Annotated in this window: 54 protein-coding genes and 24 tRNA genes (2 of these 78 only partly in view); 63 read left to right on the forward strand and 15 right to left on the reverse strand. The window is 38.5% G+C overall.

The features are described 5' to 3' along the window. The 31 genes from IGK86_RS01020 to IGK86_RS01170 form a co-directional block, all read left to right on the forward strand. Positions 1-72, forward strand: a tRNA-Lys gene (locus tag IGK86_RS01020) (it extends 1 nt beyond the left edge of the window). Between the two features lie 16 nt (positions 73-88). Beyond that, a tRNA-Leu gene (locus IGK86_RS01025) sits at positions 89-170 on the forward strand. A gap of 6 nt (positions 171-176) precedes the next feature. Further along, a tRNA-Thr gene (locus tag IGK86_RS01030) sits at positions 177-252 on the forward strand. A gap of 4 nt (positions 253-256) precedes the next feature. Continuing rightward, positions 257-328 (forward strand) — tRNA-Gly (locus IGK86_RS01035). A 15-nt stretch (positions 329-343) separates the two neighbouring features. Beyond that, positions 344-429, forward strand: a tRNA-Leu gene (locus tag IGK86_RS01040). Positions 430-443: 14 nt separating this feature from the next. Further along, positions 444-517 (forward strand) — tRNA-Arg (locus IGK86_RS01045). A gap of 11 nt (positions 518-528) precedes the next feature. After that, a tRNA-Pro gene (locus tag IGK86_RS01050) sits at positions 529-602 on the forward strand. A 13-nt stretch (positions 603-615) separates the two neighbouring features. Further along, positions 616-688: transfer RNA gene (locus IGK86_RS01055), tRNA-Ala, on the forward strand. A 23-nt stretch (positions 689-711) separates the two neighbouring features. Continuing rightward, positions 712-785: transfer RNA gene (locus tag IGK86_RS01060), tRNA-Met, on the forward strand. Positions 786-805: 20 nt separating this feature from the next. Further along, positions 806-879, forward strand: a tRNA-Ile gene (locus IGK86_RS01065). A gap of 33 nt (positions 880-912) precedes the next feature. Beyond that, a tRNA-Ser gene (locus IGK86_RS01070) sits at positions 913-1,002 on the forward strand. Between the two features lie 33 nt (positions 1,003-1,035). Next, positions 1,036-1,109, forward strand: a tRNA-Met gene (locus tag IGK86_RS01075). A gap of 38 nt (positions 1,110-1,147) precedes the next feature. After that, a tRNA-Asp gene (locus tag IGK86_RS01080) sits at positions 1,148-1,224 on the forward strand. Position 1,225: 1 nt separating this feature from the next. Beyond that, positions 1,226-1,296 (forward strand) — tRNA-Gly (locus IGK86_RS01085). A gap of 9 nt (positions 1,297-1,305) precedes the next feature. Next, positions 1,306-1,379, forward strand: a tRNA-Ile gene (locus tag IGK86_RS01090). A gap of 14 nt (positions 1,380-1,393) precedes the next feature. Continuing rightward, a tRNA-Glu gene (locus IGK86_RS01095) sits at positions 1,394-1,465 on the forward strand. Between the two features lie 12 nt (positions 1,466-1,477). Further along, positions 1,478-1,567: transfer RNA gene (locus IGK86_RS01100), tRNA-Ser, on the forward strand. A gap of 33 nt (positions 1,568-1,600) precedes the next feature. Next, a tRNA-Met gene (locus tag IGK86_RS01105) sits at positions 1,601-1,674 on the forward strand. 48 nt (positions 1,675-1,722) lie between these two features. Further along, positions 1,723-1,796, forward strand: a tRNA-Asp gene (locus IGK86_RS01110). 5 nt (positions 1,797-1,801) lie between these two features. After that, positions 1,802-1,874: transfer RNA gene (locus IGK86_RS01115), tRNA-Phe, on the forward strand. Between the two features lie 14 nt (positions 1,875-1,888). Beyond that, positions 1,889-1,959, forward strand: a tRNA-Gly gene (locus IGK86_RS01120). A 13-nt stretch (positions 1,960-1,972) separates the two neighbouring features. Next, a tRNA-Ile gene (locus tag IGK86_RS01125) sits at positions 1,973-2,046 on the forward strand. Between the two features lie 10 nt (positions 2,047-2,056). Next, positions 2,057-2,144 (forward strand) — tRNA-Ser (locus tag IGK86_RS01130). A 15-nt stretch (positions 2,145-2,159) separates the two neighbouring features. Beyond that, positions 2,160-2,231 (forward strand) — tRNA-Glu (locus IGK86_RS01135). Positions 2,232-2,473: 242 nt separating this feature from the next. Next, positions 2,474-3,316, forward strand: a complete 843-nt coding sequence (gene licT, locus IGK86_RS01140; protein ID WP_002355181.1) for a BglG family transcription antiterminator LicT — start codon at positions 2,474-2,476, stop codon at positions 3,314-3,316. Between the two features lie 73 nt (positions 3,317-3,389). Further along, positions 3,390-5,288, forward strand: a complete 1,899-nt coding sequence (locus IGK86_RS01145) for a beta-glucoside-specific PTS transporter subunit IIABC (RefSeq protein WP_085406470.1) — start codon at positions 3,390-3,392, stop codon at positions 5,286-5,288. A gap of 23 nt (positions 5,289-5,311) precedes the next feature. Further along, positions 5,312-6,742, forward strand: coding sequence for a 6-phospho-beta-glucosidase (locus IGK86_RS01150; RefSeq protein ID WP_002375743.1), 1,431 nt, complete (start codon positions 5,312-5,314; stop codon positions 6,740-6,742). Positions 6,743-6,864: 122 nt separating this feature from the next. Next, a complete protein-coding gene (locus tag IGK86_RS01155) occupies positions 6,865-8,331 on the forward strand; it encodes a glycoside hydrolase family 1 protein (protein ID WP_002373156.1) in 1,467 nt (488 codons plus the stop codon). A gap of 20 nt (positions 8,332-8,351) precedes the next feature. Next, positions 8,352-9,170, forward strand: a complete 819-nt coding sequence (locus tag IGK86_RS01160) for a histidine phosphatase family protein (RefSeq protein ID WP_016617432.1) — start codon at positions 8,352-8,354, stop codon at positions 9,168-9,170. A gap of 618 nt (positions 9,171-9,788) precedes the next feature. After that, positions 9,789-10,403, forward strand: coding sequence for a hypothetical protein (locus IGK86_RS01165; RefSeq protein ID WP_002377892.1), 615 nt, complete (start codon positions 9,789-9,791; stop codon positions 10,401-10,403). Positions 10,404-10,881: 478 nt separating this feature from the next. After that, positions 10,882-11,625 carry an alpha/beta hydrolase gene (locus IGK86_RS01170; protein ID WP_010707896.1) on the forward strand — a complete coding sequence of 248 codons (744 nt, stop codon included), beginning with the start codon at positions 10,882-10,884 and terminating at the stop codon, positions 11,623-11,625. Between the two features lie 17 nt (positions 11,626-11,642). Here IGK86_RS01170 and IGK86_RS01175 read toward each other — a convergent pair whose 3' ends face one another. Then, entirely contained in the window at positions 11,643-12,236 is a 594-nt protein-coding gene (locus IGK86_RS01175; RefSeq protein ID WP_016617431.1) for a bifunctional transcriptional activator/DNA repair enzyme AdaA, read from the reverse strand. A gap of 110 nt (positions 12,237-12,346) precedes the next feature. Between IGK86_RS01175 and IGK86_RS01180 the strand changes: the two genes are divergently transcribed. From IGK86_RS01180 to IGK86_RS01200, 5 genes are all read left to right on the forward strand, one after another. After that, entirely contained in the window at positions 12,347-12,838 is a 492-nt protein-coding gene (locus IGK86_RS01180; RefSeq protein ID WP_002366052.1) for a methylated-DNA--[protein]-cysteine S-methyltransferase, read from the forward strand. A 12-nt stretch (positions 12,839-12,850) separates the two neighbouring features. Beyond that, entirely contained in the window at positions 12,851-13,363 is a 513-nt protein-coding gene (locus IGK86_RS01185; RefSeq protein ID WP_002355189.1) for a DNA-3-methyladenine glycosylase I, read from the forward strand. Positions 13,364-13,375: 12 nt separating this feature from the next. After that, positions 13,376-14,050, forward strand: a complete 675-nt coding sequence (locus IGK86_RS01190) for an HD domain-containing protein (protein ID WP_010713610.1) — start codon at positions 13,376-13,378, stop codon at positions 14,048-14,050. Between the two features lie 142 nt (positions 14,051-14,192). After that, positions 14,193-15,128 carry a cation diffusion facilitator family transporter gene (locus IGK86_RS01195; RefSeq protein WP_002355191.1) on the forward strand — a complete coding sequence of 312 codons (936 nt, stop codon included), beginning with the start codon at positions 14,193-14,195 and terminating at the stop codon, positions 15,126-15,128. A gap of 29 nt (positions 15,129-15,157) precedes the next feature. Beyond that, complete coding sequence (locus tag IGK86_RS01200; protein ID WP_002355192.1) at positions 15,158-15,571, forward strand: DUF4809 family protein; 414 nt, start codon at positions 15,158-15,160, stop codon at positions 15,569-15,571. Positions 15,572-15,669: 98 nt separating this feature from the next. Here IGK86_RS01200 and fabI read toward each other — a convergent pair whose 3' ends face one another. Beyond that, positions 15,670-16,422 carry an enoyl-ACP reductase FabI gene (gene fabI / locus IGK86_RS01205; protein ID WP_002355193.1) on the reverse strand — a complete coding sequence of 251 codons (753 nt, stop codon included), beginning with the start codon at positions 16,420-16,422 and terminating at the stop codon, positions 15,670-15,672. A gap of 297 nt (positions 16,423-16,719) precedes the next feature. Here fabI and fabF point away from each other — a divergent pair, with 297 nt between their 5' ends. The 3 genes from fabF to IGK86_RS01220 all read left to right on the forward strand — a co-directional run bounded on the left by fabF (position 16,720) and on the right by IGK86_RS01220 (position 19,507). Next, positions 16,720-17,958, forward strand: a complete 1,239-nt coding sequence (gene fabF, locus IGK86_RS01210) for a beta-ketoacyl-ACP synthase II (protein ID WP_002355195.1) — start codon at positions 16,720-16,722, stop codon at positions 17,956-17,958. Between the two features lies 1 nt (position 17,959). Beyond that, positions 17,960-18,394, forward strand: coding sequence for a 3-hydroxyacyl-ACP dehydratase FabZ (gene fabZ, locus IGK86_RS01215; RefSeq protein ID WP_002355197.1), 435 nt, complete (start codon positions 17,960-17,962; stop codon positions 18,392-18,394). 144 nt (positions 18,395-18,538) lie between these two features. Then, a complete protein-coding gene (locus tag IGK86_RS01220) occupies positions 18,539-19,507 on the forward strand; it encodes a dihydroorotate oxidase (protein WP_002404623.1) in 969 nt (322 codons plus the stop codon). Positions 19,508-19,544: 37 nt separating this feature from the next. Here IGK86_RS01220 and IGK86_RS01225 read toward each other — a convergent pair whose 3' ends face one another. Next, positions 19,545-20,192, reverse strand: coding sequence for a FusB/FusC family EF-G-binding protein (locus tag IGK86_RS01225; protein ID WP_002361142.1), 648 nt, complete (start codon positions 20,190-20,192; stop codon positions 19,545-19,547). 354 nt (positions 20,193-20,546) lie between these two features. Between IGK86_RS01225 and efp the strand changes: the two genes are divergently transcribed. The 4 genes from efp (at position 20,547) to IGK86_RS01245 (ending at position 23,570) form a co-directional block, all read left to right on the forward strand. Next, positions 20,547-21,107 carry an elongation factor P gene (gene efp, locus IGK86_RS01230; RefSeq protein ID WP_002355202.1) on the forward strand — a complete coding sequence of 187 codons (561 nt, stop codon included), beginning with the start codon at positions 20,547-20,549 and terminating at the stop codon, positions 21,105-21,107. A gap of 168 nt (positions 21,108-21,275) precedes the next feature. Further along, positions 21,276-21,413 (forward strand): hypothetical protein, encoded by a 138-nt coding sequence (locus tag IGK86_RS01235; protein WP_002366057.1) that lies wholly within the window; start codon positions 21,276-21,278, stop codon positions 21,411-21,413. 89 nt (positions 21,414-21,502) lie between these two features. After that, positions 21,503-22,420 (forward strand): PLP-dependent cysteine synthase family protein, encoded by a 918-nt coding sequence (locus IGK86_RS01240; RefSeq protein WP_002361143.1) that lies wholly within the window; start codon positions 21,503-21,505, stop codon positions 22,418-22,420. 13 nt (positions 22,421-22,433) lie between these two features. Further along, positions 22,434-23,570 (forward strand): cystathionine gamma-synthase, encoded by a 1,137-nt coding sequence (locus tag IGK86_RS01245; RefSeq protein WP_010823393.1) that lies wholly within the window; start codon positions 22,434-22,436, stop codon positions 23,568-23,570. Between the two features lie 36 nt (positions 23,571-23,606). On the opposite strand, the gene genA is transcribed toward IGK86_RS01245, so the two are convergent. The 3 genes from genA to genR form a co-directional block, all read right to left on the reverse strand. Beyond that, positions 23,607-25,037: a 6-phospho-beta-glucosidase GenA gene (gene genA / locus IGK86_RS01250; protein WP_002355206.1), complete on the reverse strand. Its 1,431-nt coding sequence runs from the start codon at positions 25,035-25,037 to the stop codon at positions 23,607-23,609. Between the two features lie 26 nt (positions 25,038-25,063). Then, complete coding sequence (gene genB, locus IGK86_RS01255; RefSeq protein ID WP_016617428.1) at positions 25,064-26,398, reverse strand: PTS sugar transporter subunit IIC; 1,335 nt, start codon at positions 26,396-26,398, stop codon at positions 25,064-25,066. Positions 26,399-26,571: 173 nt separating this feature from the next. Then, positions 26,572-27,333, reverse strand: a complete 762-nt coding sequence (gene genR / locus IGK86_RS01260; protein ID WP_002355208.1) for a MurR/RpiR family transcriptional regulator — start codon at positions 27,331-27,333, stop codon at positions 26,572-26,574. Between the two features lie 246 nt (positions 27,334-27,579). Here genR and IGK86_RS01265 point away from each other — a divergent pair, with 246 nt between their 5' ends. The 6 genes from IGK86_RS01265 to IGK86_RS01290 all read left to right on the forward strand — a co-directional run bounded on the left by IGK86_RS01265 (position 27,580) and on the right by IGK86_RS01290 (position 34,104). Then, the gene (locus IGK86_RS01265; protein ID WP_010713603.1) at positions 27,580-28,122 is read left to right on the forward strand and encodes a dihydrofolate reductase family protein; all 543 of its coding nucleotides are present in this window, start codon (positions 27,580-27,582) and stop codon (positions 28,120-28,122) included. Between the two features lie 131 nt (positions 28,123-28,253). Then, entirely contained in the window at positions 28,254-29,621 is a 1,368-nt protein-coding gene (locus IGK86_RS01270) for a TrkH family potassium uptake protein (protein WP_010713602.1), read from the forward strand. Positions 29,622-29,641: 20 nt separating this feature from the next. Then, complete coding sequence (locus IGK86_RS01275; protein ID WP_002355211.1) at positions 29,642-30,805, forward strand: cation:proton antiporter; 1,164 nt, start codon at positions 29,642-29,644, stop codon at positions 30,803-30,805. 128 nt (positions 30,806-30,933) lie between these two features. Next, positions 30,934-31,374 carry a CopY/TcrY family copper transport repressor gene (locus IGK86_RS01280; protein WP_002358353.1) on the forward strand — a complete coding sequence of 147 codons (441 nt, stop codon included), beginning with the start codon at positions 30,934-30,936 and terminating at the stop codon, positions 31,372-31,374. A 15-nt stretch (positions 31,375-31,389) separates the two neighbouring features. Next, complete coding sequence (locus tag IGK86_RS01285; RefSeq protein WP_016617025.1) at positions 31,390-33,876, forward strand: heavy metal translocating P-type ATPase; 2,487 nt, start codon at positions 31,390-31,392, stop codon at positions 33,874-33,876. 21 nt (positions 33,877-33,897) lie between these two features. Then, positions 33,898-34,104 (forward strand): heavy-metal-associated domain-containing protein, encoded by a 207-nt coding sequence (locus IGK86_RS01290; protein WP_010775519.1) that lies wholly within the window; start codon positions 33,898-33,900, stop codon positions 34,102-34,104. 44 nt (positions 34,105-34,148) lie between these two features. Here IGK86_RS01290 and IGK86_RS01295 read toward each other — a convergent pair whose 3' ends face one another. Further along, entirely contained in the window at positions 34,149-35,519 is a 1,371-nt protein-coding gene (locus IGK86_RS01295) for a DUF5808 domain-containing protein (protein WP_016617026.1), read from the reverse strand. Continuing rightward, positions 35,519-35,908, reverse strand: a complete 390-nt coding sequence (locus tag IGK86_RS01300) for a GntR family transcriptional regulator (protein ID WP_002358356.1) — start codon at positions 35,906-35,908, stop codon at positions 35,519-35,521. Before IGK86_RS01300 ends, IGK86_RS01295 begins: the two co-directional genes overlap by 1 nt. A 149-nt stretch (positions 35,909-36,057) precedes the next feature. Between IGK86_RS01300 and IGK86_RS01305 the strand changes: the two genes are divergently transcribed. Beyond that, on the forward strand, positions 36,058-37,386 hold the full coding sequence (locus tag IGK86_RS01305; RefSeq protein ID WP_002358357.1) for an aminopeptidase C: 1,329 nt from the start codon (positions 36,058-36,060) through the stop codon (positions 37,384-37,386). A 42-nt stretch (positions 37,387-37,428) separates the two neighbouring features. Here IGK86_RS01305 and IGK86_RS01310 read toward each other — a convergent pair whose 3' ends face one another. After that, on the reverse strand, positions 37,429-38,049 hold the full coding sequence (locus IGK86_RS01310; protein WP_002395578.1) for a flavin reductase family protein: 621 nt from the start codon (positions 38,047-38,049) through the stop codon (positions 37,429-37,431). A 21-nt stretch (positions 38,050-38,070) separates the two neighbouring features. Continuing rightward, entirely contained in the window at positions 38,071-39,045 is a 975-nt protein-coding gene (locus tag IGK86_RS01315) for a ring-cleaving dioxygenase (protein ID WP_002355221.1), read from the reverse strand. Between the two features lie 265 nt (positions 39,046-39,310). On the opposite strand from IGK86_RS01315, the gene IGK86_RS01320 reads away from it, so the two are divergent. Then, entirely contained in the window at positions 39,311-39,667 is a 357-nt protein-coding gene (locus IGK86_RS01320) for a DMT family transporter (RefSeq protein ID WP_002386054.1), read from the forward strand. Further along, positions 39,664-39,975 carry a DMT family transporter gene (locus IGK86_RS01325; protein ID WP_438741923.1) on the forward strand — a complete coding sequence of 104 codons (312 nt, stop codon included), beginning with the start codon at positions 39,664-39,666 and terminating at the stop codon, positions 39,973-39,975. Before IGK86_RS01320 ends, IGK86_RS01325 begins: the two co-directional genes overlap by 4 nt. Before the next feature lie 95 nt (positions 39,976-40,070). Here IGK86_RS01325 and IGK86_RS01330 read toward each other — a convergent pair whose 3' ends face one another. Both IGK86_RS01330 and IGK86_RS01335 read right to left on the reverse strand, forming a co-directional pair. Next, positions 40,071-41,117: a chitinase gene (locus IGK86_RS01330; protein ID WP_002364979.1), complete on the reverse strand. Its 1,047-nt coding sequence runs from the start codon at positions 41,115-41,117 to the stop codon at positions 40,071-40,073. Positions 41,118-41,159: 42 nt separating this feature from the next. Next, on the reverse strand, positions 41,160-41,744 hold the full coding sequence (locus tag IGK86_RS01335) for a lytic polysaccharide monooxygenase (RefSeq protein WP_002355225.1): 585 nt from the start codon (positions 41,742-41,744) through the stop codon (positions 41,160-41,162). 274 nt (positions 41,745-42,018) lie between these two features. Between IGK86_RS01335 and IGK86_RS01340 the strand changes: the two genes are divergently transcribed. The 3 genes from IGK86_RS01340 to IGK86_RS01350 are packed head-to-tail and all read left to right on the forward strand — an operon-like array spanning position 42,019 to position 44,189. Next, the gene (locus tag IGK86_RS01340; RefSeq protein WP_033624793.1) at positions 42,019-42,753 is read left to right on the forward strand and encodes an acyl-ACP thioesterase domain-containing protein; all 735 of its coding nucleotides are present in this window, start codon (positions 42,019-42,021) and stop codon (positions 42,751-42,753) included. 49 nt (positions 42,754-42,802) lie between these two features. Then, on the forward strand, positions 42,803-43,636 hold the full coding sequence (locus IGK86_RS01345; protein WP_002358361.1) for a DUF72 domain-containing protein: 834 nt from the start codon (positions 42,803-42,805) through the stop codon (positions 43,634-43,636). Positions 43,637-43,652: 16 nt separating this feature from the next. Continuing rightward, positions 43,653-44,189, forward strand: a complete 537-nt coding sequence (locus IGK86_RS01350; protein WP_002358362.1) for a haloacid dehalogenase — start codon at positions 43,653-43,655, stop codon at positions 44,187-44,189. A gap of 22 nt (positions 44,190-44,211) precedes the next feature. Here IGK86_RS01350 and IGK86_RS01355 read toward each other — a convergent pair whose 3' ends face one another. Next, positions 44,212-45,564, reverse strand: a complete 1,353-nt coding sequence (locus IGK86_RS01355) for an aspartate kinase (RefSeq protein ID WP_002385384.1) — start codon at positions 45,562-45,564, stop codon at positions 44,212-44,214. Between the two features lie 186 nt (positions 45,565-45,750). Between IGK86_RS01355 and IGK86_RS01360 the strand changes: the two genes are divergently transcribed. From IGK86_RS01360 to IGK86_RS01370, 3 genes are all read left to right on the forward strand, one after another. Continuing rightward, a complete protein-coding gene (locus IGK86_RS01360; protein WP_016617027.1) occupies positions 45,751-46,437 on the forward strand; it encodes an HAD family hydrolase in 687 nt (228 codons plus the stop codon). Between the two features lie 185 nt (positions 46,438-46,622). After that, positions 46,623-48,359 (forward strand): septation ring formation regulator EzrA, encoded by a 1,737-nt coding sequence (gene ezrA / locus IGK86_RS01365; protein ID WP_002355233.1) that lies wholly within the window; start codon positions 46,623-46,625, stop codon positions 48,357-48,359. 125 nt (positions 48,360-48,484) lie between these two features. Then, positions 48,485-49,630 (forward strand): cysteine desulfurase family protein, encoded by a 1,146-nt coding sequence (locus IGK86_RS01370; RefSeq protein ID WP_016617028.1) that lies wholly within the window; start codon positions 48,485-48,487, stop codon positions 49,628-49,630. A gap of 51 nt (positions 49,631-49,681) precedes the next feature. Here the strand turns inward: IGK86_RS01370 and IGK86_RS01375 are convergent, their stop codons facing one another. Continuing rightward, positions 49,682-50,374 (reverse strand): response regulator transcription factor, encoded by a 693-nt coding sequence (locus tag IGK86_RS01375; RefSeq protein WP_002355236.1) that lies wholly within the window; start codon positions 50,372-50,374, stop codon positions 49,682-49,684. Next, the gene (locus IGK86_RS01380) at positions 50,371-51,714 is read right to left on the reverse strand and encodes a sensor histidine kinase (protein WP_002385380.1); all 1,344 of its coding nucleotides are present in this window, start codon (positions 51,712-51,714) and stop codon (positions 50,371-50,373) included. The genes IGK86_RS01375 and IGK86_RS01380 overlap by 4 nt, the downstream gene beginning before the upstream one ends. 324 nt (positions 51,715-52,038) lie before the next feature. Here IGK86_RS01380 and IGK86_RS01385 point away from each other — a divergent pair, with 324 nt between their 5' ends. The 5 genes from IGK86_RS01385 to IGK86_RS01405 all read left to right on the forward strand — a co-directional run. After that, positions 52,039-53,016, forward strand: coding sequence for a DUF4822 domain-containing protein (locus tag IGK86_RS01385; RefSeq protein WP_002373189.1), 978 nt, complete (start codon positions 52,039-52,041; stop codon positions 53,014-53,016). A gap of 184 nt (positions 53,017-53,200) precedes the next feature. Then, entirely contained in the window at positions 53,201-54,166 is a 966-nt protein-coding gene (locus IGK86_RS01390) for a DUF4822 domain-containing protein (protein WP_010707875.1), read from the forward strand. 219 nt (positions 54,167-54,385) lie between these two features. Further along, positions 54,386-55,432, forward strand: coding sequence for a DUF4822 domain-containing protein (locus tag IGK86_RS01395; protein ID WP_438741927.1), 1,047 nt, complete (start codon positions 54,386-54,388; stop codon positions 55,430-55,432). A gap of 173 nt (positions 55,433-55,605) precedes the next feature. Beyond that, complete coding sequence (locus IGK86_RS01400; RefSeq protein ID WP_002373191.1) at positions 55,606-56,409, forward strand: ankyrin repeat domain-containing protein; 804 nt, start codon at positions 55,606-55,608, stop codon at positions 56,407-56,409. A 51-nt stretch (positions 56,410-56,460) separates the two neighbouring features. Beyond that, positions 56,461-57,300, forward strand: partial view of an amidohydrolase family protein gene (locus IGK86_RS01405; protein WP_002392486.1) — the 5' portion only. The gene runs 372 nt beyond the window's last position; 840 of the gene's 1,212 nt are visible here — the first part of the coding sequence; the start codon lies at positions 56,461-56,463; its stop codon lies off the right edge, out of view.

Genomic DNA, 57,300 nt, shown 5'->3' on the forward strand with positions numbered 1-57,300 from the left:
AGCCGTTAGCTCAGTTGGTAGAGCATCTGACTTTTAATCAGAGGGTCACAGGTTCGAGCCCTGTACGGCTCATATTCATATTTCATTTGCGGGTGTGGCGGAATTGGCAGACGCACTAGATTTAGGATCTAGCGCCGCAAGGCGTGGGGGTTCAAGTCCCTTCACCCGCATATTTAGCCGGCTTAGCTCAGTTGGTAGAGCATCTGATTTGTAATCAGAGGGTCGAGGGTTCAAGTCCTTTAGCCGGCACCATTTTGCGGAAATAGCTCAGTGGTAGAGCACCACCTTGCCAAGGTGGGGGTCGCGGGTTCGAACCCCGTTTTCCGCTTAGCCAATTCATTACGCCGGGGTGGCGGAACTGGCAGACGCACAGGACTTAAAATCCTGCGGTGAGTGATCACCGTACCGGTTCGATTCCGGTCCTCGGCATTGTTTTATATTTAGCACCCATAGCTCAACTGGATAGAGTGTTTGACTACGAATCAAAAGGTTAGGGGTTCGACTCCCTTTGGGTGCATTAGTTATATACGGGAAGTAGCTCAGCTTGGTAGAGCACTTGGTTTGGGACCAAGGGGTCGCAGGTTCGAATCCTGTCTTCCCGATAATAATTTTCATGGGGCCTTAGCTCAGCTGGGAGAGCGCCTGCTTTGCACGCAGGAGGTCAGCGGTTCGATCCCGCTAGGCTCCATTCTTATTTTAATATAAGAGTTTCGCGGTGTAGCTCAGCTGGCTAGAGCGTCCGGTTCATACCCGGGAGGTCGGGGGTTCGATCCCCTCCGCCGCGATTATACATTTGGAAGAGCCTGGACCTTTAGCTCAGTTGGTTAGAGCAGACGGCTCATAACCGTCCGGTCGTAGGTTCGAGTCCTACAAGGTCCATTGTGACGTTGTTTATAGTTTTATTTTTATCATGGAGGATTACCCAAGTCCGGCTGAAGGGAACGGTCTTGAAAACCGTCAGGCGGGTAAAACCGTGCAAGGGTTCGAATCCCTTATCCTCCTTTCTTAGGAATTAAATTTCCTTGGTCTAATTATCGCGGGGTGGAGCAGTCAGGTAGCTCGTCGGGCTCATAACCCGAAGGTCGTAGGTTCAAATCCTGCCCCCGCAATTGCTTTTGATTTCAAAAGCACATAAAAAGAAAAGTATGGTTTGGTAGTTCAGCTGGTTAGAATGCCTGCCTGTCACGCAGGAGGTCGCGGGTTCGAGTCCCGTCCAGACCGCCATGCGGGTGTAGTTTAGTGGTAAAACCACAGCCTTCCAAGCTGTTGTCGCGAGTTCGATTCTCGTCACCCGCTTTTCTTTTTGGGCCTATAGCTCAGCTGGTTAGAGCGCACGCCTGATAAGCGTGAGGTCGATGGTTCGAGTCCATTTAGGCCCATAATTTTATAAAATGGCCCGTTGGTCAAGCGGTTAAGACACCGCCCTTTCACGGCGGTAACACGGGTTCGAGTCCCGTACGGGTCATAGTTTTGTTACGGAGGATTACCCAAGTCCGGCTGAAGGGAACGGTCTTGAAAACCGTCAGGCGGGTAAAACCGTGCAAGGGTTCGAATCCCTTATCCTCCTTTCTTAGGAATTAAGTTTCCTTGGTCTAATTATCGCGGGGTGGAGCAGTCAGGTAGCTCGTCGGGCTCATAACCCGAAGGTCGTAGGTTCAAATCCTGCCCCCGCAATTGCTTTTATTTTTTAAAGCATACATTTGCATAAAGCAAAAACGAATTGGTTTGGTAGTTCAGCTGGTTAGAATGCCTGCCTGTCACGCAGGAGGTCGCGGGTTCGAGTCCCGTCCAGACCGTTTTTGGCTCGGTAGCTCAGTTGGTAGAGCAATGGATTGAAGCTCCATGTGTCGGCAGTTCGATTCTGTCCCGCGCCATCCAAGAAAAATTTGCGGGTGTAGTTTAGTGGTAAAACCACAGCCTTCCAAGCTGTTGTCGCGAGTTCGATTCTCGTCACCCGCTTTTTTCTTATTTGGGGCCTATAGCTCAGCTGGTTAGAGCGCACGCCTGATAAGCGTGAGGTCGATGGTTCGAGTCCATTTAGGCCCATTTATTTCTTGGGGAAGTACTCAAGTGGCTGAAGAGGCGCCCCTGCTAAGGGTGTAGGTCGGGAAACCGGCGCGAGGGTTCAAATCCCTCCTTCTCCGTTTTTTCTTTTTAATGGCCCGTTGGTCAAGCGGTTAAGACACCGCCCTTTCACGGCGGTAACACGGGTTCGAGTCCCGTACGGGTCATAGTAAAGCATACAAACATTGTTTGTATGCTTTTTTTATTTTTATTACAAAAAAATGTCGTTGAAAGCGTTGACATTTGTTGTAAATATGTTATTCTTTGGATGTAGGGATAAGTAAATAGATGGATAGTGATTGTTTAAAGACAAGCTAAACCTAATTTTTTCATGAAGCGACATATGTGTCGTTCTTTTTGAAGAAATTGGGTTTTTCTTTTTTCAACGAAACACAAAGGAGGTGGGGCATTGATTATTCACAAAATTTTAAACAATAATGTGGTTATTACATTAGATGATGATAAACGAGAGCAAATTGTTATGGGCAAAGGAATTGCTTTTAAGAAACGCATTGGGGATTGGGTTCCTGATGAAAGTATCGATCAAGTTTTTTATTTAGCCAATCAAGAAACATCACTTAAGTTTCAAGAATTGTTAGGAAATATTCCTTTAGAGATGATGAAACTCTCGGATGACATTATTGTTTATGCAAAATCAACGTTGAAAAAGAGTTTGAATGATACCATTTATATTTCTCTGACGGATCATTTGTACACAGCTTTAGAAAGAAAAAAACAAGGAATTGCAATTAAGAATTTATTATTATGGGATATTAAACGTTTTTTTCCTGAAGAGTACGAAGTAGGAGTAAATGCTTTAAAAATGGTACAAAAGCGCGTAGGAATGGAATTGTCAACGGATGAGGCAGGTTTTATCGCATTGCACTTGGTGAATGCGGAGATGGAGGAAGAAGTCGGTAATATTTACGAATTGACAAAGTTGATGCAAGAGATTACAAATATCGTCAAATACTATTTTAAGGTAAGTTTTGATGAAGACTCTGTCTACTTTTATCGATTTAGCACACATTTAAAATTTTTCTGTTATCGCTTATTACACCAACGTGAAGTTGTCGAAAATGATGATGAAGAACTGTATGCGGTAATTAAAAAGAAATATCTCAACGCCTATCGTTGCGTGGAAAAGATCAGCTTGTATTTAAATGAGAACTATGACTATCAAGTTTCAAATGAAGAACGCTTGTACCTAACGATTCACATTGCACGAATTGTACAAACAACGGAACAATAAACGCACCACTTTGGATAGTGACATTCAGTTGGCTAAACCTTCAAATGAAAATAAATTTTTGGAGGAAAAAAAGATGGGAAAATATCATGAACTAGCAGAAAAAATTGTAAAAAATGTCGGTGGGCAAGAGAATATTAATAGTTTGACACATTGTATCACACGTCTTCGCTTCAAATTAAAAGATGAGAGTCAAGCGAATGATGATGTCTTAAAAAATATGGACGGTGTGGTAACTGTTATGAAAAGCGGTGGACAATACCAAGTCGTTATTGGGAACCATGTTCCAGCCGTTTACGAAGAAGTAGTTAGTATTGCAGGCTTGTCAGGAGAACGTGAAGAAGAAGCTTCCAGTGGGAATTTATTTGATCGCTTAATAGATATTTTAAGTGGTTGTTTCCAACCCTTTTTAGGGGCGTTAGCAGCGGCTGGGATGGTCAAAGGGTTAAATGCCTTATTGGTTTTCTTAAAGCTCTATACGGCTACGTCAGGGACTTATACCATGTTAAATGGGATTGGCGATGCAATTTTCTACTTTATGCCAGTTATTTTAGGTTATACAGCAGCTAAAAAATTCCGGTTGCATCCGATGGTAGGAATCGTGATTGGCGCAGCTTTATGTTACCCAACGATTCAAGGAAGTGCATTACAAACGGCCTTTGAAACAACAGCGGGAGCCGGAGCCGCAGCACCGTATAATTTATTCGGCTTACCTGCCTATAATACATTTATGGGGATTCCTTGGGTCGGTGCGAACTATACAAGTAGTGTCGTACCAATCATCTTCATTATTGCTTTTGCGGCACAAGTTCAAAAAGTGTTTAAACGGATTATTCCAGAAGTTGTTCAAACGTTCTTAGTACCGTTTTTCGTCTTGTTGATTGCCTTACCAATTGGTTTCTTAGTAATTGGGCCAATCGTTAGCATGCTAACAGATTTATTAAGCGCTGGCTTTACAGCATTAATGAGTTTCTCACCAGCTTTGTATGGTTTGATTCTTGGTTTCTTCTGGCAAGTCTTAGTTATTTTTGGGTTACATTGGAGCGTTGTGCCATTAGCTATTATGCAAGTGACACAAGAAGGTTCAAGCCAAGTATTAACGGGATCATTTGCAGCTAGTTTTGCGCAAACAGCGGTTGTTTTAGCGATGTTCTTCAAATTGAAAGATAAAAAGTTAAAAGCTTTGTGTCCGCCAGCAATTATCTCTGGTATTTTTGGTGTAACAGAGCCAGCAATTTATGGAATCACTTTACCAAAAAAGTGGCCATTTATTTATTCAATGATTGGTGGCGCTGTCGGTGGTTTATATTTGATGATCAACAATGTGACAGCTTATACAATGGGTGGTTTAGGAATTTTCGGTGTGCTAAACTTTATCAATGGTGATGATGCAAGTGGGATGATTCAGTCCTTTATTGCAATTGCCATTGCAGCGGTCGTTGGTTTTTGTCTAACATTCTTCTTCTGGAAAGACGATACAGTTGAGGAAGAAGAAGTGATTATTGATAAAACAACGATTAAAAAAGAAAATATTACAAGTCCAGTCAAAGGACGAGTGTTATCTTTAAAAAATGCAGAGGATCCTGCTTTTGCAAATGGAGCATTAGGAAATGGGGTCGTGATTGAACCAACGGAAGGCAAAGTGGTTGCACCCTTTGATGGAACGATTGTCACACTATTCCCAACAAAACATGCATTAGGTTTGATTTCAGATAACGGCACAGAATTATTGATTCATATTGGGATTGATACAGTTCAATTAGAAGGCGAAGGCTTTGAAGCTTTTGTAAAACAAGGTGACCGCGTGAAAAAAGGTCAAACATTAGTAACCTTTGATTTAGAAGGAATTAAAAAAGCTGGGTTTAGTACACAAATTCCAATCGTTGTGACGAATACAGCGGATTATTTAGATATTTTGGAAGTCGGCAGTAATGAAGTTTCAACAAGTGATGATTTGCTGACCGCTTTAATATAAAAAGATGTGGAGGAAGAGAATTTATGGCATTTAGAAAAGACTTTTTATGGGGTGGCGCAACAGCAGCCAATCAATGTGAAGGTGGCTATAACGAAGGCGGACGCGGTTTGGCAAACGTCGATTTAGCGCCAACGGGTCCAGATCGTTTTCCAGTAATCACTGGTGAAAAGAAAATGTTTAACTTTGATGAAGAACATTTCTATCCTGCACAAGAGGCAATTGATATGTATCATCGCTATAAAGAAGATATCGCCTTATTTGGTGAAATGGGTTTTAAAACATACCGTTTATCCATTGCTTGGAGTCGAATTTTTCCAATGGGAGATGAAACAGAGCCGAATGAAGAAGGCTTGAAGTTCTATGAAGACTTATTCAAAGAATGTCATAAATATGGGATTGAGCCACTAGTAACGATTACACACTTTGACTGCCCAATGCACTTAGTGGAAGAATATGGCGCTTGGCGTAGTCGTAAGTTAGTAGGTTTCTATGAAAATCTTTGCCGTGTAATTTTCAACCGATATAAAGGATTAGTCAAATATTGGTTAACATTTAACGAAATTAATATGATTTTACATGCACCATTTATGGGAGCAGGTCTATACTTTGAAGAAGGCGAAAACAAAGAACAAGTGAAATACCAAGCGGCCCATCATGAACTACTAGCAAGTGCAATTGCGACAAAAATTGCTCATGAGGTAGATCCTGAAAACCAAGTAGGTTGTATGTTAGCGGCTGGTTCCAACTACGCTTATACTTGTAAACCAGAAGATGTTTTCGCTGCTCGACAAGCAGATCGTGAAAATTATTTCTTTATTGATGTCCAATCACGTGGGGAATACCCTGCGTATGCTTTAAAAGAAATGGCCCGTAAAGGTATTCAAATTGAAATGGAAGAAGGCGACGAAGAACTTTTAAAAGAACATACGGTGGACTTCATTTCGTTCTCTTATTATTCTTCTCGTGTCACATCAACAGATCCAGAAATTAATGAGCAAACAGCTGGTAACATCTTTGCCTCTGTGAAAAATCCTTATTTAAAAGCCAGTGAATGGGGTTGGCAAATTGATCCACTTGGTTTGAGAATTACGATGAATGACTTATATGATCGTTATCAAAAACCACTATTCATTGTTGAAAATGGCTTAGGAGCGGTAGACACACCAGACGAAAATGGTGATGTAGTCGATGATTATCGTATCGATTATTTGGCGGCGCATATTCAAGCGATGAAAGATGCTGTTGAACAAGATGGTGTCGACTTGTTAGGCTATACGACTTGGGGCTGTATTGATTTAGTATCAGCTGGAACAGGTGAAATGAAAAAACGCTATGGCTTTATCTATGTGGATCGCGATAACGAAGGAAATGGTACGTTAAAACGAAGCAAGAAGAAATCGTTTGATTGGTACAAAAAAGTAATCGCAACAAATGGTGAAGATTTAAGTAATTAATAAAATTAGCAACTATTAAAGGGCGTTTGACGTTGGTAGAAAAAACAAGGACTCTTCTGCCAGCGTCAATTCCCTTGATGGTTTCTTTGTGATGCCTAAAAACAGAGGGAAAGAGGGGTTTTATGGGATTTCCAGAAAATTTTTTATGGGGCGGTGCAACAGCTGCTAACCAATATGAAGGTGGCTACCTTTCAGGAGGCAAAGGTCTGAGTACATTAGATGCAATTACTGGTGGTAGTCAAACAGAACCGCGACGGATTACGTATTTAACTAAAGAGGGCCAAAAAGCTTCGTGTACGCGCGATCAAGCATTACCCGAAGGAGCGATTGGCTATATCGATGAAGAATTATACTATCCTAGTCATGTAGCGACGGACTTTTACCATCATTACGAAGAAGATATCGCCTTATTTGCAGAAATGGGTTTCAAATGTTTTCGGCTGTCTATCGCCTGGAGCCGGATTTGCCCAAATGGAACAAAAGAGATTAATGAAGAAGGCTTAGCCTTTTATGATAAAGTTTTTGATACTTTGCTGCGCCATGGAATTGAGCCCGTTGTGACGATTAACCATTTTGATATTCCGATGTATTTGGCCGATGAATATGATGGTTGGAAAAATCGTGAAGTGATTGATTTCTTTGTTTTCTTTTGCGAAACCATTTTTACGCGTTATCAGGATAAAGTGAAGTATTGGATGACTTTTAATGAAATTAATTTTTTAAGAAGTTGGACGCAAATTGGGATTCACAATAATGATAAACAAAGTAAATATCAAGCAGCGCATCATCTATTTGTAGCAAGTGCGAAAGCCGTTGAATTAGGACATTCCATCAATCCAGATTTCCAAATTGGTATGATGGTGGCTTATATTCCAAGTTATCCTTTGTCCTGCAAACCTGAGGACGTGATGGCAGCTGTTCAATTTAACCGAGAGCAAGAATTTTATATGGATGTCCAGGCTAAGGGCTATTATCCAGCGCATAAGCTCAAAGAATTTGAGCGTGAAGGAATGACAATTCAAATGGAGTCAGAGGATTTAGCGATTATTCAAAAAGGAACAGTTGATTATATCGGGTTTAGTTATTATATGTCGACTGTTTCGACTGCTTATCCCGAAGAAGTAAAATATGTCGGAGGTAACCAAATGCCTGCGGTTAAAAATCCTTATTTGCAAGAATCTGAATGGGGCTGGGCTGTCGATCCTTTAGGGTTAAGAATTTCATTGTGTCAGTTGTCAGATCGTTACAATATGCCATTGTTTGTGGTTGAAAACGGGTTTGGCGCGGTGGACACATTGCAAGAGGATGGCTCGATTGTCGACGATTACCGCATTGATTATTTTAAACAACATATTGAAGCCATGAGAACCGCAGTAGAAGAAGACGGGGTTAACTTAATTGGTTATACGCCATGGGGTTGTATTGACTTAGTTTCAGCAGGGACTGGCGAAATGAAAAAACGTTACGGCTTTATCTATGTAGACATGGATGACGAAGGTCAGGGAACCTTGAAACGAACTAAGAAAAAATCATTTAATTGGTACAAACAAGTTATCGCTAGTAATGGTGAAAACTTAACAACTGAGTAGAAAATGAGGGGAAATAAAAAATGAAAAAACGATTGACGATTGTGGGGATGCTTTTTCTGGCCATTTTAGTAATGGTTGGTTGTGGTAAAAATCAGCAAGCAACGACAAAAGAAAAAGAGACAAAACCTGAAGAACTAACTCTTTACATTGTGCGCCATGGAAAAACCATGTTAAATACGACGGACCGCGTACAAGGATGGTCAGATGCGGTCTTAACACCAGAAGGTGAAAAAGTTGTGACAGCAACTGGGATTGGTTTGAAAGATGTTGCCTTTCAAAATGCATATAGTAGTGATAGTGGCCGCGCCTTGCAAACTGCTCAACTTATTTTAGATCAAAATAAAGCAGGCAAAGACCTTGAAGTCGTGCGTGACCCAGATTTACGTGAATTTAATTTTGGTAGCTATGAAGGGGATTTAAACAAGACAATGTGGCAGGATATTGCTGATGATCAAGATGTTTCCTTAGAAGAATTTATGAAAAACATGACCCCTGAATCCTTTGCCAACAGTGTAGCTAAACTGGATCAACAGCGCGAGGAAAGCAAGAATAACTGGCCTGCAGAAGACTATGCTACAATTACCAAACGTTTGAAAAAAGGCTTAGATAAAATTGTTGCCACAGAATCAGCCAATTCTGGGAATGGCAATGTTTTAGTGGTCTCTCATGGCTTGAGTATTTCAGCGTTGTTAGCAACTTTATTTGATGATTTTAAAGTCCCAGAAGGCGGTTTGAAGAATGCTAGTGTCACAACAATTCATTACAAAAATGGCGAATATACTTTGGATAAAGTCAATGATGTCAGCTACTTAGAAGCAGGCGAAAAAGAATCAAAATAATCTAAGGCATCGAGAAACAGTCTATTTAGGAGTTGGTGGAGCAATAAAAGGGTTGCTCCACCAACTCCTATTGTTTTTTATTAAAAGTGAAGGCTTACCTCATCACATTTTTAAATAGAAGTGGTTCGAGCTCAAAAATGATTTATCGCATAACTATGCTGACTAGATTTTGGACCGTTTTTTTTACTAACTGAATAAAAGCATGTTCTGATGGGGTATTTTTACATTTATATTAAGTAAAAATTAGAAATTATTTTTTTAATTAGTGAATCAACTATTAAATAAATAGCATGAAAACATTGTGACATGTATCTGTTAAAAACCAGTCCTTTTTATGACTATTGTTGTTTTAGTTAATGAAATAGGTTGTTATTTATTATCTAAATTGTATAAGGCTGTTACTATGCTTGCTTATATTAGTAATGTGTTCCTATAAAATAGAATAATAGCTATGTCTATTTAAAATAGTGTATGCTACTATTTTTTACAACAGACAAATTTATGAAAGGGAGGGAATTGATGAAGAAAGTACCATAGTATGTTTGTTGATCAGCAAAAATTAACAGTTGTTAGGTATTAAAAAATCGGATATCAAAGTAAAAGGAGGAGCTTTAAATTATGAAAAATAAATTTTTAATTTCTGTAGCTGTCTTAGGCATTTTAGGAATGACTATAATTCCTATGAGAGCTTTAGCAACCGACTCAACAAGTATTTTGGATTTTGGAGTTGTTTCAGTAGATAAAATTAATGAAACAATTACGGATATTGAAAATGAATATGGAACTTTAGATAAGGAAATGTTGCAGGCTAGTGAAAAATTAGAAGGCTATTTCGATACTGTTAATGGTGTTCTTGTAATTAACACAGATGTTGAGACTTTAGCTTCGGATTTAAATATTTCAGTTTCGGATGCGCAATTGATGATTGATGCTACAAATGAAATTGATTTAAATACACCACAATTATCCAGATTTGTAGGTGTATATATTAATTTAGGACCAAAAGTAAGAAAAATGAATGCATGGGCAGCTGGCGCATTTGTAGGTGGATATGTGGGCTGGTATGCCAAGCAATTTGCAGCAGCAGGACCAGTCGGTGCAGGTGTAGCAGCAGTTATAACAGCTGGAGCAGCTGCAACAGCAAAATGGGCAGTAGAAAACGGAATTAGAAGAATAAGTTTAGGGAAATATATCGGTGGCTGGAATTGGAACTATACAATTAATATTCCTTAGAGAGAAGTGTTAGAATGGCGAGGAAGCAATGGTTTATTGTTAAGTCAATGTTACTATCATTCCTTATTTTAGGAGTCCTTTCCTTCATTTTCAAAGAATATATTTTTGAAAATGTTGGTTTATTGAGGGCTTCGTTAGCTCTGATAGTATTTTTCATTGGCGAGTATATCTATTTAGACTATACTTTATCAAATAACAGGGCTTTATTGATCTGTTCGGTGTTGATATTTCTGCTTTCAGCTTCATTGTTATTTTAATAAGGGAAGTGTAGGAAAAATAAATGATGATTTGAGACGGTTATTATCAGCTACTTAGAAGCAGGCGAAAAAGAGACAAAATAATCCCTGGCGTCGAGAAACAGTCTATTTAGGAGTTGGTGGAGCAAGAAAAGGGTTGCTCCACCAACTCCTATTGTTGTGTTCTTTTTTTATTAAAGGTAGAATCAGAAAGAAGAATTTTTTCATTGGGAGGAAATGAGATGAAAAATAGAACAAAATCACGCTGGAAAAAAATTGTCCTAGGACTTGGGCTTTTTTTAGTAATCTTAGTCATCGGCCTGACTATTTTTATTAAAAATAGTACGTATCAAGCGACCGATTCGGCCTTAAAAATAAGTCAAAGTGCCACGCAAGAAAAAAACTATGATTATTACACAAACGGGCAAAAAAATGATACAGCACTGATTTTTTATCCAGGTGCATTGGTTGCGCCCGCTAGTTATAGTGAATGGGCGCAAGAAGTTGCTACGAAAGGTTATGATGTCTATATTGTTCATTTTCCTTTGAATTTAGCGGTTCTTGCACCAAATGCTGCAGAACAAATTATAAAGGATCATCCACAACAAAACTTCGTTTTGGCTGGGCATTCTCTGGGTGGTGTGATGGCTAGTCGTTTTGTAGCGGAAAATGAGCAACGAATCAAAGGCATGATTTATTTAGCCAGCTATCCTGACGAAAAAGGTGCACTAAACAAGCAAAATCTGCCGGTTCTGTCAATAACAGCCACAAACGATGGTGTTTTAAATTGGACTAGCTATCAAAAAGCCAAACAGTTTTTGCCAAAAGATACGCAGTATGTATCTATCGAAGGTGGGAATCATGCAGGGTTTGGTAATTACGGTGTCCAAAAAGGAGACAACAAAGCGACAATTTCTAATGAGCAACAGCAAACAGAAATCAGTCAATTGATTGTAGCGTGGCTACAATCACGCCCCAATAAATAATCCGATGAGCCGAAATGTTATTTTTTCGGCTCATTTTTACTGCGATAAACAGAGGGGGTTACGCCTGTTTCTTTTTTAAAAGTGGTGGCAAAATATGCTGCGGTTTGGAAGCCAACTTTTTTCGCGATTTGTTGAATCGTAAGGGGTGAATGGAGAAGCAATTCTTGGGCTTGCCTAATTCGGACACTTGTTAAATAAGCTGACGGGGTTTGTTTTGTCTGTTCCTTAAAGGTTCGCTGCAAATGAAAGGGACTACCGTGGCAGGCTTGCGCTAAATAGTCTAAACTTAATGGTTCCGCTGAATGCCGATCAATAAATTGCTTAATTTGAGCAACCCATTCCTCGTTAGGAACGACTTGCCCGGTTGGTTGACATCTTTTACATGGACGAAAACCAAGTGTTAAAGCTTCCTGAGCCGTTTTGAAGATCAGAACGTGGTTCTTGTTGGGCACACGGGAAGGGCACGAAGGACGACAAAAAATTTTCGTTGTGGTCACACCATAAAAAAAATCACCATCAAATTGCGTATTATTATTTTGAATGGCTTCCCAACGTTTCTGAGTAAGTCGATACGTTGTTTTCATTGTAAACACACCTCCCGTTTTCTTCATTGTAAAAGAATCCCTAATTAAAACAAGTAAAAAGTGATAGGAGCGCAAGATTTTGAAAGCCAAAAGAATTATAATGAAGATAAGAAAACACGAGAAAGAAGTGTAGACATATGGTAAAAAAGATTTATTATGCGCAACAAGAATGGCAGAACGATCACTATTATCTTGGTGTGACAGACGCTGGACTAGCTTTTGTAGGTTCAGCCAATCAATCGATAGAAGAGCTGAAAAACTGGTACCCTCAAGCACAATTAGAAGCTTCTGAAAAGAAAACTGCGCCTTATAAAGAAGCATTAATAAGTTATCTTAACCAACATTCGACAACGTTTGCTTGCCCCATAGACATCGAAGGAACGCCCTTTCAAAAAGAAGTTTGGCAGGCGTTGCAAGAAATACCTTATGGTGAGACAATGACCTATCAAGAAATTTCAGAAAAAATTGGGCGTCCACGTGCGGTTCGAGCAGTTGGCACAGCGATTGGGAAAAATCCTTTATTAATGGTCATTCCTTGCCATCGAGTCATCGGCAGCAAGGGACAATTAACCGGTTACCGTGGTGGTTTAGCAATGAAACAAGCATTATTAACATTTGAACAGTCTTAAAAGGAGGCGGCGATGAACAACTATCAATGGTATACAGAACAATGGGGAAAACCTACAAGAGAGGATGATTTGCTGTTTTTATTGTTGACGGTGGGTGTTTTTCAAGTTGGTTTAAGTTGGAAAGCAGCAGCAGGGAAAAAAGTAGCATTCATGAAAAATTTTTGCCAAATGAAGCCGGAAAAAGTTGCCGCGCTGTTGCCTGACGAAGTCGATCGAATAGTAGCTGATCCAGATATGATTCGCAATCGGCGCAAAATTGAAGCAACCATTAAAAATGCGCAAGCAATTTTAAAAGTACAAGAAGAATTTGGCAGTTTTGCCAATTATCTATGGCAATTTGTAAAAAACGTCCCCGTTTTATCTATTTATGAAGAAGCATACCAAGTCCCACGCACACAGCTTTTATCAGATAACGTAGCAAAAGACTTAAAAAAGAGAGGATTTTCTTTTGTAGGTCCGATTGTCACCAATATGTTTCTGAAAGCTAGCGGGATTATCCAAGTGGAAATTTTAAATCCAGAATAAAGGAGTGTTAGGATGTTTGAAAATGAATCTCTTAGTTTTGAAGAACAAACAATTATTCAAGCAGCAGAGCGTTATGTTCAACAAGAATTAGCCAACGAAGCAAGTGGCCATGACTGGTGGCATATTTATCGAGTGACACAATTAGCAAAAACAATTGCAGAGAAAGAACAAGCAAATTTATTTTTATGTATATTAACAGCATTGTTACATGATATTGGCGATGAAAAATTTAACGAAAGTGAAGAGGCTGGCTTGCTAAAGGTGCAACAATGGTTGGAAGCAAATAACGTATCAACAGGGCAAACGAATCACATCCTTTCCATTATTGCTAATATGTCCTTTAAAGGAGGAAATACTGGGAAAACAGTCACTACATTAGAAGGAAAAGTGGTCCAGGATGCGGATCGACTAGATGCCATCGGCGCAATTGGAATTGCACGGGTGATGGCTTATTCGGGAAATAAAGGCCGTTTAATTCACGATCCTCACAAACAACCTCGTGAACAGTTAACCCAAGAAGAATACCGGAATGGGGAAGATACTGCTATTATGCATTTTTATGAGAAACTTTTAAAGTTAAAGGAACAAATGAATACAAATTATGGTCGCTTATTGGCGGAAAAGCGTCATCAATTTATGGAACTTTATCTGGAGGAATTTTATCAAGAGTGGGATGGACACCGATAAATGAGGGTCAACTAAAACAGTCAGTACATTTCTTTTTGAATTTTAAGAGAACTCTTTTTTACAAATACCTCAGAAGTGGTAAAATGATGGATGAATAAACGGGTGGTTTATCTTAGTTTTACGTTACATATAGGAGGTAATTATGGAGACAAAAAAATCGAGTGGCATGTTTGCAGTTATTGCCGCACTGATTGCGAATATTTTAGTAGCGATTAGTAAATTTGTTGGTTTTGCTTTAAGTGGTAGTACCGCTATGATGAATGAAAGTATCCACAGTGTCGTGGACTGTAGTAATCAGGTGTTATTACTTTTTGGGAATAAGCGCGCTTCTCGTGGACAAAGTGCGTTACATCAATTTGGAGAAGGCCGTGCAAAATACTTTTTTAGTACAATTGTTGCAACGATGCTCTTTTTTGGTGGGGGCGCGTTAGGCGTAATGGAGGCTATTCAGAAGTTACTGCATCCCTCTCATGAAGTAGAAAATGTGGCTATTGTCATTGGTATTTTAATTTTTGGTTTGCTTGTGGAAGGTAGCTCTTTGCGTGTAGCGATGAAAGAAATCAAAGAATTGAATACAGAGAAGTTATCGCTCTTAAAATTTTTGCGAGAAAGTCGTCACAGTGAAATTTTAATTATTTTTACGGAAGACTTTTGTGCGGTTATTGGTTTGTGTTTAGCTTTGGTGGGAACCCTTTTAACAATGGTAACTGGGATTGCTGCATTTGATGCTATCAGTGGTTTACTGATTGGTTTACTATTAATGTGTGCAGCCATTTTCTTAGCGAAAGAATTTTATAGTTTGATTATTGGCGAAAGTGTGACCGCTACAGATTTAGCAAAAATTAAAACCGCATTTGATCGGGCGGATGTTGAAAAACTAATTGATGTAAAGACCGTTCATTTAGGCCCAACTGAAATTTTAGTAGCGGCAAAAATTGATGTGGTAGAACCAATGGAAGAAGATGCACCTGATGTTGTGAATGCGATTGAACGAGACATTCGCAGTAAAATGCCTGATAAAAAAATCTATATCTATATTGAAGTTGACGATTATGATGTGAATTACGTTCGTAAATAACAAATGAAAGAATAACTTTAAAAAACAATATGGGGGAAGAAACGATGCAAGAGGCAATTATAACAAGTACAGTAGATTTAACCAGTGGTGGTTGTAACGCCTGTGGTTTAGTGGAAGATACCGTCTACACATTAGCAATGAATGGAGTGGACATTCCGTTAGATGGCTTGACAGTTGCTCATCTAGTTTCTGCTGTTGTTGCCAGAAATGGATTTAAACAGGAGCTACAAATGGATATGCTAGATGACGAATATATCCTTTATCGAAAAGAAGACACAGCAGTAACCTTTAAAGAAGCGTACAATCATTTAAGCTACGATAACGGTTCTGAAAAAATCCAATCTAAAAATAAACTGGAAGATTTACCAGAACTTTTTGAACAAGTCAATCAAATTCTAACAACTGTTTTTGGAATTGAAACTGTCAATTTTATTATAGAATAAAGTAAAAAATAGAACAGAAATTGGACAATCAATGAGTGAAAGAGATTGTCCAATCTCTGTTTTTTAATGTATAAATAGAAAATAAAGACAAAAAATGATTAAGTTAAGTGAACGCCTTTATCGACATAAATGATGTCACCGACCACACCACTAGCTAGTTCACTGACTAAAAAGGCACAAGTGTTTCCGACTTCTTCAATGGTTACACCTGTTTTATCTGGTGTCCGCTCATTAGAAATACTAATCAATTGATCGTAGTCTTTTACACCAGTCACAGCCAATGTTTTAATCGCTCCTGCGGAGATTCCGTTGACACGAACTTTATCTGCAGCTAATTCAAAAGCTAAATATTTCACGGCAGTTTCTAAAGATGCTTTAGCAATCCCCATCATATTATAGTTAGGAATCGCACGTTCGGAACCTAAATACGTCAATGTGACAATTCCTGAACCAGGATTTAACAAAGGTTTCGCATAATGAGTGACTGCTAAAAGAGAGTAGCTACTAATATCTTGTGCTAATAGGAAACCATCACGAGTGATGTCACTAACGTTTCCAGACAATTCTTCTTTTTTGGCAAAAGCAATCGCATGGACTAGTCCATCGATCGTGCCCACTTCATTTTTAATTGTTTCAAAGGCTGCTTGAATGGACGCATCAGAAGCAACATCGCACTCCACCAACAAATCATTTTCATCTGCTAATTTAACCACTTGCTTTTTCATGCGTTCGTTTTGATACGTATAAATAACATTGGCCCCTTGATCTTTTAATGCTTTTGCACAGCCCCAAGCAATACTTTTTTTGTTGGCAACACCCATTACGACGACATTCTTATTTTGTAAAAACATATAAAATCTCCTTTAATAAAAAATTTTTGTTGATAGAATAGGCTTTTCTTCATCAAAATGTAAAAGTTACATTTATTGAGTTGACGAATAAAATTTCAACTGGTATTATCTGTGTGAGAATGATAACAAAATCTTCTCAATTTTCTAATCTTGAAAAAAACAGACATTTTTCCTGATGTCTGAATTATTAACCAAAATACTTTGAAAGTCAAACTATTTTTCTTGTTTTTTGAGAAAAAGTGCTGGAAACCGCATGAAATAATAGTTTGATAATCAAAATAAACTCGGAGGTACAGTATGAAAAGAGTGGTCATAACCGGCATGGGTGCCGTAACACCATTAGGCAATACCGTAAAAGAATTTTGGCATAATCTAGTGGATGGCAAGCTAGGAATTGGCAAAATTACTAAATTTGATTCTGAAGATACTGGGGTGGCTTTGGCTGGTGAAGTGAAAGAGTTTGACCCAAGTGCTGTTTTAGAACGCAAAGAGCAAAAAAGAATGGACTTATTTTCTCAATATGGCTTGGTCGCTGCTTTAGAAGCGTGGGAAATGAGTGGTTTAACAGAAGCAATGATTGACCCGACTCGTTTAGGTGTGATTGTCGGTAGTGGGATTGGCGGGATGACTACCTTACAAGACCAAGTACGGGTAATGGATAAAAAAGGCGCAAAACGCGTAACACCATTTTTCGTGCCCATGGTAATTGCTAATATGGCAGCGGGAAATATTTCGATTCGTCTAGGTGCAAAAGGACCTTCTCAAACTATCGTGACTGCTTGTGCTTCTGCGACGAATGCGATTGGTGAAGCTTTTCGCACGATTAAATATGGTTTAGCGGACATGATGGTAACTGGGGGGACAGAAGCCACAGTATGTGAAATTGGGATTGCAGGCTTTGCAGCATTGAATGCTTTAAATACAACAGAAGATGCGACTCGGGCTTCGATTCCTTTTGATAAAGAACGAAAAGGTTTTGTGATGGGTGAAGGCGCAGGAATGCTGATTTTAGAAGAACTCGAGCATGCACAGAAACGTGGCGCAACTATCTACGGCGAAATTGTTGGCTATGGCAGCAACTGTGATGCTAGCCACATGACCGCTCCTTTAAAAGACGGTAGTGGCGCGGCGGCTGCGATGGAAATGGCGATTGCAGAAGCAGGGATTACACCGGAACAAATTGGGTATATCAATGCTCATGGTACGTCAACCCCGGCGAATGACGCTGCGGAAACAACGGCCATCAAACGTGTCTTTGGTGAGCGAGCATCGCAAATTCCAATTTCAAGTACAAAGAGTATGACTGGACATTTATTGGGCGCGGCTGGCGGTATCGAAGCGATTGCTTGTGTACAAACATTGCAAGAAGGAAAAGCTCATCCGACAGTAGGCTACCAAGTTGCTGATCCAGATTGTGATTTAGATTATGTCACAGAAGGTGCACGTGACATTACAGCGGACTATACAATTAGTAATTCGTTTGGCTTTGGTGGCCATAATGGTGTAATTTGCTTGAAGAAATGGGAGGAAAACTAGTATGAAAAAAGTAATGACTGCAACAGAAATTATGGAAATGATTCCTAATCGCTATCCGATTTGTTATATTGATTATGTGGATGAAATTATTCCAAATGAAAAGATTATTGCAACAAAAAATGTAACAATTAACGAAGAATTTTTCCAAGGACATTTCCCTGGAAATCCAACAATGCCAGGCGTTTTGATTATTGAAGCATTGGCACAAGTAGGTTCGATTTTAATCTTAAAAATGGATCAATTTGAAGGTGAAACAGCCTATATTGGCGGTATCAACAAAGCCAAATTCCGTCAAAAAGTGGTCCCTGGTGATGTCTTGAAATTACATTTTGAAATCGTCAAATTACGTGACTTTGTCGGCATCGGCAAAGCGACTGCTTACGTGGAAGATAAAAAGGTCTGCGAATGTGAATTGACGTTTATTGTGGGACGATAAGAATCAATCAATTTTGGATACGTTAGTTTCCCTAAGAAAAGGAATAAGTCACAATGGCTTATTCCTTTTTAAATTTATATAAATAACACTAACGCAAAAAAACATGCTATAATCATAAAAAGCTTATGTGAAGGTGGTAAGCTTATGAGTAAAACAATTTACAGGAGGGTTTTTCTTTTGGATATTTCAGTAGAGTTTTCGGGACATAAATTGGCGAATGTGTTAATGAACGCATCAGGCATTCATTGTATGACAATTAAGGAAATGGATGAGTTAGCGGCTTCTCAAGCAGGTGCTTTTGTCGCTAAGACGGCAACACCTAATCCTCGTCAGGGCAATGAGGAGCCTCGGTATTTTGATACACCATTAGGAAGTATTAACTCAATGGGCTTGCCTAATTTAGGGATTGATTATTATTTAGATTATCAGATTGCACGTCAAAAGGAATTTCCTGAGGAGTTACGCTTTTTATCTGTATCTGGTATGAATTATGAGGAAAATATCGCTATTTTAAAAAAAGTGCAAGAAAGTGAATACACAGGAGTGACAGAATTTAATTTGTCTTGTCCCAATTTGCCTGGTAAACCGCAAATTGCTTATGATTTTGAATTAACAGAAAAGCTTTTAACAGAAGTTTTCCAATTTTTTACTAAACCATTAGGTGTAAAATTACCCCCATTTTTTGATATTGCACATTTTGACGCAATGGCTGAAATTTTAAATAAATTCCCTTTAGTATACGTGAATAGTATTAATAGCATCGGTAATGGTTTATATATTGACAGTGACAAGGAAGAAGTGGTCATTAAACCAAAAGGAGGCTTCGGTGGACTGGGCGGCGAATATGTCAAACCAACAGCGTTAGCCAATGTTCGTGCGTTTGCGCAACGTTTGAAACCAGAAATCAAAATTATTGGAACGGGCGGTATTACATGCGGAAAAGATGTTTTTGAGCATCTTTTATGTGGTGCGACATTAGTACAAGTCGGCACACAATTGCATCAAGAAGGTCCACAAGTTTTTGCGCGTCTAGCCAAAGAATTACAAGAAATCATGGCAGCAAAAGGTTATGAAAGTATTGAAGAATTTCGTGGGAAATTGAAAGAGATGTAACAAAAAACCGTCAAGAAATTTTCTTGACGGTTTTTTGTTATTTCACAGCCTTAACATTTTCCATAAAGGCTTCCAAATATTCAGGTTGTGTTAATTGTTGGTTACAGGTGTCGCTATCATGGCAAATGTAATTGCCTTTTTTCGTGTAGGTTCCGTCGCCGCCTGATTTGGTGGTAGCTAGGAACATAGACACATTCGTGATTGTTTGACAGATGGAGCAAACACCTTTAACAATGGTGGGTGAAAGGGTGCCGTGGACGCCGATCAATTTATTTTCTCGATAAGCTAAGATAAATTTTTTCTGAGTCCCAGCGTCGTTCCAACCGACATAGGTATTGTTCCGTAAATCCATGTTTTCCCATTCAGGAATCTTTAACTTTTTCACTTTGCGAAAGACTTTCGTCACTTGTGGTGTTGAAGGTTCCTTAAAGGGCAGCACGGTTTCTTTTAATTCGTCTAAATATTTTTCAGCACGTGCGCGTGTTAAACGACGATCCATCACTTTGTCCAACAAAATCGTAACAGCAGGGTGTTCTTCTGGAAATAACCCATTGATTTTTTCGACACATAGGGCCTGGACAGTTTTGACAGTCGTAGCATCGTTAACAGACGTATAGGTATTTAGTAACACAGCGACTTGTTCTTTAATTATGTTAAATTGGTAAGGTTGAATAGTTGGGTTCATGATTTTAAATTCCTTTCAAATAGACCGAGTACATACGCTGAAAGGCAATTTGTCTCACCAACGTATGTTTAGTGACAGACAACCTCATGTGTTTTTGATAAAGATAGCGTTTGACGTATCATATCATCACCCCCTTTAATGATTGATTTTTTCTATGTAAAAAGTGAAAATAATTGATGAAAGCTTGGTAATTCTAACGCAATTCAAGAAAAAAGGCAAGTTAAACTCGTTTTATTTCTCAATTCAATGTCTGGGGAGTGATAAACTTCTAAAAAAGATACGTGATTTCCTAGATTAATCCTAGGTTATTTGCTACAATAATGAAGAATTAACCAGAGAAAAGGAGAAATTACAATGATTGCAGCAAGCGATTTAAAAGCCGGTATGACTTTTGAGCAAGACGGCAAATTAATTAAAGTAATGGAAGCTAGCCACCACAAACCAGGTAAAGGTAATACGGTTATGCGTATGAAATTAAAAGATGTTCGTACGGGTTCAACAACAGATACAACAATGCGCCCAGATGAAAAAGTGAAAAAAGCGCACATCGATACAAAACCGGTTCAATATTTATACAGCCAAGATGATATGGCTATTTTCATGGATTTAGAAACATATGAACAATATGAAGTACCAACTGCTTTAATTGAAGAAGAACTAAAATATTTATTAGAAAATATGGAAGTAAAAATTCAATTTTATGGTGAAGAAGTCATTGGTTTAACTTTACCAACAACGGTAATCTTACGTGTTGCTGAAACACAACCTTCAATCAAAGGCGCAACAGTAACTGGTTCTGGTAAACCCGCTACAATGGAAACAGGATTAGTTGTTAACGTTCCAGATTTTGTTGAAGCAGACGAATTATTAGAAATCAATACTGCGGAAGGTACGTATTTAAAACGTGCTAAATAAGTAGCAGAAAAACAGAAGGCTAGCCTTCTGTTTTTTTTGGTCTATTAATTCTTTTGCCTATAAGAAAACCATTGGTGTGATAGGAAATAGCAATCGTTAGAATCGTTGACACTAGAAAATGGGAAATGGTATAGTTTGGTCAACACATGACGAAGGAGGAAATCAACCATGACGAAAAAACAAGCTAGCCTTTTTTTGGAAACGGAAAGCTGTTGTTGTATGGTGCAAAATAGTGCAGCATACTCTTTTGTGATGGGGAAAACCTCCGTTATTTCTGAAAAATTGCCTAACACGATTCCTCTCTGAATCTAGACAACCAGAAATAAACAAAAAAGGTGCTGATGCGATCAGCACCTTTTTGTTTTATGTACATGTATTAGAAGGAGGAATTCGCTATGATTGTTCAGTCAATTTTAGACACAATCGGAGCAACACCATTATTTGAATTTACAAGTGAACAATATCCTATGCCAGAAGGCACTAAAATTTATGCGAAACTAGAATATTTGAATCCAGGTGGCAGCGTCAAAGATCGGCTTGGTGTGCATCTTCTCAAAGAAGCAATGAAAACGGGAAAGATAAATCAAGCCACAACAATTATTGAACCGACAGCGGGGAATACAGGGATTGGCCTGGCATTAGCTGCCAGTCAACTGGGCCTCAAGACAATCTTTGTTGTGCCAGAAAAATTTAGTCAGGAAAAACAACAGCTGATGCAAGCGTTAGGTGCTAAAATTGTCCCTTCGCCAACAGAGCAAGGGATTGTCGGAGCGATAACTAGTGCCCAAGACTTAGCCAAGGAAATTCCTAATAGTTACGTGCCGTTACAATTTGAAAATCCGGATAATCCTGCTGCTTACTACGAAGGATTAGGACCTGAAATTGTTCAAGACCTAGGCGGGAAGATTACTAGCTTTGTCGCAGGTTTAGGCAGTGGTGGAACGTTTGCAGGTGTTGGCAGATATCTCAAAGAACAAAATAGTAAGACGCAATTATGGGGCGTGGAGCCAGAAGGTTCGATTTTAAATGGCGGACCTGCACACGGACATGAAATCGAAGGCATTGGTGTGGAGTTCGTGCCGCCTTTTCTTAAACAGATTCCTGTGGACGGCTTTTATACCATTTCAGACGAGGATGGTTTTTTCTGGGTCAAACAATTAGCCAAGAAAAGCGCTTTGCTGGTGGGAAGCTCCAGCGGCGCAGCGTTTGCGGCGGCATTAAGAGAGGCGCGCCGCTTACCAGCAGGCAGCACAATTGTAACTATTTTTCCTGACGGTAGTGACCGTTATTTATCAAAAAATATTTATTCTTAGGAGGAAAACTTTTATGAAATTCAATACCAAATTGATTCATGGCGGCATTAGCAAAGACGCAACAACAGGTGCAGTGAGTGTTCCTATTTATCAAACGTCAACCTTTGAACAAAATGGCGTGGGCCAGCCAAAAGAATATGAATATTCTCGTTCAGGTAATCCCACACGTCACGCGTTAGAAACCTTAATCGCTGAGTTAGAAGGTGGGAGCCATGGCTTTGCGTTTAGCTCAGGCTTAGCTGGTATCCATGCAATCATTTCTATGTTTGGACCCGAAGATCATATTTTATTAGGTGATGATGTCTATGGGGGGAGTTTCCGTTTATTGGATAAAGTATTTGTAGCAAATGGGTTAAGCTACACGATTGTAAACGCCAGCGACTTATCAACAATTGAAGCCGCAATTCAGCCAAATACAAAAGCCTTGTTTTTGGAAACACCAAGTAATCCACTGTTAAAAATTACAGATATTGAAGCGGCGGCTAAGCTTGCTAAAAAACATCAGTTGTTAACCATTGTCGATAATACGTTTGCGACGCCTTATTTTCAACGGCCGTTAGCGTTAGGTGCTGATATTGTGGTTCACAGCGGGACAAAATATTTAGGGGGCCATAGTGATGTAGTTTCTGGTTTAGTCGTAACGAATCATCCAGAAAGCGCAGAAAAGATTGCCTTTTTACAAAATGCGATTGGCGCTGTTTTAGGACCACATGATAGTTGGTTGGTCCAACGTAGTTTAAAAACATTAGGCGTCCGGATGGCAGCGCATGCCCAAAATGCTCAAAAAATCGCAGAATTTTTAGAAGCGCATCCAGCTGTAGCAACGGTGTATTATCCAGGACTAGCGAGTCATCCTGGTCACGAAATTGCGCAAAAACAGATGTCGGGGTTTAGTGGTATGATTTCTTTTGAATTAGCCAAGGATGAGCAAGTCGTTCCTTTCGTAGAAACGTTGGAAATTTTTACTTTAGCGGAAAGTTTAGGTGGCGTAGAAAGTTTAATTGAAGTACCTGCCATTATGACTCACGCATCTATTCCCAAAGAAAATCGTGAAGCTGTGGGAATTAAAGATGGACTCATTCGTTTATCTGTAGGAATTGAAGCAGTCGAAGATTTATTGGCTGATTTAGAAAAGGGATTACAAGCATAAACAAAAGGCCCTCGTCTTTAGACGAAGGCCTTTTGTTTATAATTCTTCTCCATTCGTAGCAATCACTTGTTGATACCAAGCAAACGATTTTTTCTTTCGCCGTTCCAACGTTCCGTGACCATCGTTGTCCTTATCTACATAAATGAAGCCATACCGTTTCTTCATTTCGCCTGTACTAGCGCTCACTAAATCGATGAATCCCCAAGGTGTATAGCCCATCAAATCAATGCCGTCATACGCAACGGCTTCTTTCATCATCTCGATATGTTCACGTAAATAAGCGATTCGGTAAGTGTCGTTAATCGTTCCGTCTGGTTCTAGCTCATCAATAGCACCAAAGCCATTTTCAACAATAAAGAGTGGTAATTCATACCGATCATTGAACCAATTCATTGCATAGCGTAAGCCCATAGGATCGATTTGCCAGCCCCAATCAGATGTTGCTACATAAGGATTTCGCACCAAGTCTTTTGCTTCATTGTAGTCAAAAGTAGGGGCCTTTTCTGCACCTTTCACAGCAAACGACATGTAATAGCTAAAGCCAATATAATCAACACAGCCATTAGCTAAATCAGTTAAATCTTCTTCTGTGACATCTAATGAAATGTTTTTTCGTTTCAAATAGCATTGAATTGCACTTGGATAATGACCGCGGACATGAACATCGGTAAACCAATAACGTTTTTGCATTGCGCTAACACTCATCATCATATCCTCAGGATTACAAGAATAAGGATAAATAGGCACCATCGCAATCATACAGCCAATTTGGAAGTCGGGATTGATAGCGTGGCCAATTTTCACTGCACGTGCGCTAGCGACTAGTTCATAATGAGCAGCCTGATACATAATTGCTTCGCGGTCTTCTCCTTCCTGGTAAGCAATACCAGAGTTAGTAAAAGGTGCAAAATCTTCTTCATAATTGGCTTGGTTGTTAATTTCGTTAAAGGTCATCCAATATTTGACTTTTTTCTGGTAACGAGTGAAACAGACTTCAGCAAATTTGACAAAAAAATCAATGACTTGGCGATTGCGAAAGCCGCCATATTTTGTGACTAAATGATAAGGCATTTCAAAGTGAGACAGTGTCACGACTGGCTCAATGCCATTTTTCAAACACTCGTCAAAAAGTGCATCATAAAAACGAAGGCCTTCTTCATTGGGCGTTTCTTCATCTCCGTTAGGAAAAATTCGTGTCCAAGCAATAGAGGTTCGGAAACAATTTAAACCAAGTTCTTTGAATAGTTGAATATCTTCTTGATAGCGATGGTAAAAATCAATCGCTTCATGGTTAGGATAGTGTTCATCTGGTAAAACGCCTGCGGTAATTTTACGAGGAACGCCATGTGCACCAGCAGTCATTACATCCGCCACGCTCACCCCTTTACCGCCTTGGTCCCAGCCTCCTTCTAATTGATGAGCAGCGACAGCGCCGCCCCAAAGAAAATCATTTTTCAAAATTGACATATCGTTTCAGTCCTTTGTTCAAATTTTTATACGTTTTGTGCTTCGACTTTTTCAAGGGTTTCTTCAGTAATTGGTTGATTGGTTTCTTCTGCGTAATTAAGTGCATCCATTTTTTTAGCAAACGGTAAATAGATAAAGAAACTCATCGTTAGTACCACTACTTGAAGCAACGCTGCTTGCCAACCACCAACTAAAAGTCCAGAAATGATTGGAGGAGTAGTCCAGGGAACTTGTACCGCAGTAAAGAGAGGAACCAGTCCTGTGTACAAGGCAAAATATGTCACAACAGAAGAAACAATCGGTGTGATAATGAATGGCACAGCCATGATTGGGTTCATCACGATAGGTGTAGCAAAGACAATTGGCTCGTTAATATTGAAAACAGCTGGCCCAATTGAAAGCCGACCTAATTGCTTGAACTGAGCTGATTTGGCAAAGAAAACCATGAACACGACTAACCCGATTGTCATGCCCGCACCAGTGACCGTTAAAAATTGATCTAAAAATTGTTGTGTAACAATATGGCCGCCATTAGCCAGTGTTAAGTCTTTTCCTGATTTCAAAATTTCGGTGTTTTCTAAAGAGTTTGCTTGTAAAATAGGGCCCATGATACCGCCAACGATTGTTGACCCGTGAACACCGAAAAACCAAAAGAGCGGAATGACAAAACCTAATAGTAATGCGCCACCTAGTGAATCTGTGACTCCTTGAAGTGGTGATTGTAGCACTTCGTAAATAAAGTCAAAGAATGTCGTATTGAAGACTTTATCTAGAAGAATGAAAATTAGCATTGCACCAGTTACAATGACGCTGGCAGGAATTAACGCAGTAAAGGAATTGGCCACATTTTCTGGTACAGCTTCTGGTAATTTGATACGAATATCATGACGTAAAAACCAACTATATACAACGCCGACTAACAAACCAACAATAATAGCTGTAATCATCCCTTTGCCAGCTGTCCAATCTTTGTTGATGACATTGCCAATTACTGCGCCAGAAACCGCATCTTTGACTTCAGATGACATAAACAAAATGAAAACTACCATGGCAATCATGCCCGCTGGGAGGCCTTCAAATCCCTCGCTTTTTACATATGAGTAGGCAATACCGATGACCGCAAATAACGACATAATCGCAAAAGATGCCCCATATGCTTGATTGAAATAAACAGCCAGGCCACTTGCGTTAACCCATTCAGAAATAGCTGTAACTGGGAAATTCGCTAATAGAAGAAACACGGAACCAACAATGGTAAAAGGCATCGTGTAAAGCATCCCGTTCCGTAAGGCAGTAATTGCTTTGGTATTGACGAATTTTAGTACTGGAGGTAATAATTTCTCGTTAATCCATTCGTTCATAAAAATCTCTCCTTTGAAGAATAATATAAATGCAAATGTATCCGTTTACATATTTACTATATAAGGTTATTTGAAGAAAAAATAGACTTTTGCTTGAATGAGAAACATGTACCAAGAAAAAAAACAAAAAAGCTCATACTGTTTTAGACAGCATGAGCTTTTGTGAAAAACAACTAGAAAGGTGTTTCATCTAGTTCCTTTAAAAGTTGACTTGCTTGATGAGCTAGGAGTTCAATTAAAGCAATGACAGGGATTTGAGTGGTTGTATTGACTGATTTATCTGCAAATGGAGAACGTTCGTCGGGCATATAATAGGAGATGTTGTAGTCAGCCAAGCGGGCAATAGTTGAATGTTGATTGTTGGTAATGCTTAGCACTTTGGCGCCAGCTGTTTTAAAATCGGTCATTTGTTTAATCATTTCATTGGTTTCCCCAGATACAGACAGAATCAAGGCTAATGTATTTTCAAATCCGCGCTTGGGGATAGGCGTAAAGGGATCAGCAATACTGTAAGAATTGATATTTAAGTTGGCAAAATAACGACTGCCATAACTACCTAAAATTCCGCTAGTACCAATGCCAGTAAAGGCAACGTGACGTGCTTGAACAATCATTTGGATTGCTGGACGAAGCATTTCGTAATAGGTTTCTTGGTTTAATTTTTTCAAAAAAGCATCGACGTGAACCGTGGCATCATAAAAATTTTCAAACGTTTGTGTTTGTTTGGCTTCTTCTTTCACTGCATATTTTAATTCGGAAAAACCAGCATAGCCCATTTTGTTACAAAATCGTAGAATCGTTGAGGTGGAGACATGACAGGAAGTAGCCAGTTGGCGAATGGTCTGTTGAGGGATTTGGTGCAGGTGTTCCAATACATAATGGTAAACGAGCATTTCTAATTCATTCAAGGTCTGAACCTTCTCTAAATCAAACAAAGTAATCCTCCTTTATATAAAAACTGAATATGTTATTTTTTTGTGTAAATCAAATAAACCAATTCTTATTTTTCTTGAAAAAAATGTAAAATAACTCAATAAAAAGTTTCTTATTTCCTATTTTACAAAAAGTAGCCCAATTATCCTAGTTTTTCTCTTTTTTCTTTTAAAAATAACAATGCGCACCCCTAGAGTTTTTTGTGAAAACAAGCTAAAATAGATAAGAAGAGAAAAGGAGGCGTTGATGTGGCACGGGAAGTAATTTTATTTATTGCAGCGAGTATTGATGGTTTCATTGCGGACAAAGCGGGCGGTGTTGCTTGGTTAGAAGAGAATATTCGTGGCGATGAAGAAGATCGTAGTTACGATGAAATGTATGAAAAAATAGACACTGTGGTAATGGGGCGGACTACTTATGATCAAGTGACACAAGAATTGTCCCCAGATGTGTATTTTTATGAAGACAAGCATTCTTATATCATTACCTCTCATCCAGAAACATCAACTGCTTCAAGAACTTTTACCAAGGAAGATCCCGTCACATTAATTCGTCGTCTCAAAGAAGAAGACGGCGCGGGAATTTGGATTGTTGGAGGCCCAAAAGTGGTTCAACCGCTTTTGGCAGCTGATTTAATTGATACCTTCATTTTGACGACAATACCACTGTTTCTGGGTGAGGGCATTGCTCTATACGAGACAATGGCTCAATCAATCCCAGTTCGTTTAAAACAGGTTTATCAAAAAAATGAGTTGGTTTATTCGATTTATCAACGTGAAAACAAAAATTAAAAAATAATTATTCGGTTGGGCAAGTTGTTTTCAAGGTTTTGAGTTTCTCATAGGGCGAGAGGAACAAAGCAACAGTTGTCTAGCCGTTTGTGTTGTTTTTGATTGACAAAGAAATGGTAGAGGAGAAAAAAATGAAACATCAGATCAAAAAAAGGTTGTATATTTCACCGGTTCAAACAATTGTCTTAGGCTTTTTTTTATTAATTGTTGTAGGCACAATCTTATTAATGATGCCTTTTTCTGCACAAGCTGGACAAAAAACGCAATGGATTGATGCTTTTTTCGTGGCAACTTCCGCCGTCTGTGTTACAGGGCTTTCGCCTTTGAATACGGCGGAGCATTGGAGTCCTATCGGGCAAGTTATTATTATGATTTTGATTGAATTAGGCGGCTTAGGCTTTTTAACCGTTGCCACGATTTTCTTTAGTTTGCTGCGGAAAAAAGCGTCACTAAGTGTACGGATGTTGTATCAAGAAGCGTTAAATGTTAGTGAAGTTTCCGGAGTTTTTCGTTTAATGAAATATATTATGAAGTTTGCGGCCATTATTCAATTACTTGGAGCCTTCTTGTTGTCCTTTCAATTTGTGCCAACATTTGGGTGGAAAAAAGGGTTGTTTTTTAGTCTCTTCCATGCCGTTTCGGCATTTTGTAATGCTGGCTTTGATTTGCTAGGGGATAGTATGGTTCCTTATCAAAATTCGCCTTATCTTTTACTAGTCATTAGCTTTTTAATTATAGCTGGTGGTTTAGGATTTATTGTGTGGCGCGATATTTTTGCAATGATTAAAGGCTATAAAAATAAAATTAAGCACCGTGTTAGTATTCATACACGCCTTGCTTTAACGGTGACCGCCACCTTTTTAGTCTTAGGGACCGTTATTTTTTACATTTCAGAATATCGCCATTTTCCAGCTGACATGTCTTTTTGGCAGCGTCTTGTCAACAGTTGGTTCTTGTCGGTTACACCAAGAACGGCTGGCTTTTATTCAGTTGATTATTTGAAAATGAGTAATCCAGGCCTGATTGTCACGATTTTGTGGATGTTTATTGGTGGCACTTCAGGATCAACCGCTGGCGGCTTGAAAACCACTACGTTTGGTGTGTTATTTTTACAATTTCGTGCAATTTTTAAAGGGAAACAGCGAGTGGAATTCCATGAACGCACAATTCCTGAGCGAGTAGTGCTCCAAGCGTTTACTTTGTTCTTCTTGGCAACTTTTTTATGTGTAACTGCTTCGGTTATTCTCTCGTTTACAGAAACATTACCTTTAAAAAACGGGATTGAGTATATTGTTTTTGAAGTGATTTCTGCATTTGGAACGGTCGGTTTAACAATGGGGTTAACACCAGATTTAACTGTTTTTGGTAAACTGGTGATTATTTTTCTAATGTTCATCGGTCGTGTGGGTGTGTACACGGTGTTATTGTCATTAATTAAGAAAGGCTTGGAAAGTCAGTCGAAAGTTCAATATCCAAAAGAATCAGTGATGATTGGTTAATAGAGAAAGAGGGAAATAGAATGGAATTTTTAGGTATTTTATGTTTGATTTTAATTACAACGACTTTAGCAGGTGTTGCTTGTAAAAGAGTAGGAATTCCTGCGGTAATTGGGCAATTGCTAGTAGGGATTGTGTTAGGTCCAGCGATGTTAAATATTGTGCATCAAGATGTGTTTGTGCATGACTTTTCAGAAATTGGTGTCATTATGCTGATGTTTATTGCTGGAATGGAATGTGAATTGGAATTATTGAAAAAATATGCGAAACCTAGTGTCATGGTCGCTATTTTGGGCATCGTTTTACCGGTTGGTTTTACTATGTTGATTGGTCAGCTGTTTGCTTTTTCTTGGAAAGAAGCTTTTTTCCTTGGGTTAGTTTTAGCAGCAACGTCGGTCAGCATTTCAGTAGAAGTATTAAGAGAGTTGAATGTTTTAAGTAGTAAAGAAGGTGCAACGATTCTTGGGGCTTCCGTCGTTGACGATATCGTGGTCGTGATTATTTTAAGTGTCGCTGTCGGCATGATTGGTGCAAGTACAGGCGGCAATACAGAAGTCAGCTTTATTGTTAAGTTAATTGAACAAGGCTTATTCTTTATTGGGATTTTCTTTTTGGTCCGCTTTATTGCTCCCTATTTACTACGTTTAAGTCAAAAAATGAACATTGGGTCGTCTGTTATTATCATGTCATTGATTATCTGTTTGGGCATGGCTTATTTGGCTGATTTAGTTGGTTTAAGTTCTGTCGTAGGTGCCTTTTTTGCAGGGATTGCTGTGGGACAAACGGATGCAAAAACAGAAATTGATTTCAATATTGAAGCTATTGGCTATGCCGTGTTTATTCCCGTCTTCTTTGCCAGCATTGGCTTATCAGTGACATTTAACACGTTAGGAAAAGATTTACCTTTTATTTTGGTAATGACGATTATGGCGATTTTAACGAAATTACTGGGCGGCGCCTGGGGAGCGAAAATGGTTGGTTTCTCCAATACAAGTTCTTTAATGGTCGGTGCTGGGATGGTTTCGCGTGGGGAAATGGCATTAATCATTGCGCAAATTGGCTACCAATCTAAATTACTTTCAGAAGCGTATTATACGAGCATGATTGTGGTAATTATCTTAACGACCTTAGTTGCACCGTTCTTATTGAAATACTTTGTTAAAAAACAAGAATCTGCGTTGCAATAAAAAAAGATGAGCAGAAGTTGTTGACAAAAAAATAAAATAGCTATATGATGAGTTCAAGATAAACGACTACGTTTGTAGTCAAAAACCTTGAACTCTTTTTTTATTGATGAAGGAGGAATTTAACGAGTATGGCAAAAGATAAATTAGCGACAATTACAGATGCAGAGTGGGAAGTCATGCGGGTTATTTGGACCCAAGGCAAGACCACGAGTCGTGAAGTGCATACACTTTTAAATGAGAAGAAAGAATGGAAATCAACGACCGTCAAGACGTTACTAAGTCGTTTAACAGATAAAGGGTTAGTTGGAACGGAGAAAGCAGGCAATAAATATATTTATTATCCGCTAGTAGAAGAACGTCGGAGCGTTGAAACGGTGGCAGACGAACTTTTAGCTAAGGTGTGCAGCCGTAAAGTTGGTTCCGTGGTAGAAACAATTTTAACAGAGAGTCAGTTGAGTTATGACGATTTGGATCGATTAGAGGAACTCTTGAAAGAGAAGCGCAAGACGGCGGTTGAATCCGTCCCTTGTAACTGTATTCCTGGTCAATGCCAATGTCATTTAATTTAAAAAGGAGTGAAAAAAATGGAAAGTAAAACGTTTGATATTGAAGGGATGAGCTGTGCTTCCTGTGCCCAAACGATTGAAAAGGCTACGGCGAAGTTACCTGGGATGGCAAAGGCAAGTGTCAATTTAGCTACGGAAAAATTAAGTGTCACGTATGATCAGACGGAAGTCACAGAAGAAGAAATTAAGGAAGCTGTGTCAGATGCTGGCTACAAGGCGATTAGCCCAGCCCAGCAACGAACGTTTGCGATTGAAGGAATGAGTTGTGCTTCCTGTGCCCAAACGATTGAAAAAGCTGTGAACCAATTATCTGGTGTTCAACAAGCGATTGTTAATTTAGCCACGGAAAAACTGGTGGTTAGTTATGACGACCATCAAGTAACGAGTGCTAAAATTATCAAAGCAGTTACGGATGCAGGTTATCAAGCGACAGAAGAAGTCGCTGCAGGTGCAACAGCGGACCAAGATCGTGAAAAGAAACAAAAACATATTGCTGAGATGTGGCAACGTTTTTGGATCTCAGCGGTGTTTACAGTACCCCTTCTTTATATTGCGATGGGACATATGGTAGGCTTACCATTGTCGGATTTTTTGAATCCAATGACACATGCGACGACCTTTGCAATGGTTCAATTGATTTTGACGTTACCCGTCCTATATGTCGGCAGAGAATTTTTCACAGTCGGTTTTAAAGCATTATTTAAAGGACATCCGAATATGTTTTCTTTAGTAGCTTTAGGAACCAGTGCTGCTTTTGTGTATAGTTTATATGGCACAGTCATGATATTTTTAGGAGACACAAGTTTTACAATGGCTCTTTATTATGAATCAGCGGGTGTTATTTTAACTTTAATTACATTAGGAAAATATTTCGAAGCTGTTTCAAAAGGGAAAACCTCAGATGCGATAAAAAAATTAATGGGTTTAGCACCGAAAACTGCCCATATTTTACGTGATGGCGCAGAAATTGAAGTGCCAGTTGATGCTGTTCAGTTGGATGACATTGTGATTGTTCGCCCAGGAGATAAAATCCCTGTTGATGGAGTGATTGTTTCAGGCAGTAGTTCTGTGGATGAAGCCATGTTAACGGGCGAAAGTTTGCCTGTTGAAAAGAAAGTCGGTGATGCAGTAATTGGTGCTAGCATCAATAAAAATGGCAGCTTTCAATTCAAGGCAACAAAAGTGGGAAAAGAGACGGCCCTTGCCCAAATCATTCAATTAGTGGAAGATGCGCAAGGCTCAAAAGCACCGATTGCACAATTAGCTGATAAAATTTCGGGTGTTTTTGTCCCAATCGTTATTGGTTTGGCTGTTCTTTCTGGCTTGGCTTGGTTCTTTTTAGGACAAGAGTCATGGATTTTCGCTTTGACAATTACCATTTCTGTGTTAGTGATTGCTTGTCCTTGTGCGCTCGGCTTGGCAACGCCGACTGCGATTATGGTGGGGACAGGTAAGGGCGCTGAAAATGGCGTTTTAATTAAAAGTGGGGATGCTTTAGAAACCACTCACAAAATTCAAACAATCGTGTTTGATAAAACAGGAACTATTACAGAAGGCAAACCGGTGGTTACAGATATTTTAGTTGCTGATTCAGCACTTTCAGAAGCTGAGTTACTAACATTAGCAGCTTCTGCAGAACAAGGATCAGAACATCCTCTAGGTGAAGCAATTGTGGGAGCGGCTAAAGAACGTCAATTGCCATTAGTAGAAGGAAGCGATTTTTCAGCGATTCCAGGTCACGGCATCCGTGTGACAATCAACGAACGAGTCCTACTTTTGGGCAATATAAAATTAATGAAAGAAGAAGCCATCGAGCTATCAACGTTTGTTCAACAAGCGGATCGTTTGGCAGAAGAAGGGAAAACCCCAATGTTTGTGGCAAAAGATGGTTCGTTTGCGGGTATCATTGCGGTAGCAGATACTGTGAAGGATAGCAGTCAAACAGCCATTGCACGTTTGCATAAAATGGGGATCGAAGCCGTGATGATTACGGGAGACAACAAGCGTACTGCCGAGGCGATTGCAAAACAAGTAGGTATCGATCGTGTCTTAAGTGAAGTTTTACCAGAAGATAAAGCGTTAGAAGTGAAAAAACTACAAGCAGAAGGCAAAAAAGTAGCGATGGTGGGTGACGGTATTAATGATGCACCAGCACTTGCCCAAGCAGATGTGGGGATTGCTATTGGTTCAGGCACAGATGTTGCAATGGAATCGGCCGACATTGTGCTAATGCGTAGTGATTTAATGGATGTGCCTACAGCAGTTGAATTAAGTAAAGCGACCATCAAAAACATCAAAGAAAATCTTTTCTGGGCATTTGCCTATAATACATTAGGTATTCCAGTGGCTATGGGTGTGTTACACTTATTTGGTGGACCTTTGTTAAGTCCGATGATTGCAGCAGCAGCTATGAGTTTTAGTTCAGTCTCTGTCTTACTAAACGCCTTACGCTTAAAAGGATTTAAACCTTCGACGGTGAAAAGAACTAGTGGAAGTCAAAAATAAAATTGAAAAGGATGAAGTGAAATGGAAAAAACAGTAAAAATTGATGGGATGAAATGTGATGGCTGTGTTCAAGCGGTCACTGAAAAATTTAGTGGAATTGACGGCGTAACGAATGTTGAGGTTCACTTGGCAGATCAAACAGCCGTTGTGACAGCAGATCGTGAAGTAAGCCAGGATGAACTGAATACCACGTTGGCAGATACAAAATTCAAGGTTGTCAGCGAATAACAAAAAAACAGGGCCTACCATCATGAGTAGGCCCTGTTTTTTTGTTATGGAAGTTTTGCTTTGATTTCCTGATAAATCTTAGTCGTTTCTTGACCCTCACGCGCAGTATAATAATAAACTTTCTTCCGCGTTTCTATTTTCAGAATCGGATGACTTTTTGTATAAATTAGTAAATAAGCAGGTTTTCCAGCGACTTTAAATTCTCCTGTTAAGTAACTATCTGTCGCAGCACCCATTGTGCGGATGCGTTCTTGAGGTAAGTCATCAATCAAAGAAACAGCAGTGATTTGGTTAAAAGGAATTGACCTTGTTTTTGCTAATGGGGCAGATAACTCAATTTGTTTCTTTTCAATAGTTGCTTGAAAGGCATGACTAGAAAAATCATTTATAAACATCGGCACTGTGGCAAAGAACAGCACCGCAATCGTTAAAATGCCAGTAGCGGCTAGAATAATTTTCCCAGCAGGCCGTCCTAGGTTAATAGATAAATTCATACCAATGCGATCAGGAACCATGATTTTGGGGTCCTTGGGATTGATATAAATCCCATACCGCCAATATTGATCATCATCCCCATAGCGATAATCGCCAGCCTGTAAAACGAATTGATCTTGTTTTTTGCGCATTGAAAATAGGTAGTAGAAGAGAAAGCCTACATAAACAAACAAAAGAATAAAGTAACAAAATGTAAGAGCCATCGCAACCGTATAATCAATGACAATTGTGAAAGTTGGTAAAATGGTTAGCGGTGCAAAAACTAAGGCGGATAAAACCATTAAAACAGACCAATGATGCCGAAATAAATCATTGATTTGCTGATTAATTTTTGAGTCACTAGTTAGCGGTTTGACAGGTAAGCGCGCAATAAAATAATAGCCGCCAATGAACAAACTTAACATCAAAACAGTAATTAAGAAAAGAATCCAGGAACCAATCGCCGTTTGCAAGGAATAAAAGCCCCCAGCAAAAGTAAGAATAATTGCAGGTAAAAACCACCAAAATGAAATAAGTTTCTGGTTTTTATTTAAAACTAATTGCGTATCGATTAAGAGAGGACGCTTAGGTAGCAACCAGCCGTTTTGCATTTTTAAAGCGGCCATTTTGCGAATATAAACGATTTGCAGATAGTAGCCACTGCCAATAAAACTAAATAAAAGTAACAGAAAAAGGAACAATAAAATCGAATCATAAGGAATAAATAACAAAGGCAAACTAAGAACACTAAAAACGGCTGCTAGTTGAACCAAGCGTTTTTTATAACGTTTTCGGATTGCTTGAACGCTGGGATCTTGTAGTTTATCTTCTGGTAAAGTGTTTTCCAAAATAATATTTTTGTGAGGATTTGCATAAATCCCCATAGTAAATGCCATAAAAAAAGCGACAGAAACTAGGATGAAATAAAAGAATACCGCCATTATAATGCACGCCCTTTCGAATCAAAATTTTGATAAATTTTCTGAATAAGTGCTTGGATTTCTGCTTCGGATTGCTGATGTAAAAAACTTTCAGCCAACAGAAGTTCTAAACGCTCATGCAATTGCTGTTGCCAAACAGCGGTAGCAGGTAACTTTGCGGCAATTTTGGTGCCGTTACGACGGTCAGTCACAATATAACCTGATTGCTTTAACTTATTATAAGCTTTTGAAACAGTCATCATATTGACCCCGATTTCGTCCGCCAATTGTCGGATAGAAGGCAAACTTTCATTAGGAACCAGTTCACCTTTGGCAATGCCTACAATGATTTGATCAATGAGTTGCTGATAGATGGGCTGTTCGCTTTGTTCATCTATTTCTAAAAGCATCGAATCACTCCTGTCTTATTTGTGCTATCTGTATTATATATACTAATACAAAAAGAGTTGGAAAGCAAGGAATTTAGAGTAAATGGTTGTTTCTGTTTAAAGAGAAGCATATAATGAAGAAGAACGTAAAATGAAAGGACGATGAAAATATGACAGCAATTGAACCAAAATTAACAGAGAAATTCCATCAAGATTTCTTGAACAATAATAAACAAAATGCCTTACAACGTAGTGTAGTAAAAAATGGTATCAGCGCTTCAGGTGAATCTGTACAAGGAGCCGTGAATAACGTACCCGTCTTTTCAGTCGACTTAGCTACTGGAAAAGTGGCCAATCAAAAACAAAGCGGTCGCTGCTGGATGTTTGCGGCATTAAATACATTTAGACATAGAATGTTAAATGCGTTTCAATTAAAAGATTTTGAATTATCACAAAACTATACATTTTTCTGGGATAAATATGAAAAATCAAACTATTTCTATGAAAATATTATTGCAACAGCCGATCAACCGTTGACTAGTCGTAAAGTGGCCTTTTTATTAGCTACACCACAACAAGATGGTGGGCAATGGGATATGATCGTTTCAATTTTTGATAAATATGGCGTAGTGCCTAAAACGGCAATGCCTGAAAGCAGCAACAGCTCCAATTCACGTGATTTAAACAACTATTTAAATAAAAAATTACGCAAAGATGCAACAATTTTACGTAGTTTAATTGAAAAAGGCGCTTCTGCTGAAGAAGTCCAAAAAAACAAAGAAGCAATGTTACAAGAAATTTATAATTTCTTAGCAATCTCTTTAGGAACACCGCCAGAAACCTTTGATTTTGAATACCGTGACGAAGAAAAAAATTATCATTTGGATCAAAATCTAACACCGCAAACATTCTTTGAAAAATACGTTGGCGTTAATTTACATGATTATGTAAGTATTATTAATGCTCCTACAGAAGATAAACCCTTCAACAAAACATACACTGTTGAAATGTTAGGGAATGTTGTCGGCGGCAAAGAAGTTAAATATTTAAATGTAGAAATGGCTGCTTTCAAAAAATTAGCTGCTGCACAATTGGAACAAGGCGAATCTGTTTGGTTTGGTTGTGATGTCGGACAATCTTCAACACGTGACACAGGAATTATGGCATTAGATGTTTACGATATGAACGATCTTTTTGATATTGATTTTACGATGACTAAAGCAGAACGTTTAGACTTTGGTGAAAGCTTAATGACACACGCCATGGTTTTAACAGGTGTTGATATCGTTGATGGTCAAACAACAAAATGGAAAGTGGAAAATAGCTGGGGCGAAAAAGTCGGTGAAAATGGCTTCTTCGTTATGAGCGATGCGTGGATGGACGAATACACTTATCAAATCGTTGTGCACAAAGATTTATTAACTGATGAACAGAAAAAAGCTTGGGAACAAGCGCCAACTGTTTTGGCACCTTGGGATCCAATGGGAGCATTAGCATAAAACAGAAAAAGAAGGCCCCGCCGTCATGGCGGGGCCTTCTTTTTACGTTGGGCGGCGAACTTCACGGATTTCGCCCAATGTTGTATAATCATTGCCTGCTAAACGAGCAATCGGTTGGAGTTTTTCAGGTAAAATGTACTGATGTTCTTCATCGAAAACGGCTGAATCAAAATAGAAATCGGTAATTTCTACAATGAATAAATCCGTAATAATTTGACCTTCATGGTTAGCAATAGGTACATATTGATGCAAGCGAGCTTCCATCCGAATCGGCGCGGCTTTGATTGCTGGAACAGCAACAGTCTGGCTGGCAATGGTTTCAATACCGAATGTGTCAATTTCACTGATCTCTGCTGCTAAAGGTGCCGAAGTCTGATTCATTTGAGTAAGAACGTCTTCGTTAACGAAATGGATGACAAGTTCTTTAGTAGCCAAGATGTTTCGTGCCGTATCTTTAGGCTCTTTGTCTGGTCGTAAAATGGACAACGTTGCTAAAGGAATTTCAGCTGCCGCCGCATTAAAGAAACTAAAGGGAGCAGCGTTGACGACACCTGTAGCTGTATCTTGTGTTGTAACCCAAGCGATTGGCCGAGGAATAATACTTCCTGATAAAAATTTATACGCTGTTTTTGCAGATAACTCGTTACTATTGTAATGAATCATAGGAGCCTCCTAGAAAAAATACTAATTTCTTTGAACATTCGCATCTGAAGTATCGAAAGGACGCACAAATTCTTCAATCCCTGCCCGTTTTGGTTCTAAAAATGGCGGTAATGATAATTTTTCACCAGCGTGTTCATAGGTTTCATCCTCTAAAAATCCAGGACCATCGGTTGCCAGTTCAAATAAAACATGTGTTGCTGCCAAGAAATATTCAGATTTAAAGTAAAAACGTTCCACAAAGCCAGAATTAGGAAATTCCAAACGATTAATTTTTTCAATCCAGAAACGTAGTGCTTCCTCATCGGCAACGCGCAAGGCTAAGTGATGGACATTGCCGTAGCCTTCTTGGGCCGCTGGCAAATCTTCTCGATGCTCTACGATAATGCTGGCACCATTCCCACCTTCGCCAACTTCAAATAAATGGAAACTACCTTCAGCATCAATCAATTTGAACCCTAAAACTTCAGTTAAAACTAGTTGCAGATGTTCGTAATTTTCGACAGTTACAAAGGCTGGACCTAAGCCGATTAAAGCATGTTCACTAGGAACGTTAGATTTTTTCCAAGGCGTGCCAGCTGCAACACCTTGGTTCTTTTCATCAGAAATAAGTTGGTAACGTTGATTGTCAAAATCTTCAAATTCTAAATACTTTTTGCCAAAACGTTCTTGAATTTCTCCATGATCAATTGCATATTCATTAAAGCGTGATACCCAGTAATCCAAAGCAGCATCATCTTTTACACGGAAGGAAGTACGAGAAATTGTATTGGTTCCTTTGGTTCCTTTAGGTAAGCCTGGAAAGTCAAAGAAAGTCATATCTGTTCCGGGAGAGCCGGCATCATCAGCAAAAAATAAATGATATGTTTCAATATCGTCTTGGTTGACAGTCTTCTTAATTAAACGTAGACCTAAAATATCGGTGAAAAAGTGATAAATTTTTTCAGCACTTGAAGTCATGGCAGTGACGTGGTGTAAACCTAAAATTTGTGTATTCATAATAAAAATCCTCCTAAAAGAAAAATAATTTTTTGATTAATTAACTTACTAAAAGTAAGTTTAAATGATTAGTCCTAAAAATGCAAAAGAAATGTCTCGAATTCGAACTATTATTTTTTAGTTGATTTTTTAAAAAAATAAGAATATAATAGCCTGAGATATTTTAATACATAAACTTTCGTAAACATCGCCGGATGCTTGCGACTAAAGTGTTAATGAACAGTTCTTAGGCCATAGCTGAACTGTTTGTTGGCACTTTTTTTGTTTGGAAGGGAAGGAAAACAAGATGAGTAAAGCTTGGTTAAAAGTTATTTTTGGCGCTTTTTGTGAAGTGATTTGGGTCATTGGCATGAAGCATAGTACAACATGGTGGGAGATTTTAGGGACAGTAATCGCAATCTTTATCAGTTTTTATGCGCTGATTAAAGCAGGAGAGGAATTGCCAGTGGGCACAGCCTATGCTGTATTTGTCGGCTTAGGTAGTGCTGGAACTATTGTAACAGATCATTTTTTATTCCACACACCATTGGGCATAGGAAAAGTTCTTTTTCTGTTGCTGTTATTAATAGGTGTGATTGGCTTAAAAATGGTAACTGGAAATAAAGAGGAGGAAACAAGATGAGTTGGTTATACTTAGTTATTGCAGGCTGTTTTGAAATCTTTGGCGTAGGTTCAATTAAATTATTTACAACAAAAAAAGACTTACGTTCATTGTTAATTTTAATTCTAGCGTTTAGTGGTAGTTTCTTATTTTTATATTTAGGGATGAGACAATTACCGATGGGCGTTTCTTATGCAGTTTGGACAGGAATTGGTACAGCAGGAGGCACTATTTTAGGAATGCTCTTAGGTGAATCAAAAGACCTACGACGGATATTTTTTATTTTTTTAATCATTGTTTCTGTGATTGGTTTAAAATTAATTGGTTAGAAAGCAAGAGAACATTGTTTGGATTATTGAAAGACAGGTGAGTAAAATTTAAAAAGAGACAGAACCAAATGCGGTGTTCTGTCTCAAAATAGCTTTTATTTTACGAGGTTACTATAACGTGTCGCAAATTCATTGTTGTAGGACTTGCCGTTGACATCTTGACCAACGTCCCAATTTGCAGACCAAGTCATTAAGCCACGGATAGGATTACCGTCTTTTGCTAACTGATCAAAAGTTTTGGCTACAGGGGTAGCCTCAACGACATAGCCGCTACCAGCAGCATCCCGATTTGCTGGTAAACCAAGGACTAATTTATCGTTTGGTATCTGTAGATAGCCGCGCGTGCCATGGATTAATGAATCAGACATATAATAGAGGAACTCGTATTTTAGAGCATCGTTGCTTTGAGCAACCCAAGTCATAATTTCATCAACCCAGACACCGTCGCCGCCTTGGTTATATAATTGTGGGGCAATGTAATCATAATAACCATTTAGGGAAGTAATGTATGTTTCATAAGCGGCACCAGGTTTTAAATAAGGGAATTCTGGCGCCATCGTAATGATGAAATTTTTTCCTTGTGCTCGATAATGGTCTTTGACTATTTTCAATGCAGCAGGAATGACGGTTTGGTTGTCGCCAGCAGTAATCGCCAATTGCTCTAAGTCGATGTCTAAACCATCAAAGCCGTATGTTTCCACTTGACGAATGATTTCATTCGCAAAGGCTTGTTCATCGCCTTTGACTAATTGAATATGTGCATCTGCTCCACCAAGTGCCAATAAAACTGCGCGACCTTGACTATTTAATTGTGCGACTTCTTGTCGGAAGGCAGTGTCCGTTTGGTTATAAGGCTTGAACGTAGGAATCCGTGTCGTGCCATCGCTTTTCATGAAGGAAACCGGGACGACATTGTAGGCTTGATTTACTTCTGAAAGGTTTAGTGATGCTGATGTTCCTTGTTTGTAACCATCGCGTCCTTTTGAGGCCCAGTTATGCCAATATCCAACCAACACTTTTTTGCCAGAGATATCTACCATCGTATCCGCAGCATCTGCAGAAGCTTGAGTAGGCGTTAACCACAAGCCAACTGCAACGGTTGAAAGAAGGAGAAAAGCAGGAATTATTTTTTTTAGCTTCATTTTTTGAGAACTCCTTTAATTTAGTTTAAGATGTGAGTATTTTTACTGAATGTTCACATCAATCGCTTGGTAAAAGGCGTTCACCGTATCACCAATGCCCCAGACAGCGTAAATGACATGATAACCTTTGCGGTCTGTCGGAATATTAATTGTTTGTTTAACAACTTTATTAGGAACTTCTTGTTTGCCGTCGATTGAAGCAATTTTGTCGAAGTTTTTAATGTCTAATGGTTGATTGGGATTCCAGCCATTTTTAGTAATATAGTAATCCCAAGAAGCAGTTCTATGTTGGGCAGTTAAGTTCCAAGTGATGTCAAGGGGACCTGTTGTAATGTTTGTTTTGTGCCAACGAGTAGCTGTTTGTTCATCCAAAGGTTCAAAACCTGAGACACCTGCACTGGCTAATTTACCAGTAATAAACGTATTTTTGGGCGCTTCGATACTTTGAGGTTCCCATTGTGCACGACCAACATTTGTATTTAAGTTACCACCAGCAGAACTACCAAAGAAAGCACGACTTCCAGGACTTGCTACGTAACCATGAGCCTCCGAAACAGTAGGGGCCAATGCAGCGCCACCTAAAACAAAACTAAAAGCCAGGACGATTGTTAATAAACTCTTTTTCACGAAAAAAACCTCCTAAAAAATTATTTTGTATGCGCTTACAGATAGGAATATAACATAATAATCTTTCGGATACAAATAATAAGAAATGTTATTTTTAAAAATAAAACAATATTTTTTAAGTAATATTAAGAATGTTTTTAAATAATATAAATAATAGTGTTTTTCAAAGTTTTGTTAATTTTTCATTCGGAATCGCAATTGAAGAAATCACGTGGTATACTTTTAAGAAGAAACAATGACACGAAAGTAGCCATTGGAAAAAGGAGATTATTTCGTGGGAAAAAAACATACATCCTCTTATGAAGTTGCCTACTATGACGGCGATTTTACTGGTGCAATGAAGATACCGGCTTTGTTAGCGGTTGTCATTAAAGTATCAGAAGAACAAACAGAATTACTAGGAAGAGATGCAGCTTATGTCGCCCAATTTGGCCTAGGCTGGGTCATCACCAACTATGAAATAGAGATTCACCGCTTACCAAAAGTTGGTGAAAAAGTAGCAATTACAACGCAAGCTATGAGTTATAACAAATATTTTTGTTATCGTAACTTTTGGGTTCACGATGAAGAAGGCAATGAATGTGTCTTTGTGAAATCAACCTTTGTCTTAATGGATCAAAAAAATCGGAAAATCAGTAGTGTGTTACCAGAAATTATTGCACCTTTTGATTCTAAAAAAATCACTAAAATTTATCGCCATGAAAAAATTGAAAAAGTCACAGAGGGGAACTTTTTACCTTATCGTGTGCGTTTTTTTGATATTGATGGCAATCAACATGTTAATAATGCGATTTACTTTAATTGGTTATTGGATGTGTTAGGGTATGACTTTTTAACAACGCATCAACCGAAAAAAATTCTTGTGAAATTTGACAAAGAAGTAGAATATGGCCAAGAAGTCGAAAGTCATTACGAAATTGTCGAACAAGAAAATCAGTTGAAAACACGCCATGAGATTCGGATTGATGGTCAAACCTATTGTGAAGCGAATATCGATTGGACAAATTAAGTTAAGATGACGATTTAGAAAATAAAAAGTTGCGCAGAGGAGGAAGGACATGATTCGCTTAGGATTAACATCTTTTAGTGAACACGACTATTTAACTGGAAAAAAACGGGCCACGCTTTATGAATATGCCAGTCATTTACCGCTAGTTGAAATGGACACGGCGTATTACGGGATTCCTCCCAAAGAACGAGTAGCTGAATGGGTCAAAGCAGTTCCCGAAAACTTTCGCTTTGTCATGAAAGTTTATAGTGGAATCAGTTGTCAAGGTGAGTGGCAGACCTATTATGCAAGTGAAGAAGAAATGATCACCGCTTTTTTAGAAAGTATGGCCCCATTAATTGAAAGTAAAAAATTATTTGCCTTTCTGGTACAATTTTCAGGAACATTTGGTTGTACGAAAGAAAATGTCGCTTACTTGCAAAAAATTCGTCACTGGTTTAAAGACCTACCCATCGCCATTGAATTACGAAATAATTCATGGTATCAACCAAACTTTGTAAAACAAATGTTGCAATTTATGAAAGAAAATCAATTTTCACTTGTGATTGTAGATGAACCGCAGATTCCTACGAATCCAGTGCCCTTTTATCCGTATGTAACGAATCCTAATCTCGTGCTCTTCCGGTTTCACGGACGTAATGCGGCTGGCTGGTTAGCCAATGATGCAGAGTGGCGAAAAAAAAGAACCCTTTATCATTATAATACGCAGGAAATCGCTGATTTAAGCGAAGCTGTTTTAAAAATGTCGCAAGAAGCTAAAGAAGTGGGCGTAATTTTTAATAATAATTCTGGCGGCGATGCCGCAGAAAACGCTCTACAGATGCAAAAAGTCTTGAATTTGAGTTACGATGATTTGAATCCAAAACAATTAGATTTATTTTGAGAAAGAAGGTAGCTGAATGTCTGAAAAGCAATCCCCTTATGAAATGGCTTGTGCCTTCCACGAGGTTTTTAATCCACAACAACCAGAGCAACCAACTGCTTTTTCGCCAGAGCTAGCCAGTCGACGAGCAGAGTTTAAAGTCGAAGAACTTGTGGAATTTTTATATAGTGCTGCTAATAATGACCAAGTGCTTTTTCAACAATTGGTCGACGGATTAAAAAAATCTGTCGATAAAGCAGAGCAGAAAGTCTTGGCGAAAGGCAAACCAGTATCTGATCCTTTAGTGGAGGAAGTGGATGCACTAGTTGATTTATTGTATTTTACTTATGGTTCGTTTTGCTTAATGGGCGTCAATCCAACAAAAATTATTGAAATCGTTCATCAAGCCAATATGGGAAAATTATTTCCAGATGGGCAGCCACATTATGATCCAGAAACAAATAAAGTATTAAAACCTGAAAATTGGGAACAAGATTTTGCGCCAGAAGCTAAAATTAAAGCGGAAATTCAACGCCAATTGAAAATTACTGAAACCAATGAAAAAGACGAATGAGAAAACTCATTCGTCTTTTTCATTAATCATGGAAGAACGTCCGATATAAGGCTTTGATGGCTTTTTCCTCTTGTTCTTTTTTAATACCAAACATAATACTTACTTCCGAAGATCCTTGGTTAATCATTTCTAAGTTGATTTTTTCTTTGGCTAACGCCATTGTACTTTCAGCAGTAACCCCAATTCGTTGGCGCATGCCTTCGCCGACAATCATAATCATGGAAAGGTGATGCGTGATGCGTAACTCATCAGGCGCTAAAACTTCTTGGAGTTGGGCCATCAGTCGATTTTCAATTTCAGTTGTTAACTGGTCTTCTCGTAAAACAATCGTGATGTCATCAATTCCTGAGGGCATATGCTCATAGCTCAAGGCTAATTTTTCTAGTACTTCTAAAAGCCGTCGCCCAAAACCTAACTCTCTATTCATTAAATACTTACTAATGTAAATACTTGCGAACCCTTGATCACTAGCGATTCCTACAACAGGAGCATGCTTCACTTTGCGAGAGGTGGTAATTAGGGTGCCAGGATGATGTGGGTTGTTGGTATTTTTGATAACGACTGGAATATTTGCGCGATAGGCAGGCATTAAGGCTTCGTCGTGGAGGACGGCAAATCCTGCATAAGCTAACTCCCGCATTTCTCTGTAGGTCAATTCTTGAATCGTTTGAGGCTGTTCAATAATTCCAGGATGGGCGACATAAATTCCGTCCACATCGGTAAAGTTTTCATACAAATCTGCTTGAACACCTGCGGCAACAATGGACCCTGTGATATCGGAACCGCCACGAGAAAAAGTACAAATTTCGCCGGCTTCTGTATAACCAAAGAAACCTGGAATAACCAAGATTTGTTGAGTCTCACGATAGGCACTAATTTTCTCTAAAGCTTTTGGTAAAATGCGGGCATTGCCTGGCTCAGGTGTCACTAGGAGACCTAATTCTTTTGGACTAATGTAGCGAGCATCTAAGCCATTCTGATTGAAAAAACTGGCAACAACTTTTGCATTATTGTCCTCGCCGCTAGCTAAAAAATAGTCAAATAAAAAAGCATTGTTTTCTTTTGGTAAAGTGGCTAATTGGCGAATCGAAATAGCAATATCAGCTAAAACTGCTTTATCCAAGTGTAATTCATCAAAAAGATCTTCATAACGACGAATGATGGCAGAGATTGTCGATTCAATTTCCTCATTATTTAAGTAGCGCTGATAGTATTGAATCAATAAATCAGTCACTTTAATATCTTGCGGGGTTCGCTTTCCAGGAGCGGATACAACGACAAACGTTCGGCGCGGCTCTTCCTTGACGATTTGTAAGACTTTCTGTAACTGTGGTGCTGATGCTAGCGAGCTACCGCCGAATTTAACTACGTTCACGTTTATCACTCCTGTTTTTAATTATTTTCTCATTTGTAGATTAGTAAAAGGATACCGAAAAACATTTAGAAAAGCAACCACTTATTTTCAGAAAGTTAGGAAATCATGAAAATATTTGTTCTTCATTTTTCCTTAAAATTTTGTTAAACTGTAAAGATATGAGTCGTAACGAAGGAGTTAAATAGTATGACAGAATCCAAAACTGCCATTATTTTTGATATGGACGGTGTCCTAGTAGAAAGCGAAGCTTATTATTATGAGCGACGTAAAGCATTTTTAGCGGAATTTGATTTGACCATTGAGGGCCTAACCTTGCCAGAATTAGTCGGTGCGGATATGCGTTCATTATGGCAAAAGATTGAACAAGTCAACAAAAAAGAGCTAGATATTGCTTTTTTAAATGAACAATACATAGCCTATAAAAAAGCGCATCCGATAGATTATTTAGCTGTGCTTGATGAAAATGCGAAACGTGTTTTACAATTTTTAAAAAGACAAGGCTATAAAATCGGATTAGCTTCTTCTTCCACAAAAGACGCAATTGAAGAGGTTTTGACAGTGGGGCAATTAAGTAGTTATTTTGATGCGGTCGTGAGTGGGGAAGATTTCGAAGAAAGTAAACCGGCGCCGGATATTTATCTGCACACGTTACAAGAATTAGCTGTTGCGCCACAGGAATGTATAGCCATTGAAGATTCAGAAAAAGGCATTGCCTCTGCCAAAGAAGCTGGGCTAGAAGTTTGGGCGATGCGCGATGAACACTTTGGGATGGATCAAAGTCAAGCGGATGCCTTCTTAACACAACTAAGTGATATTTGTAAAAAAATTAGTGAAAATCGGATCGATGAAAGCAGTGAATCAACCCCTTCGTAAGAAGATCGCGGGTTTTCTTAAAAAAGTTTGTTATAACTAGTGAATGAATATACAGTTTGTGCTATAATTTTCTATAGGTATTTCTGCAAGAATGCCCTTTTTCAAGGGTCAGGAACAATAGATAACCGTGTGAAGAGAACAAACAACCTTTCTTTTATTATAGAAAAATTATCGGAGGAGCCAAAATGAAGAATAATTGGATTATCATTTTAGTACTAGTAATCGTTATTATTGCTGCGGTGCTATACTTAATTGGTTATTTTATGCGCAAAAAAAATCAAGAACAATTAGATGAATTAGAAGTTCGTAAAGAAGCCCTGTTTGACTTGCCAGTCTTTGAAGAAATCGATGACATTAAAAAAATGCATCTAGTTGGACAGAGTCAAAATAGTTTCCGTGAATGGAATCAACGCTGGGTAGAACTATCGACGCGTTCTTTCGCCGAACTAGAGAGTCAAATTTATGAAGTCGAAAATCAAAATGAAATTTTCCGTTTCATGAAAGCGAAGAAAGCAGTCGTGGAAGCGAATGAAACGATGACCGAAATGGAAGCCGAAGTGGAAGTCATTCGTAATGGCTTGAAAGAATTACGTGAAAGTGAAGAGCGCAATTCATTGGAAGTTCAAAAAGCTTTGGATGTCTATGAAGAATTAAGTAAATCACTAAAAGATGATAAAGCTAGCTTTGGTCCAGCTTACTCCGAAATCCAAAAACAATTAAGAAACGTCGAAATTGAATTCACACAATTTGTCACACTAAATACATCGGGGGACCCAATCGAGGCTCGAGAAGTCCTAGAAGATGCAGAACGTCATACGTATGAATTGGAAGACTTAATGAAACGGATTCCACCAATGTATGAAGAATTAAATGAAACTTTCCCAGATCAATTAAAAGAAATCGAAGAAGGCTACAACCAATTATTAGCTGACGATTATGTGTTCCCTGAACAAAACTTTGCTGAAGAAATTCAACATGCGAAAAAACGTGTCGAGAATTCAATGGCTGATTTAGAGAAAACAGAGATTGCCGCAGTAGAGGTTGCGAACCGTGACACAGCAACGGCGATTGATGCATTATATGAAGTGATGGAACGTGAGATTGAAGCGAAGAAATATGTCGTGACCAATCAAAAAATTATTGACGATTATATTTCTCATTCCTTAAAAAATAACCGTCAATTAATGATTGAATTGGACCATGTATCACAAAGCTACACCTTAAATAACAACGAGCTAGGACGTAGTCGTGGTTTTCAAACGGAAATTGAAGAAATTATTCGCCGTCAAAAAGACTTGGAACCTCGAATGAAAGAACATACCGTTCCTTACTCTGAAATTCAAGCGTTCTATAAAGAATGCTATAAGATTTTAGATGATATTGAAAATCAACAATTAGAAATTGATGCTTCATTGAAAGAACTAAGAAAAGGCGAAAAAGTCGCCCAAGAAAAAGTTGACGAATACGAATTCCGTTTACGGAGTATCAAACGGTATGTTGAAAAGCAACGATTGCCAGGTTTGTCTGCTGATTACTTAGAATTTTTCTATGTGGCAACGGATCGAATTGAAGATTTAAGCCGAGCCTTAAATAAAATGCGCATTAACATGGATGAAATCAATCGTTTGTGTGACTTATGCGAAGATGATTTAGAGTTATTAGATAAGAAAACAAAAGATTTAGTCAATGCAGCAGCTCTGACAGAACAAATGATGCAATATGCAAACCGCTATCGTCATACTCACGAGAACATCCGAGCGGCTTTAGATAAAAGCATGTATTTATTCTCGACAGAATTCCGTTATCAAGATGCATTAGATGAAATTGGAACGGCATTGGAAGCTGTTGAGCCAGGGGCGTTCAAACGAATCGAAGATTTTTATTTTAAAAATATCAATAACCCTAATTTAACAGCAATTTAATTAAACAATCACTAAACAGAGGTTTGTCGACAGACAAGCCTCTGTTTTTATGGCGTGGGGGTGACTTGAAGTGATACTTTAGAAAGTATATAATGGGAAAGAATTTTAAAAAAGAAGGGTGACAAATGATTTATTTTGATAATAGTGCAACTACACCGATTTACCCCCAGGCTTTAGATACATATGTAAAAACCAGTCAGCGGATTATTGGCAATCCGTCTAGTCTGCATGACTTAGGCAACCAAGCCAATCGGCTCTTACAACAAGCACGGAAGCAGATTGCGGAGCTAATCAATGTTTCAGCAAATGAAATCTATTTTACAAGTGGCGGAACTGAAGGAGATAACTGGGTTTTAAAAGGAACGGCAATCGAAAAACGAGAATTTGGTAATCATATTATTATTTCTGCAGTGGAACATCCAGCAGTTACAGAAACAGCGGAACAATTAGTCGAACTAGGTTTTGAACTTTCTTATGCGCCAGTGGATAAAGAAGGTCGTGTGAAAGTCGAGGAATTACAGAAATTAATTAGAAAAGAAACGATTTTGGTTTCTGTTATGGCAGTCAACAATGAAGTGGGAACGATTCAACCAATTAAAGAAATCAGCGAGGTTTTAGCGGAGTTTCCTAAAATTCATTTTCATGTAGACGCGGTTCAAGCAATTGGGAAAGTTAATTACTCAGAGTGGTTAACGGATCGGGTGGATTTTGCAACGTTTTCTGCACATAAATTTCATGGACCACGAGGCATTGGTTTTATGTATTGGAAACAAGGAAAACGTTTAGCGCCGCTTTTAACAGGAGGCGGGCAAGAAAACAACCAACGCAGTGGGACAGAAAACGTACCAGCAATTGTGGCAATGGCCAAAGCGTTACGTTTGCATTTAGAGAACGGACAACAACGGCCGCAACATGTGGCGACATTACGGAGTTATTTATTAAAGGCGCTAGAAGAATTTCAAAATGTGACTGTTTTTTCACAAGATAATGAACATTTTGCGCCACACATTTTATGTTTTGCTTTGAAAGGGATTCGTGGCGAAGTGCTGGTCCATGCATTGGAAGAAAAACAGATTTATATTTCGACTACGAGTGCTTGTTCTAGCCGAAAAAAAATGGCTAGCAGCACCTTGTATGCCATGCATGTGCCAGGGGAATTAGCGACTTCCGCTGTGCGCATTAGTTTAGATGAAAGCAATACAATGGCAGAAATTGAACAATTTATGATTGTTTTCAACCAACTTTATCAAAAATTTTCTCGTGTAAATTAATAAAAAATAAGTCGGAGCCTAGAAATAGGCTCCGACTTATTTTTGCTCTCTTTATCGATTGAAGCGGTAGCCACTTCCCCAGAGTGTTTCAATTGGAGAGTCAGAAAGATTGGCTTTTTTTAATTTTTCCCGAATCCGTTTAATGTGAACAACGACAGTCGAAACCTCAGTATCTAAGGCATCAAACCCCCAGACACTTTCAAAAAGTTCTTCTTTATTCCACACACGGTTAGGATGTTCCATCAAGAAAACCAACAATTTGTATTCTTTGCTTGTAAAAATAACTTCATTTTCTAAAACAAACACTTTGTGGGCGGCAGTGTCGACAGCGATTTCATTGATTTTTAGTAATTGTGGTGGTTGTTCTGCTTTGCTTAACAATTGATAACGGTTCATATGGGCTTTTGCTCGAGCGACTAATTCATTGGGACTAAACGGCTTGATTATATAATCATCCGCACCTAAGCCAAGCCCACGAATTTTATCAATATCTTCTTTTTTAGCCGAAACAATCATGATCGGCGTTTGCTTTTTTTTCCGAATTGCACGACAGATTTCAAAACCATCCATAGTTGGCAGCATCACATCTAAAATAATTAAATCAAAGGGCTCATTTAAAGCTGCTTCCAATCCTTTTTTTCCATCATGTTCAATTGTGACAGTCATATCGTTAATTTCTAAATAATCTTTTTGCAAATCAGCAATGCTTGGATCATCTTCAATAATTAATACATGTGGTTTCATTTTTCATCCTCCAACAACGGCAGCGTAATTATCACGTTGGTACCGTCTCCTTTTTTACTTGTGACAGTGATTGTTCCCTGATGATAGTCAATAATTTGTTTGACAATACTTAATCCCAAGCCGCTTCCTTTAACTGTTGGGGTTCGAGATTTGTCTACACGATAGAAGCGTTCGAATAAATAAGGTAATTCTTTTTTATCGATACCAATGCCGTTATCTGTAATGGTTAAAACTAAGTCTGTTTGATTATGCGTTAAAGAAATCGTAAAGGCTAGTTGTTCTTTAGTGGGATCCGCAAATTTAATGCTATTTTGAATTAGATTGGTAATCACGCGATTCATCTGCGTGGGATCCATTTGAACGTATAAAGCTTCGGTGGGAAGTACAGAAGTAATCACGAGTTCTTGTTCCAAACGGTATTCTTCAAGAATATGTGCAATAAAACGAGTGAAATTGGTCTTTTCCATTGTAAAGACAGCACGGTCTAGGTCTAATTTAGAATACAAAAATAATTCTTCAATTAAATCATTGAGGCCTAAACTTTTTTCATGAATGACCGTTAAATAGCGCTGTTTTTTTTCTTCAGTATTGGCAACGCCATCCATCAAACCTTCAACGTAACCAATAATAGAAGTAATTGGTGTTTTTAAGTCATGAGAAATATTTGCAATTAATTCTTTCCGATTAGCTTCATATTTTTCGCGTTCCGCATTGGCTTCTTCTAAATCTTGCCACATTTGTTCAAAACTAAGTTGGAGCTGTTTGACTTCTGTTGAGACGGTTTGGTGGCTAGTTGGTGTAAATGGATTTTCTTTTTGGGCATCCTTACCCAATGTTTTAGTCGCTTTTTCTAATGCTTCTAATGGCTCGATAGTGGTTTTGGTTAAGCGCTTATTAATGAGCCAAGCTGCCGCAATTGCTACAAGGATAATTAACAAAATCATCCAGATAATCCAGCGTGTGAAGAATTCAAAAAGGCTGCTTTCGCGTTTCAAGACAATAAAGCTCCCGTTAGAACCATCTAAATAATGAAAATCGGATTTGACATAATGATATAGACGCCCTGCATTATCCAGTGTGCCAGTTGGCATAATATTATTCATTTCGTAGTTTGGAATATGTACAGACAAAGATTTTTCTACTAAATTATCCGAATAATAAGGAAACCGTGCATTCTTTCGAATAATCACACTTAATCCTTTTGCCTCAATTGTTTGAATCGTTTCCTTTAATTCTTTACTTAAAGGCGTATCTAGTAATTTCGGTGACTTTTTTAACAATTGATCTAAGGCTAAATAACTTTCTTCTTCGTTAGCGGTCAATGGTCGTTGCTTATTCATCATTCGGTAAGCTTGGGGCAAACTGGGGACAGTTCCTAATGTGATGTAAGAAGCTAAGGATAAAACAGCTAAAACAGAGGCTAAAGTAATAATGATGGCACTAATATAAGAAATAAAAAAGCGGCGTTTAATGGTCAAAAGCGTCCCTCCTAGTGGTTTTAATCTATTTCTTACTTATAGTGTATTACAAGTAAACAAAAAAAAGCTAGTATTGTTATTAACTTTTTTTCATTTGTTTATAATTTGTTCATTTTTCGGCAAGTAGGAGTTTATAAGGCTTTGCTATTCTAGGTATATCAAAAAGAAAAAAGGGGATTACCAACTATGAAAAAGAAAAAAGTTTTTAGTACGATTACCTTATTAACCTTTAGTACGTTGTTGATCGCAGGCTGTGCTGGCGGAGCCAACTCTGCAACAGATAAATCAAGTGCAGCTAGCTCAAGCACTGCAGTCTCTAGTTCAGCAGAAGCAGCTAAAGAGCAATCAAAAGGACAAGAATTAACAGAAATTTTATCCAGTACTGATTGGCAAGGCACAAAAGTTTACGACAAAAATAATAATGATTTAACAGCAGAAAATGCTAATTTTATTGGTTTAGCAAAATATGATGGTGAAACAGGTTTTTATGAATTTTTCGACAAAGAAACAGGTGAAACCCGTGGCGATGAAGGCACATTCTTTGTGACAGATGATGGCGAAAAGCGTATCTTAATTTCGGATACACAAAACTATCAAGCAGTGGTTGATTTAACGGAAGTAACGAAAGATAAATTTACCTATAAGCGAATGGGGAAAGATAAAGATGGGAAAGATGTAGAAGTCTTTGTAGAGCATGTCCCTTATTCTGATAAAAAGTTAACCTTTACGAACGGTCGTAAAGATTTAGAAACAGAAACTGGCAAAATTGTTACCAATGAACCTGGGGATGACATTTTAGGGGCCACATTATGGAATGGCACGAAAGTTTTAGATGAAGACGGTAACGATGTTACTGAAGCAAATAAAATGTTTATTAGTTTAGCGAAATTTGATAATAAAACAAGTAAATATGAATTCTTTGATTTAGAAACGGGTAAAACACGTGGAGATTTTGGTTACTTCCAAGTAATTGATAATAACAAAATCCGTGCTCACGTTTCAATTGGTGACAATAAATATGGAGCTGCATTAGAATTAACAGAATTAAATGATAAACGTTTTACGTATACACGAATGGGTAAAGACAATAACGGCAAAGAAATTAAAGTTTTTGTGGAACATGAACCGTATGAAGGCGACTTTACGCCAGACTTCACGTTCTAATTAGTCAATCACGAGTGGATGAAGCGGTCAAAGGGAAGTAAAGGATTCTTTTGACCGCTTCATTTTTAACAAAAAAATAGTTTATAGTTGTTTTTAATCGTTTATAAATTGTTCATTTTTCTGACAGTGGTAGTTTAGAATCGTTTGTTAAGATTGGTTTATCAAAGAAAAGGAGCGATGCTTTATGAAAAAGAAAGTATTAAGTTCGATTACTTTAGTAACATTAAGTACGTTACTTATAGCAGGTTATGCAAGTCCAGCATTTGCAGGTCATGCAGCCAATCCAAATAGTGCTACAGCAAATTTAGGCAAACATCAAAACAATGGCCAAACAAAAGGCGATAAGGCGACTAAGATTTTATCTGGCACGGACTGGCAAGGAACCCGTGTTTATGATGCTGCTGGTAATGATTTAACGGCAGAAAATGCTAATTTTATTGGGTTAGCAAAATATGATGGTGAAACCGGGTTTTACGAGTTTTTCGACAAAAACACTGGGGAAACCCGTGGTGACGAAGGAACATTTTTTGTGACAGGTGATGGCACAAAACGAATTTTAATTTCGCGGACACAAAATTATCAAGCCGTAGTGGATTTAACCGAAGTGAGTAAAGACAAATTTACTTACAAGCGTTTAGGGAAAGATAAACTGGGGAATGATGTTGAAGTTTACGTGGAACACATCCCTTATCATGGGAAAAAATTAGCTTTTACAAATGGACGTGAAGCATTAACCAATCAAACTGGCAAAATTGTGACAAATAAATCAGGGGATAAAATTTTAGGAACAACCTTGTGGAATGGCACAAAAGTCGTAGATAAAAACGGTAATGATGTGACAGCGGCCAATCAAAATTTCATTAGTTTAGCGAAATTTGATCCAAACACAAGTAAATATGAATTTTTCAATTTACAAACGGGTGAAACCCGCGGCGACTTTGGGTACTTCCAAGTGGTGGACAGTAACAAGATTCGGGCCCATGTATCTATTGGTACGAATCGTTACGGTGCGGCGCTAGAATTAACGGAACTAAACAATGATCGATTTACGTATACTCGAATGGGTAAAGATAACGCTGGTAATGATATTCAAGTGTTCGTGGAACATGAACCTTACCAAGGCACATATCATCCAGCCTTTACTTTCTAAAAGTCTCTTGTCTTCTCTCTCATTTAACAAAAGAACGTCCCCCAACGTTCTTTTGTTTTCTTCTCTTCTATAAATAAATTGTTATTAGTTACAATTAAATATTATTATTAAGATAATTATAATAATTATTATTTAATAATTTGTTCATATTATGGACAGGTGGAGTTAATAACTACTTGCTATCCTTAAATTATCAAGAGGGAAAGGGAGTAGTAGCTTATGAAGAAAAAAATCGTTGGTACAATTACATTGTTGGCTTTAAGTACGTTATTAGTTGGTGGAGCAGGAGGGGCTTTGACGGCAGAAGCATACGTTCCTCAAAGCGTAGACAATCCCAATAATTTAGGGAATTTACCTGAGTATTTACGCTCGGTTGGTATTCGGCAAGATGAAATGTTATCGGAAAAAGATTGGGCAGGTCAACGTGTCTATGATAAAAATGGGACCGATTTAACCGCTGAAAATCAGGATTTATTACATGCAATTAAGTTTGATGCAACCACTAGTTTTTATGAGTTTTTTGACAAAGAAACTGGGAAATCCATAGGTGATGAAGGGACCTTCTTTATGACCGCTGGCTTATCTGATAAGAGCTACTTAGTAATTATTTCTGAAACAAAGAATTATCAAGGTGTTTACCGGTCAAGAATGTTGTACCAAGATACTTTTACGTATACACAAACAGGGAAAGACAAAGCAGGAAATGATGTGGAAGTTTTTGTAGAAAATAAAGCAACCTCTGGTCCTGTCTATGGATATCCGCAACCTTTCCCAAATAATCGTCCGAGAACACTGGAATTTACGAATGGCCGACGTGCGATGACAGAGCAAACAGGGGCAATCGATATTAATCGACCTGGTGATGAGATTCTTGGAAAAACATCTTGGTTGTATGGTACGCCTGAGCGCTTATGGAATGGCACGAAAGTAGTGGATAAAGATGGCAATGATGTAACATCGGCTAATCAAAACTTCATTAGCTTAGCGAAATTTGACCAAGACAGCAGCAAATATGAATTTTTCAATTTACAAACGGGTGAAACCCGTGGCGACTATGGCTACTTTAAAGTAGGAAATCAAAATAAATTCCGTGCCCATGTGTCCATTGGAACCAATCGCTATGGCGCTGTCTTAGAATTAACAGAATTGAATGATAATCGTTTTACGTACACACGAATGGGTAAAGATAACGAAGGAAACGATATCCAAGTCTATGTGGAACATGAACCATACCAAGGAACTTTTGATCCTGAATTTACCTTTTAAGAACAAAACATACGAATGGAAACCAAAAAAAGTTTCGACTTCTTTTGGTTTCTCTCTTTTTAAAATAGAAAAACAGAGAAAGCGTTTTAATCGACAAATAAAAAAAGATTCGTTAGATTAGAACCACTGGAGAAAAATCTCATATTTCTCTCGAGGAAAGGAAGTTGAGCACAATGAACAAAAAAATTTTAATGGGGCTATTAAGTGTCGTGACCATTCCATTACTTGCTGCGTGTCAAGGAGGAGAAACACCTTCCGCAGCGTCAAAAAATAGTCAAACGGTGACTACTCAAAGTAGTGCAAAAACTGAAAGCACCAGTACAACCCGTTCGGTGGCTCAAACAACATCAAAAGAGGAAGTGAAAGAACCGATGAAGACCTATGAAGTGGGTGCGCTTTTAGAAGCAGCCAATCAACGAGATACGAAGAAGGTCAAGGAAATTTTACAAGATACTACTTATCAAGTGGATGAAGTCGACACAGAAGGCAACACACCGCTCAATATCGCTGTGCACAATAATGACATTGAGATTGCAAAAGCGTTGATTGATCGGGGTGCCGATATTAATCTGCAAAACAGCATTAGTGATAGTCCCTATCTTTATGCGGGAGCGCAAGGACGTACGGAGATTTTAGCGTATATGTTAAAAAATGCGACCCCAGATTTAAATAAGCATAACCGTTACGGTGGCAATGCGTTAATTCCGGCAGCTGAAAAAGGACATATTGACAATGTGAAGCTCTTGTTAGAAGATGGACGAGAAGACATAGATTTCCAAAATGACTTTGGCTATACAGCGTTGATTGAGGCAGTGGGGTTACGTGAAGGGAACCAACTATACCAAGATATTGTAAAATTGTTAATGGAAAATGGTGCGGATCAATCCATTAAAGACAATTCTGGTCGAACAGCAATGGACTATGCCAATCAAAAAGGTTATACGGAAATTAGTAAAATTTTAGCACAGTACAACTAAGTATTGTGTCCTTTCGGGAAGGAATAAATACAGGTAGGAGTGAAGGAAAGCATGAATTATTGGTTAAAAAATGTTCGAATTGAAACAGGGTATCAAAAAGAAGGTGACTGGTTATCTGGGACAGTAACCAAAGAAGTGGCAATTGAAGTAACAGATGGAGTATTTACGAAAATCATCCCCAATGAAGAATTGGTAGAAGAACCTGGGTTGACAATTATTGATGGGCACCATCAATTGATTTTACCAGGTTTGATTGAAAAACATTGTCACTTTGATAAAAGTAAACTAGGCGTTCCGTGGTATCCGGTGACGCCAGCGAAGTCAATTGTGGAACGTGTCGAAGCAGAAATCCCTTATTTAGATAGTTTAGAACTTTCTTTAACAGAACGCGCCAACCATTTAATTGACTTAGAATTACCACATGGCGCGACAGCCTTCAGAACACATGTCGACGTGGAACCGATGACAGACTTACGTTATTTTGATGAAGTCCAAGCATTGGCCCAAACGAAACCATTTGCGGTAGAAATTGTCGTCTTTCCACAGCACGGCTTACTACGTTCAGATTCCGTTGAATTAGTTGATCAAGCATTGGCAAAAGGTGCCGATTTTATTGGTGGCGTGGATCCTTATTCACTAGATGGTGATTACAAAAAATCATTGGCTGAAACATTCCGCTTAGCAGATAAACATGGTGTCGGTGTGGATATTCATTTACATGACCGTCACGAAGCTGGGACAACAACGATTAAAGAAATTATCCGTTTAACGAAAGAATATGGCCTACAAGACAAAGTATTTATCAGCCATGCCTTCGGGTTAAATGATTTCATTGGTGAAGAACGTGATGAAGTTTATGATGCTTTAGCAGCAGAAAAAATTCATATTAAT

The organism is Enterococcus sp. DIV1206 (genome assembly GCF_051712485.1).
Taxonomy (GTDB): Bacteria; Bacillota; Bacilli; order Lactobacillales; family Enterococcaceae; genus Enterococcus; species Enterococcus faecalis.

Excerpts from the sequence above, each read along its gene's own strand:
- IGK86_RS01145 (WP_085406470.1), top strand. The coding sequence starts at position 3,390 with ATGGGAAAATATCATGAACTAGCAGAAAAAATTGTAAAAAATGTCGGT.
- IGK86_RS01150 (WP_002375743.1), top strand. The coding sequence starts at position 5,312 with ATGGCATTTAGAAAAGACTTTTTATGGGGTGGCGCAACAGCAGCCAAT.
- IGK86_RS01155 (WP_002373156.1), top strand. The coding sequence starts at position 6,865 with ATGGGATTTCCAGAAAATTTTTTATGGGGCGGTGCAACAGCTGCTAAC.
- IGK86_RS01160 (WP_016617432.1), top strand. The coding sequence starts at position 8,352 with ATGAAAAAACGATTGACGATTGTGGGGATGCTTTTTCTGGCCATTTTA.
- IGK86_RS01165 (WP_002377892.1), top strand. The coding sequence starts at position 9,789 with ATGAAAAATAAATTTTTAATTTCTGTAGCTGTCTTAGGCATTTTAGGA.
- IGK86_RS01170 (WP_010707896.1), top strand. The coding sequence starts at position 10,882 with ATGAAAAATAGAACAAAATCACGCTGGAAAAAAATTGTCCTAGGACTT.
- IGK86_RS01175 (WP_016617431.1), bottom strand. The coding sequence starts at position 12,236 with ATGAAGAAAACGGGAGGTGTGTTTACAATGAAAACAACGTATCGACTT.
- IGK86_RS01180 (WP_002366052.1), top strand. The coding sequence starts at position 12,347 with ATGGTAAAAAAGATTTATTATGCGCAACAAGAATGGCAGAACGATCAC.
- IGK86_RS01185 (WP_002355189.1), top strand. The coding sequence starts at position 12,851 with ATGAACAACTATCAATGGTATACAGAACAATGGGGAAAACCTACAAGA.
- IGK86_RS01190 (WP_010713610.1), top strand. The coding sequence starts at position 13,376 with ATGTTTGAAAATGAATCTCTTAGTTTTGAAGAACAAACAATTATTCAA.
- IGK86_RS01195 (WP_002355191.1), top strand. The coding sequence starts at position 14,193 with ATGGAGACAAAAAAATCGAGTGGCATGTTTGCAGTTATTGCCGCACTG.
- IGK86_RS01200 (WP_002355192.1), top strand. The coding sequence starts at position 15,158 with ATGGGGGAAGAAACGATGCAAGAGGCAATTATAACAAGTACAGTAGAT.
- fabI (WP_002355193.1), bottom strand. The coding sequence starts at position 16,422 with ATGTTTTTACAAAATAAGAATGTCGTCGTAATGGGTGTTGCCAACAAA.
- fabF (WP_002355195.1), top strand. The coding sequence starts at position 16,720 with ATGAAAAGAGTGGTCATAACCGGCATGGGTGCCGTAACACCATTAGGC.
- fabZ (WP_002355197.1), top strand. The coding sequence starts at position 17,960 with ATGAAAAAAGTAATGACTGCAACAGAAATTATGGAAATGATTCCTAAT.
- IGK86_RS01220 (WP_002404623.1), top strand. The coding sequence starts at position 18,539 with ATGAGTAAAACAATTTACAGGAGGGTTTTTCTTTTGGATATTTCAGTA.
- IGK86_RS01225 (WP_002361142.1), bottom strand. The coding sequence starts at position 20,192 with ATGAACCCAACTATTCAACCTTACCAATTTAACATAATTAAAGAACAA.
- efp (WP_002355202.1), top strand. The coding sequence starts at position 20,547 with ATGATTGCAGCAAGCGATTTAAAAGCCGGTATGACTTTTGAGCAAGAC.
- IGK86_RS01235 (WP_002366057.1), top strand. The coding sequence starts at position 21,276 with ATGACGAAAAAACAAGCTAGCCTTTTTTTGGAAACGGAAAGCTGTTGT.
- IGK86_RS01240 (WP_002361143.1), top strand. The coding sequence starts at position 21,503 with ATGATTGTTCAGTCAATTTTAGACACAATCGGAGCAACACCATTATTT.
- IGK86_RS01245 (WP_010823393.1), top strand. The coding sequence starts at position 22,434 with ATGAAATTCAATACCAAATTGATTCATGGCGGCATTAGCAAAGACGCA.
- genA (WP_002355206.1), bottom strand. The coding sequence starts at position 25,037 with ATGTCAATTTTGAAAAATGATTTTCTTTGGGGCGGCGCTGTCGCTGCT.
- genB (WP_016617428.1), bottom strand. The coding sequence starts at position 26,398 with ATGAACGAATGGATTAACGAGAAATTATTACCTCCAGTACTAAAATTC.
- IGK86_RS01270 (WP_010713602.1), top strand. The coding sequence starts at position 28,254 with ATGAAACATCAGATCAAAAAAAGGTTGTATATTTCACCGGTTCAAACA.
- IGK86_RS01275 (WP_002355211.1), top strand. The coding sequence starts at position 29,642 with ATGGAATTTTTAGGTATTTTATGTTTGATTTTAATTACAACGACTTTA.
- IGK86_RS01280 (WP_002358353.1), top strand. The coding sequence starts at position 30,934 with ATGGCAAAAGATAAATTAGCGACAATTACAGATGCAGAGTGGGAAGTC.
- IGK86_RS01285 (WP_016617025.1), top strand. The coding sequence starts at position 31,390 with ATGGAAAGTAAAACGTTTGATATTGAAGGGATGAGCTGTGCTTCCTGT.
- IGK86_RS01290 (WP_010775519.1), top strand. The coding sequence starts at position 33,898 with ATGGAAAAAACAGTAAAAATTGATGGGATGAAATGTGATGGCTGTGTT.
- IGK86_RS01295 (WP_016617026.1), bottom strand. The coding sequence starts at position 35,519 with ATGGCGGTATTCTTTTATTTCATCCTAGTTTCTGTCGCTTTTTTTATG.
- IGK86_RS01300 (WP_002358356.1), bottom strand. The coding sequence starts at position 35,908 with ATGCTTTTAGAAATAGATGAACAAAGCGAACAGCCCATCTATCAGCAA.
- IGK86_RS01305 (WP_002358357.1), top strand. The coding sequence starts at position 36,058 with ATGACAGCAATTGAACCAAAATTAACAGAGAAATTCCATCAAGATTTC.
- IGK86_RS01310 (WP_002395578.1), bottom strand. The coding sequence starts at position 38,049 with ATGATTCATTACAATAGTAACGAGTTATCTGCAAAAACAGCGTATAAA.
- IGK86_RS01315 (WP_002355221.1), bottom strand. The coding sequence starts at position 39,045 with ATGAATACACAAATTTTAGGTTTACACCACGTCACTGCCATGACTTCA.
- IGK86_RS01325 (WP_438741923.1), top strand. The coding sequence starts at position 39,664 with ATGAGTTGGTTATACTTAGTTATTGCAGGCTGTTTTGAAATCTTTGGC.
- IGK86_RS01330 (WP_002364979.1), bottom strand. The coding sequence starts at position 41,117 with ATGAAGCTAAAAAAAATAATTCCTGCTTTTCTCCTTCTTTCAACCGTT.
- IGK86_RS01345 (WP_002358361.1), top strand. The coding sequence starts at position 42,803 with ATGATTCGCTTAGGATTAACATCTTTTAGTGAACACGACTATTTAACT.
- IGK86_RS01350 (WP_002358362.1), top strand. The coding sequence starts at position 43,653 with ATGTCTGAAAAGCAATCCCCTTATGAAATGGCTTGTGCCTTCCACGAG.
- IGK86_RS01360 (WP_016617027.1), top strand. The coding sequence starts at position 45,751 with ATGACAGAATCCAAAACTGCCATTATTTTTGATATGGACGGTGTCCTA.
- ezrA (WP_002355233.1), top strand. The coding sequence starts at position 46,623 with ATGAAGAATAATTGGATTATCATTTTAGTACTAGTAATCGTTATTATT.
- IGK86_RS01370 (WP_016617028.1), top strand. The coding sequence starts at position 48,485 with ATGATTTATTTTGATAATAGTGCAACTACACCGATTTACCCCCAGGCT.
- IGK86_RS01375 (WP_002355236.1), bottom strand. The coding sequence starts at position 50,374 with ATGAAACCACATGTATTAATTATTGAAGATGATCCAAGCATTGCTGAT.
- IGK86_RS01380 (WP_002385380.1), bottom strand. The coding sequence starts at position 51,714 with ATGAATAAGCAACGACCATTGACCGCTAACGAAGAAGAAAGTTATTTA.
- IGK86_RS01385 (WP_002373189.1), top strand. The coding sequence starts at position 52,039 with ATGAAAAAGAAAAAAGTTTTTAGTACGATTACCTTATTAACCTTTAGT.
- IGK86_RS01390 (WP_010707875.1), top strand. The coding sequence starts at position 53,201 with ATGAAAAAGAAAGTATTAAGTTCGATTACTTTAGTAACATTAAGTACG.
- IGK86_RS01395 (WP_438741927.1), top strand. The coding sequence starts at position 54,386 with ATGAAGAAAAAAATCGTTGGTACAATTACATTGTTGGCTTTAAGTACG.
- IGK86_RS01400 (WP_002373191.1), top strand. The coding sequence starts at position 55,606 with ATGAACAAAAAAATTTTAATGGGGCTATTAAGTGTCGTGACCATTCCA.